Origin of the sequence: Amycolatopsis sp. NPDC005961, from assembly GCF_040629235.1 — a bacterium.
Lineage (GTDB): Bacteria > Actinomycetota > Actinomycetes > Mycobacteriales > Pseudonocardiaceae > Amycolatopsis > Amycolatopsis camponoti.
Genome location: NZ_JBEXVF010000048.1, coordinates 1 through 57671, shown reverse-complemented (window position 1 = coordinate 57671; position 57671 = coordinate 1). Strand labels below are relative to the sequence as shown.

General features: G+C 73.2%; 49 protein-coding genes (1 of these 49 running past the window's edge). 32 read left to right on the top strand and 17 right to left on the bottom strand.

Annotated elements, in window-relative coordinates; all coding sequences use genetic code 11:
* From ABZ342_RS33580 to ABZ342_RS33570, 3 genes are all read left to right on the top strand, one after another.
* Positions 1–938, top strand: partial view of a helix-turn-helix domain-containing protein gene (locus ABZ342_RS33580; protein WP_155542872.1) — the 3' portion only. Its footprint begins 37 nt before the window's first position; only the last 938 of its 975 coding nucleotides appear in the window; its start codon lies beyond the left edge, outside the window; its stop codon occupies positions 936–938.
* A gap of 170 nt (positions 939–1108) precedes the next feature.
* On the top strand, positions 1109–4300 hold the full coding sequence (locus tag ABZ342_RS33575; RefSeq protein ID WP_360481624.1) for a family 78 glycoside hydrolase catalytic domain: 3192 nt from the start codon (positions 1109–1111) through the stop codon (positions 4298–4300).
* 140 nt (positions 4301–4440) lie between these two features.
* Positions 4441–5502, top strand: a complete 1062-nt coding sequence (locus ABZ342_RS33570) for a hypothetical protein (protein ID WP_360481621.1) — start codon at positions 4441–4443, stop codon at positions 5500–5502.
* Between the two features lie 38 nt (positions 5503–5540).
* On the opposite strand, the gene ABZ342_RS33565 is transcribed toward ABZ342_RS33570, so the two are convergent.
* The 4 genes from ABZ342_RS33565 to ABZ342_RS33550 form a co-directional block, all read right to left on the bottom strand.
* A complete protein-coding gene (locus ABZ342_RS33565) occupies positions 5541–7634 on the bottom strand; it encodes an iron ABC transporter permease (RefSeq protein WP_360481618.1) in 2094 nt (697 codons plus the stop codon).
* A 2-nt stretch (positions 7635–7636) separates the two neighbouring features.
* Positions 7637–8614 (bottom strand): iron-siderophore ABC transporter substrate-binding protein, encoded by a 978-nt coding sequence (locus tag ABZ342_RS33560; RefSeq protein ID WP_360481615.1) that lies wholly within the window; start codon positions 8612–8614, stop codon positions 7637–7639.
* Between the two features lie 35 nt (positions 8615–8649).
* A complete protein-coding gene (locus ABZ342_RS33555) occupies positions 8650–9441 on the bottom strand; it encodes an ABC transporter ATP-binding protein (protein WP_360481662.1) in 792 nt (263 codons plus the stop codon).
* A gap of 124 nt (positions 9442–9565) precedes the next feature.
* Positions 9566–10663 carry an ROK family transcriptional regulator gene (locus ABZ342_RS33550; RefSeq protein ID WP_155542876.1) on the bottom strand — a complete coding sequence of 366 codons (1098 nt, stop codon included), beginning with the start codon at positions 10661–10663 and terminating at the stop codon, positions 9566–9568.
* Between the two features lie 59 nt (positions 10664–10722).
* Between ABZ342_RS33550 and ABZ342_RS33545 the strand changes: the two genes are divergently transcribed.
* Positions 10723–11949, top strand: coding sequence for an MFS transporter (locus ABZ342_RS33545; RefSeq protein WP_360481611.1), 1227 nt, complete (start codon positions 10723–10725; stop codon positions 11947–11949).
* A 33-nt stretch (positions 11950–11982) separates the two neighbouring features.
* Here ABZ342_RS33545 and ABZ342_RS33540 read toward each other — a convergent pair whose 3' ends face one another.
* Positions 11983–12783, bottom strand: a complete 801-nt coding sequence (locus ABZ342_RS33540; protein WP_360481608.1) for an LLM class flavin-dependent oxidoreductase — start codon at positions 12781–12783, stop codon at positions 11983–11985.
* Between the two features lie 366 nt (positions 12784–13149).
* On the opposite strand from ABZ342_RS33540, the gene ABZ342_RS33535 reads away from it, so the two are divergent.
* Entirely contained in the window at positions 13150–15024 is a 1875-nt protein-coding gene (locus ABZ342_RS33535) for a Calx-beta domain-containing protein (RefSeq protein ID WP_360481605.1), read from the top strand.
* A gap of 58 nt (positions 15025–15082) precedes the next feature.
* On the opposite strand, the gene ABZ342_RS33530 is transcribed toward ABZ342_RS33535, so the two are convergent.
* On the bottom strand, positions 15083–15436 hold the full coding sequence (locus ABZ342_RS33530; RefSeq protein WP_360481602.1) for a hypothetical protein: 354 nt from the start codon (positions 15434–15436) through the stop codon (positions 15083–15085).
* 248 nt (positions 15437–15684) lie between these two features.
* Positions 15685–16800 (bottom strand): class I SAM-dependent methyltransferase, encoded by a 1116-nt coding sequence (locus ABZ342_RS33525; protein ID WP_360481599.1) that lies wholly within the window; start codon positions 16798–16800, stop codon positions 15685–15687.
* Between the two features lie 238 nt (positions 16801–17038).
* Here ABZ342_RS33525 and ABZ342_RS33520 point away from each other — a divergent pair, with 238 nt between their 5' ends.
* The 3 genes from ABZ342_RS33520 to ABZ342_RS33510 are packed head-to-tail and all read left to right on the top strand — an operon-like array spanning position 17039 to position 18980.
* Complete coding sequence (locus tag ABZ342_RS33520; RefSeq protein WP_360481596.1) at positions 17039–17410, top strand: GntR family transcriptional regulator; 372 nt, start codon at positions 17039–17041, stop codon at positions 17408–17410.
* Complete coding sequence (locus ABZ342_RS33515; protein ID WP_360481593.1) at positions 17407–18288, top strand: ABC transporter ATP-binding protein; 882 nt, start codon at positions 17407–17409, stop codon at positions 18286–18288. Before ABZ342_RS33520 ends, ABZ342_RS33515 begins: the two co-directional genes overlap by 4 nt.
* Entirely contained in the window at positions 18285–18980 is a 696-nt protein-coding gene (locus ABZ342_RS33510; protein WP_360481590.1) for a hypothetical protein, read from the top strand. The genes ABZ342_RS33515 and ABZ342_RS33510 overlap by 4 nt, the downstream gene beginning before the upstream one ends.
* A gap of 106 nt (positions 18981–19086) precedes the next feature.
* Here the strand turns inward: ABZ342_RS33510 and trpA are convergent, their stop codons facing one another.
* Positions 19087–19881 (bottom strand): tryptophan synthase subunit alpha, encoded by a 795-nt coding sequence (gene trpA / locus ABZ342_RS33505; protein WP_360481587.1) that lies wholly within the window; start codon positions 19879–19881, stop codon positions 19087–19089.
* Positions 19878–21107: a tryptophan synthase subunit beta gene (trpB, locus tag ABZ342_RS33500; protein WP_360481584.1), complete on the bottom strand. Its 1230-nt coding sequence runs from the start codon at positions 21105–21107 to the stop codon at positions 19878–19880. The genes trpA and trpB overlap by 4 nt, the downstream gene beginning before the upstream one ends.
* Before the next feature lie 437 nt (positions 21108–21544).
* On the opposite strand from trpB, the gene ABZ342_RS33495 reads away from it, so the two are divergent.
* The 4 genes from ABZ342_RS33495 (at position 21545) to ABZ342_RS33480 (ending at position 26437) form a co-directional block, all read left to right on the top strand.
* The gene (locus ABZ342_RS33495) at positions 21545–22855 is read left to right on the top strand and encodes an FAD-dependent oxidoreductase (protein WP_360481581.1); all 1311 of its coding nucleotides are present in this window, start codon (positions 21545–21547) and stop codon (positions 22853–22855) included.
* A 26-nt stretch (positions 22856–22881) separates the two neighbouring features.
* Positions 22882–24102: a helix-turn-helix domain-containing protein gene (locus ABZ342_RS33490; RefSeq protein ID WP_360481578.1), complete on the top strand. Its 1221-nt coding sequence runs from the start codon at positions 22882–22884 to the stop codon at positions 24100–24102.
* A gap of 233 nt (positions 24103–24335) precedes the next feature.
* Positions 24336–25679: an MFS transporter gene (locus ABZ342_RS33485; RefSeq protein ID WP_155542904.1), complete on the top strand. Its 1344-nt coding sequence runs from the start codon at positions 24336–24338 to the stop codon at positions 25677–25679.
* Positions 25676–26437 carry an N-acyl homoserine lactonase family protein gene (locus tag ABZ342_RS33480; protein WP_360481574.1) on the top strand — a complete coding sequence of 254 codons (762 nt, stop codon included), beginning with the start codon at positions 25676–25678 and terminating at the stop codon, positions 26435–26437. The genes ABZ342_RS33485 and ABZ342_RS33480 overlap by 4 nt, the downstream gene beginning before the upstream one ends.
* Here ABZ342_RS33480 and ABZ342_RS33475 read toward each other — a convergent pair.
* Entirely contained in the window at positions 26415–27071 is a 657-nt protein-coding gene (locus ABZ342_RS33475) for a TetR/AcrR family transcriptional regulator (RefSeq protein WP_360481571.1), read from the bottom strand. The two genes, ABZ342_RS33480 and ABZ342_RS33475, sit on opposite strands and share 23 nt — an antisense overlap.
* 123 nt (positions 27072–27194) lie before the next feature.
* On the opposite strand from ABZ342_RS33475, the gene ABZ342_RS33470 reads away from it, so the two are divergent.
* Both ABZ342_RS33470 and ABZ342_RS33465 read left to right on the top strand, forming a co-directional pair.
* Positions 27195–28241, top strand: coding sequence for a shikimate dehydrogenase (locus ABZ342_RS33470; protein ID WP_360481659.1), 1047 nt, complete (start codon positions 27195–27197; stop codon positions 28239–28241).
* Complete coding sequence (locus ABZ342_RS33465; protein ID WP_360481568.1) at positions 28228–30042, top strand: TIM barrel protein; 1815 nt, start codon at positions 28228–28230, stop codon at positions 30040–30042. Before ABZ342_RS33470 ends, ABZ342_RS33465 begins: the two co-directional genes overlap by 14 nt.
* 54 nt (positions 30043–30096) lie before the next feature.
* Here the strand turns inward: ABZ342_RS33465 and ABZ342_RS33460 are convergent, their stop codons facing one another.
* The 4 genes from ABZ342_RS33460 to ABZ342_RS33445 all read right to left on the bottom strand — a co-directional run bounded on the left by ABZ342_RS33460 (position 30097) and on the right by ABZ342_RS33445 (position 34112).
* The gene (locus ABZ342_RS33460) at positions 30097–30720 is read right to left on the bottom strand and encodes a hypothetical protein (RefSeq protein WP_360481565.1); all 624 of its coding nucleotides are present in this window, start codon (positions 30718–30720) and stop codon (positions 30097–30099) included.
* A gap of 167 nt (positions 30721–30887) precedes the next feature.
* Positions 30888–31538 carry a response regulator transcription factor gene (locus tag ABZ342_RS33455; protein WP_196425312.1) on the bottom strand — a complete coding sequence of 217 codons (651 nt, stop codon included), beginning with the start codon at positions 31536–31538 and terminating at the stop codon, positions 30888–30890.
* Positions 31523–33031 carry a hypothetical protein gene (locus ABZ342_RS33450; protein ID WP_360481561.1) on the bottom strand — a complete coding sequence of 503 codons (1509 nt, stop codon included), beginning with the start codon at positions 33029–33031 and terminating at the stop codon, positions 31523–31525. Before ABZ342_RS33450 ends, ABZ342_RS33455 begins: the two co-directional genes overlap by 16 nt.
* Positions 33024–34112 carry an ATP-binding protein gene (locus ABZ342_RS33445; RefSeq protein ID WP_360481558.1) on the bottom strand — a complete coding sequence of 363 codons (1089 nt, stop codon included), beginning with the start codon at positions 34110–34112 and terminating at the stop codon, positions 33024–33026. Before ABZ342_RS33445 ends, ABZ342_RS33450 begins: the two co-directional genes overlap by 8 nt.
* Before the next feature lie 260 nt (positions 34113–34372).
* On the opposite strand from ABZ342_RS33445, the gene ABZ342_RS33440 reads away from it, so the two are divergent.
* The 8 genes from ABZ342_RS33440 (at position 34373) to ABZ342_RS33405 (ending at position 42934) form a co-directional block, all read left to right on the top strand.
* Complete coding sequence (locus ABZ342_RS33440) at positions 34373–35206, top strand: endo alpha-1,4 polygalactosaminidase (protein ID WP_360481555.1); 834 nt, start codon at positions 34373–34375, stop codon at positions 35204–35206.
* Positions 35206–36474 (top strand): ABC transporter substrate-binding protein, encoded by a 1269-nt coding sequence (locus tag ABZ342_RS33435; protein ID WP_360481552.1) that lies wholly within the window; start codon positions 35206–35208, stop codon positions 36472–36474. Before ABZ342_RS33440 ends, ABZ342_RS33435 begins: the two co-directional genes overlap by 1 nt.
* Before the next feature lie 9 nt (positions 36475–36483).
* Positions 36484–37410, top strand: a complete 927-nt coding sequence (locus tag ABZ342_RS33430) for a sugar ABC transporter permease (protein WP_360481549.1) — start codon at positions 36484–36486, stop codon at positions 37408–37410.
* Positions 37407–38288, top strand: a complete 882-nt coding sequence (locus tag ABZ342_RS33425; protein WP_155542911.1) for a carbohydrate ABC transporter permease — start codon at positions 37407–37409, stop codon at positions 38286–38288. The genes ABZ342_RS33430 and ABZ342_RS33425 overlap by 4 nt, the downstream gene beginning before the upstream one ends.
* Before the next feature lie 2 nt (positions 38289–38290).
* Positions 38291–39223, top strand: a complete 933-nt coding sequence (locus tag ABZ342_RS33420) for a carbohydrate kinase family protein (protein ID WP_360481545.1) — start codon at positions 38291–38293, stop codon at positions 39221–39223.
* On the top strand, positions 39220–40527 hold the full coding sequence (locus ABZ342_RS33415) for an alpha-glucosidase/alpha-galactosidase (protein ID WP_360481542.1): 1308 nt from the start codon (positions 39220–39222) through the stop codon (positions 40525–40527). The genes ABZ342_RS33420 and ABZ342_RS33415 overlap by 4 nt, the downstream gene beginning before the upstream one ends.
* Positions 40528–40548: 21 nt before the next feature.
* Positions 40549–41427, top strand: coding sequence for an SIS domain-containing protein (locus ABZ342_RS33410; protein WP_155542914.1), 879 nt, complete (start codon positions 40549–40551; stop codon positions 41425–41427).
* Positions 41428–41641: 214 nt separating this feature from the next.
* Positions 41642–42934 (top strand): serine/threonine-protein kinase, encoded by a 1293-nt coding sequence (locus ABZ342_RS33405; RefSeq protein WP_360481538.1) that lies wholly within the window; start codon positions 41642–41644, stop codon positions 42932–42934.
* A 3-nt stretch (positions 42935–42937) separates the two neighbouring features.
* On the opposite strand, the gene ABZ342_RS33400 is transcribed toward ABZ342_RS33405, so the two are convergent.
* A complete protein-coding gene (locus ABZ342_RS33400) occupies positions 42938–43600 on the bottom strand; it encodes a TetR family transcriptional regulator (protein ID WP_360481535.1) in 663 nt (220 codons plus the stop codon).
* A 93-nt stretch (positions 43601–43693) separates the two neighbouring features.
* Here ABZ342_RS33400 and ABZ342_RS33395 point away from each other — a divergent pair, with 93 nt between their 5' ends.
* From ABZ342_RS33395 to ABZ342_RS33375, 5 genes are all read left to right on the top strand, one after another.
* Positions 43694–44578 (top strand): SDR family NAD(P)-dependent oxidoreductase, encoded by an 885-nt coding sequence (locus ABZ342_RS33395; RefSeq protein WP_360481532.1) that lies wholly within the window; start codon positions 43694–43696, stop codon positions 44576–44578.
* A 106-nt stretch (positions 44579–44684) separates the two neighbouring features.
* Positions 44685–45434, top strand: a complete 750-nt coding sequence (locus tag ABZ342_RS33390; protein ID WP_360481529.1) for a hypothetical protein — start codon at positions 44685–44687, stop codon at positions 45432–45434.
* Positions 45435–45631: 197 nt separating this feature from the next.
* Positions 45632–47023, top strand: coding sequence for a hypothetical protein (locus ABZ342_RS33385; protein ID WP_360481526.1), 1392 nt, complete (start codon positions 45632–45634; stop codon positions 47021–47023).
* Between the two features lie 145 nt (positions 47024–47168).
* Positions 47169–48086, top strand: coding sequence for an MBL fold metallo-hydrolase (locus ABZ342_RS33380; RefSeq protein WP_360481523.1), 918 nt, complete (start codon positions 47169–47171; stop codon positions 48084–48086).
* A 26-nt stretch (positions 48087–48112) separates the two neighbouring features.
* Positions 48113–49528 (top strand): carboxylesterase family protein, encoded by a 1416-nt coding sequence (locus tag ABZ342_RS33375; protein ID WP_360481520.1) that lies wholly within the window; start codon positions 48113–48115, stop codon positions 49526–49528.
* A gap of 39 nt (positions 49529–49567) precedes the next feature.
* Here the strand turns inward: ABZ342_RS33375 and ABZ342_RS33370 are convergent, their stop codons facing one another.
* On the bottom strand, positions 49568–50065 hold the full coding sequence (locus ABZ342_RS33370; protein ID WP_360481517.1) for an SRPBCC family protein: 498 nt from the start codon (positions 50063–50065) through the stop codon (positions 49568–49570).
* A gap of 101 nt (positions 50066–50166) precedes the next feature.
* On the opposite strand from ABZ342_RS33370, the gene ABZ342_RS33365 reads away from it, so the two are divergent.
* From ABZ342_RS33365 to ABZ342_RS33350, 4 genes are all read left to right on the top strand, one after another.
* Positions 50167–51027: a helix-turn-helix transcriptional regulator gene (locus tag ABZ342_RS33365; protein ID WP_360481514.1), complete on the top strand. Its 861-nt coding sequence runs from the start codon at positions 50167–50169 to the stop codon at positions 51025–51027.
* Positions 51028–51151: 124 nt separating this feature from the next.
* Positions 51152–51904: an SDR family oxidoreductase gene (locus tag ABZ342_RS33360; RefSeq protein ID WP_360481511.1), complete on the top strand. Its 753-nt coding sequence runs from the start codon at positions 51152–51154 to the stop codon at positions 51902–51904.
* The gene (locus ABZ342_RS33355) at positions 51901–52671 is read left to right on the top strand and encodes an SDR family oxidoreductase (RefSeq protein WP_155542925.1); all 771 of its coding nucleotides are present in this window, start codon (positions 51901–51903) and stop codon (positions 52669–52671) included. The genes ABZ342_RS33360 and ABZ342_RS33355 overlap by 4 nt, the downstream gene beginning before the upstream one ends.
* A complete protein-coding gene (locus ABZ342_RS33350; protein WP_360481507.1) occupies positions 52668–54215 on the top strand; it encodes a carboxyl transferase domain-containing protein in 1548 nt (515 codons plus the stop codon). Before ABZ342_RS33355 ends, ABZ342_RS33350 begins: the two co-directional genes overlap by 4 nt.
* Here ABZ342_RS33350 and ABZ342_RS33345 read toward each other — a convergent pair.
* Complete coding sequence (locus tag ABZ342_RS33345; RefSeq protein ID WP_360481504.1) at positions 54212–54724, bottom strand: dihydrofolate reductase family protein; 513 nt, start codon at positions 54722–54724, stop codon at positions 54212–54214. The genes ABZ342_RS33350 and ABZ342_RS33345 overlap by 4 nt on opposite strands.
* Before the next feature lie 190 nt (positions 54725–54914).
* On the opposite strand from ABZ342_RS33345, the gene ABZ342_RS33340 reads away from it, so the two are divergent.
* Positions 54915–57572: a lectin gene (locus ABZ342_RS33340; RefSeq protein WP_360481501.1), complete on the top strand. Its 2658-nt coding sequence runs from the start codon at positions 54915–54917 to the stop codon at positions 57570–57572.
* Positions 57573–57671 lie beyond the last annotated feature (99 nt).

Genomic DNA, 57671 nt, shown 5'->3' with positions numbered 1-57671 from the left:
GCGTGGCGCCCCGCCCGATCACGCTGACGTCGTGGGCGGACGCCGTCCGGCGCAGCGTGCTGAGGTTCGAGTTCGACTGCGACCGGCCGGACCGGTTCACCGGCCGGGTCCGGGACCGGCGCCTGCACGGGGTCAGCTTCGTCGACATGGCCTCCGGGCGGCACGCCGCCTACCGCGACCACAGCACGATCCGGCCCGCCGACGCCGGGTTCTACGTGCTCACCCTGCAGCTCGCCGGCGAGATCCGCATCGCGCAGGACGGCCGGGTCGCGACGCTGACGCCCGGCCTGTTCGCGCTCTACGACTCCGGCAAGCCGGCCACGCTCACCGTCGGCGACGGCTACCGCTCCACCTGCATCCGGTTCCCCAAGACCGCGATCACGCCACGCCGGGAAGACCCGCTGGCCGAGATCACCGCGCGGCCGTTCGCCTGCGCGCCGGGCCTCACCGACACGGTGTGGAGCACGGTGCTCAGCGTCAACCGCAACCTCGAGTCGCTGGGCGTGCACGGCCCCGCCACCGTCCGGTCCCTGATGACCCTCGTCGGCACGATGCTGCGCGCCGAGCTCGGCCACCGCGTCCCCGTGCGGCCGCCGCGGGAGGAGCTGCTCGAACGGATCCTCGACCACATCGACGCCCACCTGGCCGACGCCGGGCTCGGCCCCGGCTCGATCGCGGCCGCGCACTTCCTCTCGCCGCGGTCCCTGCACGTCCTGTTCGAGCGGACCGGCACCACGGTGGCCGGCCGCATCCGCGAGCGGCGCCTCGAACGCTGCCGGCTCGACCTGGCCGACCCGGCCCTCGCGCACGTCCCGGCGTCGGCCATCGGGGCGCGGTGGGGCTTCGCCGGGGCCTCGCACTTCGGGCAGGTCTTCAAGCGGGAGAGCGGCCTGACCCCGGCGGAGTTCCGCCGTCGGACCACCGCCGGGCTCGGGTGAGCGATCGGCGCGGCCCGGTCACGCGCACCGGGCGGCGCCTCTTGTCATCGCGAAGAGCTTCTGCCTACGATGACCTCCGTCCCCGGAATTGAAACGATTCATTTTTCCGGCTCGCGATCACTCGTGGCCGATTCCGGTCCCGCCGACCTGTCACCGCAGAGAGGAACGCGATGATCTCGCGCCTGATGACGGCTTCGTCGGTCCTGCTGACCCTGCTCGTCCTGGGGGTGACCCCCGCCGGGGCCTATCCCGCCGCCGCGGCCGGCGTCGAGGCCGGTGGTCTGCAGGTCGAGCACCAGGTCGACCCGCTCGGGGTGGACGTCGCCCGGCCGCGGCTCGGCTGGGTCCTGAACGCCGGCCGGGACGTGCGCGGTGCCCGGCAGTCGGCGTACCGGATCGCGGTGTCGACCCGGCGCGGCGGCCCGGCCGACGTCTGGGACAGCGGCGAGGTGTCGTCGGCGCAGTCCTTCGACGTCGCCTACGGCGGCCCCGCGCTGCACCCGCGCACCCGCTACTTCTGGCGGGTCCAGGTCCGGGACGCCGACCGGCGGCTTTCGCGGTGGAGCGAGCCGGCGTCGTTCGAGACGGCTTTCCTCGCCCCGGGCCAGTTCCGGGGCGACTGGATCGGCGCGCAGGCGTCCGCGGCCCCGCCGTCGTTCGACGGCGCGAGCTGGATCTGGTACCCCGAAGGCGCCCCGGCCGACTCGGCGCCGGCCGGCACGCGGTACTTCCGGCGCGCGGTCGACCTGTCCGCCGATCGGATCACCGCGGCCCAGCTCGAACTCACGGCCGACGACAGCTTCACCGTGTACGTCAACGGACAGCAGGTCGCCGCATCCGCGCGCGTGGCCGACTCCTGGCGCACGGCGACCGTCGTCGACATCTCGACCGCCCTGCACGCCGGGCGCAACGTGATCGCGGCCGAGGCGGCCAACGCCTCGCCGGGCCCCGCCGGGCTGCTGGGCAAGCTCCGGGTGGAAAGCCAGGGCACGCCGGTCGAGCTCGTCACCGACGGCTCGTGGAAATCCTCGGCCGCCGCCGCGGCCGGCTGGCAGCAGCCGAGCTTCGACGACACGGCTTGGCCGCGGGCGCTGGTGGCCGCTCCGTACGGCGGCGGCCCGTGGGGCAGCTCGGTCACCACGCAGCCCCCACCGGAACCGTTGCTGCGCAAGGAGTTCACCGCGGACAAGCCGATCAGGTCGGCGCGCGCGTACATCGCCGGGCTCGGCTACTACCGGCTCTACCTCAACGGCAGCCGGATCGGCGACCACGAGCTCGACCCGGGGTTCACCGTCTACGACAAGACCGCCCTGTACGCCACCTACGACGTCACGGACGCCCTGCGCAAGGGCGGTAACGCGGTGGGGGTGAGCCTGGGCCGCGGGTACTACGCGATGACAAACCCCGATGAGTGGCTGGCTTCGCCCTGGCACAGCGAACCCAAGCTGAAGTTCGAGCTCGACATCACCTACCAGGACGGCAGCACCGGACAGGTGACCAGCGGCGGCGACTGGAAGCTCGCCGACGGGCCCACCCGCTCGGAATCGCTCTGGTTCGGCGAGACCTACGACGCACGGCAGGAGAAGCCGGGCTGGAACCGTCCCGGGTTCGACGACGCCGGCTGGCGGCCCGCGGTGGCCGTGCCCGCACCCGCGGGCACGCTCCGCGCCGAAGCGTTCCCGCCGATCAAGGCGACGGAGAAGCTGCCGATCACCGGCGTCACCACGCCCGCCGACGGCGTGCGCGTCTACGACGTCGGCGGCCCGACGGCGGGCTGGGCGCGCGTCGCCGTCCACGGACCGGCCGGCGCCGAGGTGAAGATCACCTACGGCGAGAAGCTGCGCCCGGACGGCACCGTGGACAACATCGGCGGCTTCGGCATGCAGCTGCAGTCCTATTCGTACGTCCTCAATGGACGCGGCTCGGAAAGTTACCGGCCCGCCTACAGTTACGCGGGCTTCCGCTACTTCCAGGTCACCGCGCCGGCGGGCGTCACCGTCGAGTCGGCCGCCGCCGAGCGCGTCCACACGGCCGTCGCCACCACCGGTGACTTCACCAGCTCCAGCGACCTGCTCAACCGCTACGACGACGCCGAAGCGAACACGATCCTGAACAACCTGCACTCCGTCCCGACCGACACCCCGATGTACGAGAAGCGGCCCTACACCGCGGACGCGCACCTGTCGGCCGACGCGGCGATCGCGCACTTCGACATGCGGGACTTCTACGAGAACTGGATGCGCGAGCACCGGGACGACCAGAACCCGGACGGGACGATCGGCCAGACCGTCCCCGCGACGATCGGCGGCAAGAAGGTCGCGGACCCCGTCTGGTCGGCGAGTTTCGTCCTGATCACCTGGGATCTCTACTGGTACTACGGCGATACGCGCGCGCTCGCCGAAAACTACGACGCGATGAAGGCGTGGCTCGGCTACTACGAGCGGGACATCGCCGGGACCGGGAACATCTACACGGGCTTCAGCTACGGCGACTGGCTCGCGCCCGGCGCCGCGAACCCGCCCGAGGGCACCCGGCTTTCCGGCACCGCCTACATCCACAAGACCGCCACGACGATGGCCGAGATCGCGCGCGCTCTCGGCCGTGACGCCGACGCCGCGCACTTCGACGCGTTCGCGGGCACGGTCGCGAACGCGCTCAACGCGACCTTCTTCGACAAGGCGGCCGGGGCCTACTACGACGAACGCGCGGCCGGGTACCGCCAGACGTCCAACCTGCTGCCGTTGAGCCTGGGCATCGTGCCCGCGGCGGACCGCCCGGCCGTCGTCACGCACCTCGTCGACGACATCAAGGCGCGCGGCGTCCACCTGAACACCGGCGCGCTGGGGACGAAACTCATCCTCCCGGCGCTCACCGACGCCGGCTACGGCGACCTCGCCTACCAGGTGGCCACCACCCCGACGTATCCCGGCTGGGGCTACTGGTTCGAAGGTCTGGGTGCCACGACGATGTGGGAGGAATGGCCGGCGACTTCCCGTTCGCACGACCACGCGTTCCTCGGCACGGTCGACGACTGGCTCTACCAGCGCGTCGCGGGGATCGAGCCGGCGGCGCCCGGCTACACGGCGGTGAAGATCCGGCCGCACCCGGTCGGCGACCTCGCGAACGCGTCCGCGCACGTCGAATCCCCGCTGGGGCAGGTGAGTTCGGCGTGGACCCGTGACCACGGCCGCTTCACGCTGCGCGCCGGGGTCCCGGCCGGAGCGACGGCCGAGATCTCCGTTCCCGCGCGGGACGGCCGAGCCGTCCAGGCGCCCCCGGGTGCCCGGTTCGACGGGATGCGCGACGGCTACGCCACTTTCCGCGTCGGATCGGGCGAATACGTTTTCCGCTCCACGATGTAGAGCCGGCCAGGCGCGAAATGGGCGTACCGCGACACTCGTCCCTTTGCTCCCCAGCCGATCGGCGTCCCGGGCTTTTCCGCTCAGCCGGGGTCGGTACGCTTCCGCGGCCGAGCACACGGACTGACTGGGGACGACGAGCCATGGACATCGCTACCGGCGCGGACAGGGTGCGCGTCCACGAACCCGTGCCGAACGTGCCGTCGGGGGCGGAGCCGTTGTTCGCGGGCTACGTCCGCCTGCTGACCAAGGTGACTGTCGTCCGGATGGTGCTGAGCGGGGTGCTCGTCGCGTTCGGGGTGGTGCTCGTGCTGACCGAACGGCGGGGGAGTGCGCTGCCGTACTTCTACTTCGCCGTCTTCGGGCTCACGCTGGTGCAGTGGAGCTACGTCCTGAGCCTCTACGTGCGGTTGCGGCGCCATTTCGGGGAGCCTTACCACCGGTTCGACGTCGCCCCGGACGGGTTGCTGGTGAAGGGGACGCGGGTGTCGGCCCGGCTGCCGGACGGGCGGTGGCTGCGGACCCGGCTCCCGGCCGGGGCGAGGACGCAGCTGGCCGGCGAGCGGCGGCTGTGGGTGCTCGGCACCGGTCCGCGGGTGTTCGTCCGCCCGCCCGGCGCGATGTGGGTGCGGGCCGGGCGGATCGAGGACGCGCCGCACCCGGGAGCGAAACCGGCGGAGCCCGTCTCGCGCCACCCGACCCCGCCGCGGCTCGACCCGGTGCTCGCGGCGCAGCGCGCGTTCCAGGTCCGGCGCACGCTGGTCTCGGCGGTGATCTTCCTGGCGGTGGGCGCGGCGGGGCTGGCCATGGTCCCGATCGTGCGGTTCGACCCCGACGCCATCACGGGTCCGGCCGCGGTGGGCGGCCTCGCCGGCGGCAGCACGGTGTCCCTGTTGCTGGGGTTGCTGATGGTCGCCGGCATCCTCCGGATCCGCCAGCCGATCACCGAAGAGACGTGGGTGGAGCTGAGGGTCGCCCTCGACGCGCCTCTCGTACCCCGCACTCGCGGCGCGGTCCGGCTGACGGGCTGGGCCCTGCACCCGGACGGCCGCCAGACCCGCTTCCGGCTGGTGGCGGACGTCTCGCTGGCCGCGAATGTCGCGACGACGGGGCAGCTTTGGTTGCAGGGGTATCCGCGGCCGGGTAAGCCTTCGAAGGCCGGGGTTCCGGGTTATCCGTGTGGGGGCAGTTTCCGGTTGGCGTGAGCCCGGATCGGGTTGCTGTGGTTGGGGTTCCTCGCGGGTCACCGTCCCCCGTGGGACTTCGTGCGGTGCCGGTAAAGCAGCCACACGAAATACGGCGCCCCGATGATCGCGGTTATCAAGCCGGCCGGGAGCTGGCCGGGGGCGATCACCGTGCGGCCGGCCGCGTCCGCCGCGCAGACCAAGATCCCGCCCAGCAACGCCGCCGTCGGCAGCAGGCGGGAATGCCGGCTGCCCACGATCGCGCGGGCCGCGTGCGGGGCGACCAGCCCGACGAACGTCAGCACCCCGACCCCCGCCACCGCCGCGCCGGTCAGCAGGACCGCGCACGACAGCAGCAGCAACCGCGTCCGGCCTACCGGCACGCCCAGCACTCGTGGTGTCTCGTCGTCCAGGGACAGCAGGTCCAGCTCGCGCCTCAGCCGGACCAGCACCGGCGTCACCAGCAGCACCACCAGCGCCATCGGCAGCAGGTGCGTGAAGGTCCGGCCGTAGGTCGAGCCGCCCAGCCAGGTCAGCGCCTTGGTCTCGTTCCACGGGTCGGACAGCGTGATCAGCAGCGCCACCAGCGCCTGCGATGCCGCGTGCACGCCGAAACCGATCAGCACCAGGCGTTCGCTCGTGAAGCCGCCCCTTGCCGCCACGGCGAAGACCACCGCCATCGCCAGGGCGGCACCCAGGCCCGCGGACCCCGTCAGCGCCCAGAACCCGACCCCGGACACCCCCGTGATCACCACGACCGCGCCGAGGCCCGCGCCGCCGACGACGCCGATCATCCCCGGTTCGGCCAGCGGGTTGCGGGCGACCGCCTGGGTGAGCGCGCCGCCCAGCGCCAGCGCCGCGCCCGCCAGCAGCGCGGCCGCCACGCGAGGCACGCGGGTGTCCAGCACCCCGGTGACGATCGGGCCCGCCTGGCCGGCCGCCCAGTTGACGACGTCGCCCAGCAGCAGCTTCGCGTCCCCGAGCAGGACCGCTCCCACCGCGACGCCGACCGCCCCCAGCGTCAGCAGCCCCAGCACCACGCCGTACCGGAGCGCGCTCACGCCGCCGCGCGCGCCGGCCGCGGGTGGCTCGGCGGTCGCGGACGTGATCCGCGCCGTGCGGGCCAGCACCACGAGGAAGACCGCGCCGAGGATGGTCGTCACGACCCCCGTCGGCACTTCCAGGGCCCGTTGCGGGCTGATGATCGTGCGCAGCAGCACATCGGCGCCCAGCAGGAGCGCCGCGCCCAGCGCCGCGGAAAACGGGATCAGCACGGCGTGCCGGTGCAGGCCCGGCACCGCGGACGTGAGCAGCCGGGCGAGGGCCGGCGCGGCGAGCCCGACGAAACCGATCGGCCCGGCCAAGGTCACCGCCGACGCCGCCAGCAGGACGGCCAGCCCGATCGCGGCGATGCGGACCCGTCCGACGTGGACGCCCAGCGTCCGGGCGTGGTCGTCGCCGAGGTGGACCAGGTCGAGCCGCCGGGCCAGGCCGAGCAGCGCGACCAGCGCCAGGCCGGCGAGGGGGCCGAGCGTGCGGACGCCGCCGAGCCCGTTCTGCTCCAGCGATCCCTCGCCCCAGGCGAACAGGCCGCGGGTTTCCTGGGCGTACAGCAGAAGCAGGACCTGGGTCACGGAGACCAGCGCGAGCGCGATCGCGGTGCCCGCCAGCACCAGCCGCACGATCCCGGTGCCGCCGGTGCCGGACAGCGCGAGCACGACCACGGCCGCGGCCAGCCCGCCCGCGAACGCGACGCCGGCCGCGCCGAGCAGCGGCAGCGAGACGCCGAACGCCGCGACGGCGACCACCGCCAGGTGCGCTCCGGCGTTGACGGCCAGGGTGTCCGGCGACGCCAGGATGTTGCGGGACACCGATTGCAGCGCCGCGCCGGCGACGCCGAGCGCGGCCCCGACGACCAGCGCCGCGAGCAGCCGCGGCAGCCGCGACTCGACGACGACCGCGGTCGTGTCGCCGCTCGCGCCGCCGAACACCAGTCGCAGCACGTCGAGCGCATCCACGTTCGCGGTGCCCTGCGTCAGGTGCACGGCCGAACCGGCCACGATCAAGACGGCGAGCCCGATCCCGAGCAGCGCCGCCCGCCCGCGTCGCCGGCGGGCGAGCACGGGCGGCCGGGGCTCGGTCGGAGTGGCCACCGCTATCCCTTCAGTGCGCCGATGGCCGCGTCGACGAACTGCTCCATGGACTTCGGGCCGCCGAACATCCACAGGGAGTCCGGGAAGCGGTGCACCTTGCCGCTCTTGACGAACGGGAGGTTCCGCCAGATCGCGTTGCCGGCCAGCTCCTGCTGGTACGGGTCGCCTTCGGCGTTGTTGGCGATGTACCAGAACCGCACGTCGGGCAGCTGCGTCAGGCCTTCGACGTCGGCCTGCGCGAGCCCGTAGGCCGGGTCGCCCGCCATCGTCCAGGCGCTTTCGAGGCCGAGCCGGCCGAACACCGCGGACACCAGCGCGCCCTGGGTGTAGGGCCGGATGCTGACCGAGCCCGAGGTGACGTAGGCGTCGGAGAACGCGACTTTCTGGCCCGCGGCGCCCAGTTTCCCGACTTCGGCCCGGCCCGCGGTGAGCTTCTGCTCGAACGCGGACTTCAGCTGCGCGGCCTTTGCCTCGGTGCCGGTGGCTTTCGCGATGGTGTCCAGGTTGGCGTACATCCCGGCGATCGGGTCCTGGGCGGCGCCGCCCTTGATGACGATCACCGGCACCTTCGCCTCGATCTGCTCGAGCGCCCCTTCGGTCACGCTGTCGGTGACGATCACGAGGTCCGGCCCCAGCGAGCCGAGCGCGTCGAGGCTCGGCTCGCCGCGGGTGCCGATGTCCTTCGCGGTGCCGTCGAGCTTCTCGGCGCTGACCCACTGGCCGTAGCCCTTGATGTCGGACACGCCGACCGGGGCGACGCCGAGCGACAGCAGGTGCTCGACGGCGTTCCATTCGGTCGCCGCGACGCGCTTGGCCGGGCCGGGCAGCCTGACCTCCTTGCCGCGCGAGTCGACGACCGTGACCGGGCCGGCGGTGCTCGCGGTGGCGGCGCCGCTCGTGGGCTCCTCGGTGGTGCCGCAGGCGGCCACGAAGAACGTGGCAGCCGCGGACAGGCCGAGGATCAGCCGGGTGATCCGCATGTGTCTCCTTGGTGTTTCCGATGACGGCGTACCGGTCAGACCGACGCGGTGCGCGCTCCCGAAGCGTTGAAGCGGCCGACCGCGCGGGTGTGGATCCGCCCGTCGGCCGGGTCGAGCACGACGTCGACGCGGATGCCGTACGCCCGGCTGAGGTGGGCCGGGGTCAGCACGTCGGCGGGGGCACCTTCGCCGGTGACCCGGCCGTCTTCCAGCAGCAGCACCCGGTCGGCGACCGCCGCCGCCTGGTCGAGGTCGTGCAGCACCACCCCGACCCCGACGCCGTGGTGGTCGGCGAGGTCGCGGATGACGTCGAGGATCTCCACCTGGTACCGCAGGTCGAGGAAGGTCGTGGGTTCGTCGAGCAGCAGCAGTGCGGTGTCCTGGGCCAGGCAGGCCGCGAGCCACACCCGCTGCGCCTGTCCGCCGGAGAGGGCCTGCACCGGCCGGTCGGCGAGGGCGGAGAGACCGGTCAGCTCCAGCGCCCGTTCGACGGCCGCGGGGCCTTCGGGGTCGCGGCCGCCCCAGCGGGACCGGTGCGGGTGCCTGCCGAACTCGACCAGCTCCCGGACGCACACGCCGCCGGGTGAGGTCCGCTGCTGCGACAGCAACGTGATCCGCTTGGCGATGTCCTTTCCGGACAGTGCGCGCAGGTCCGCACCGTCGGCGAAGGTGACCGAGCCGGCGACCGGCGGGTGCAGCCGCGCCAGCGCGCGCAGCAGCGTCGACTTCCCGCTGCCGTTCGGGCCGATGAGCGCGGTCACCGTGCCCGCGCGCAGCGAGACGGACGCGGCCCGCACGACGACGTCGCTGCCGTAGGCGACGTCGATCTCACGCGCGTGGACACCGGTTTCGGCGCGGTGGGGGACGAGGGACACGGATGGACAATAAGGGCAGGCTCACCTAACTACAAGAATTGTGGTGCCTGGCACAGCGAGCCGCGGACGGCGTGGGTCAGCGGCTCGCGGTGGCGGGCTCGCGCGGCCGGGCCGGGTCGGGGAGGCCGTAGCGGGCGTTGAGCACCTGCATGGCCGCGCCGGCCGCCACGACGTCCGTGCCCAGCGACGTCAGGGAGACTTCGACGGTCAGCCAGCCGGCGCCCGGCAGCTGGGTGCGCACGGCGTGTTCGACGGCTTCCCGGTAGAGGTCGCCGTGGGCGAGGAGATCCGCGCCGCCGAGGACGATGTGGCCGAGGTCGAGCGTCTGCAGGAGGTTGACCACGCCGGTCGCGAGCACGGCGGCGGCCGTCGCGGGGTCGGGGGCCCGCTCGTGCACGGCTTCCAGGCAGCCGTGCCGGCCACAGGCACAGAGCGGGCCGTCGAGCTGGACGACGGCGTGGCCGAACTCGCTGGCGTTGGTGTGCGCGCCGCGGTGGGCGGCGCCGCCCAGCCAGAGGCCGGCCCCGACCCCGGCGTCGACCACGACGAGGGCCGCGTCGCGGAAGGCGGTGCCGCGGCGCCAGGCCTCGGCCGTGACCCCGGCGGTGACGTCCTTGTCCAGGACCACGGGCAGGCCCAGCCGCTTTTCGGCGAGGTCGGCCAGTGGCACGTCGCGCCAGTGCCGCAGCCGGTGGGCGCCGCGGACGGTGCCGGTCGACTGGTCAAGCGGCCCGATCATGCCGATGCCGACCCCGGCGAGCTCCGGAGTGCTCAGGCGGTGCTCGGCGATCATCGTCGTGACGCCGGCGGCCAGCTCGGCCAGCAGCTGGTCCGGCGTGAAGTCGGCGGGCAGCGGCGTCGCGGCCGACGCGCGGACCGTGCCGGCCAGGTCGGTGAGGACCAGGCGCAGTTCGCGGCGGGTGACGTGCGCGCCGATCGCCCAGCGGCTGCCGGGGACGAGCCGGTAGACCGCGGCCGGCTTGCCGCGCGGCGGTCGCCGCACCCCGGCCGGCTCGAGCAGGCCTTCGTCGACCAGGCGGGCCAGCACCTTGGAGACGGCCTGCGGGGTCAGCCCGGTGACCTCGGCGACGGTGCCGCGCTCGAGCGTGGGCACGGTCCGGGCCAGCGCGATCACCAGCGCTTCGTGGTAGTCCCGCAGGAAAGCCAGGTGCACGGCGTCACCCTACCGCCGGGCCCTGGTATTAACGCAACAGCGTTGCTAAAGTCGCCGGAATGGACGACCTCACCCGACGACGACGCTGGGCGGCCCTGCTCGCCCTGGCCCTCGGCTCGGTGGCGATCGGGCTGACCGAGTTCGTGCCGGCCGGGCTGCTGCCGGAGATCGCGAGGAGCGTGCTCGGGAACGCCGAACCGGACTCGGTCGCGCGAGCGGGGTGGATGATCACCGCGTACGCGCTGGGCGTGGTCGTCGGCGCGCCGGTGCTCGCCACGGTCACCGCGCGGATGCGGCGCAAGCGCCTGGTGCTCGGGCTGCTGGTGCTGTTCGTGCTCGGCACGGTCGCGTCCGCGGTGGCGGCGTCGTTCGGCTGGGTGCTGGTGGCCCGGTTCGCCGCGGGCCTGCCGCACGGCGCGTACTTCGGGGCCGCGGGCCTGCTGGCGGCGACGCTGATGGGGCCGGGCAGCGAGGGGCGCGGGTTCGCCGTGGTGCTGAGCGGGCTGACGGTGGCCAACGTGGCGGGTGTCCCGGTGATCACCCGGCTGGGGCAGGCCGCGGGGTGGCGGACGGCGTACCTGATCATCGCCGGGGTCTTCCTGCTCGCGCTGATCGCGGTGGCGGCCACGGTGCCCGACGCGCCGGCGGCGGGCGGATCACCGGCCGACGAGCTGCGCACGTTGCGCCGGCCGCAGGTGTGGCTGGTCGCGGCGACGGCGTCGATCGGCATCGCCGGGTTCTTCGCCGTCGACAGCTACCTGGCGCCGATCACGACGTCGGTCACCGGCCTGTCGCCGGCCGCGGTCCCGTGGGCCCTCGTGGCGGTCGGCCTCGGCATGACGGCGGGCAACTTCCTGGGCGGCTGGCAGGCCGACCGGAACCTGCAGCGGGCCATGGTGGCGGGCTTCGCCGCGGTGATCGCCGCGAACGTCTACTTCGGACTGATGGTGGGCTCGGCGTTCGGCCTGTTCACGGGCGCGTTCCTGATCGGCGGCACGATCCTGTTCCTGGGCCCGGTGCTCCAGGCCCGCCTGATCGCGGTGGCCCCGGGAGCCCAGCTGATGGGCGCGGCGCTGAACCAGTCGGCGTTCAACACGGCGAACAGTCTCGGTGCGGCGTTGGGGAGTGTGGTGATTTCGGTGGGTCTGGGATATCGCGCGACGGCGTGGGCCGGGGTGGTGGTGAGCGCGATCGGGTTGGCGCTGGCCGTGGTCGGGTTCGCGGTGGATCGGCGCCGCCGCCCCGGGAAGCCCACCGAAGATCTGGTCCCCTGTCTCAAACCGTGAAGTGATCGGGGTTCGGCCGGCAGCCGCCTCGACTCAGTGGGGACCCTCGCGTAGCACGCCGCGCACGTGGTCGACGGAAAGCGCTTCGGGGTCGAAGCCGGTCAGCACCCAGGTCGCGCCGGCCCGCGCGTACGGCGAGCTGTCCGCGCCCGGGCCGACCTCCGCGACGTAGTCGAACGGCCCGGTGCCGGTGCGCAGCGCCTCGACCTGGGCCACGGCTTCGGCGAAGCGGTCGGCCGAGTCGAGGTTCACCGGGAAGTAGCCGTCGAGGCGCGCGGCCCGGCGCATCGGGCGGGGCTTGCCGGGGAAGCCCGCCGCCCAGACCGGGATCCGCCGCGCCGGCGCCGGCAGGAACCGGATGCCGTCCACGGTGTAGTGCTCGCCGCGGTGGTGGACGACGTCGCCGGACCAGGCGGCGGCCAGGACGTCCAGGGCTTCGTCGAGCATCCGGGCCCGCACCCGGTCGTCGCACTCCTCGCCGGTGCGGGAGAACTCCTCGCCGAACCGGTCGCTGCCGAGGCCGACGCCCAGTGTGAGCCGGCCACCGCCGAGCCGGTCGAGGGTGGCGGTCTCCCGGGCGAGCTTGACGGGGCGGCGGCGGGTGATCGCGCTGACCATCGGCCCGAAGCGCACCCGCGAGGTCGCGGTGGCGATCGCGGCCAGGGTGATCCACGGGTCGGCCACGGCGGCCACCGGCTCGCGCCACCGGAGGTGGTCCCAGACGAAGAAGCCGTCCCAGCCGGCTTCTTCGGCGTCGGCGGCGAGGCGGGCGACGAGCGCCGGGTCGGCCAGGTCGTCGAAGAGCGGGAGCCAGAGCGCGTGCTGGGGAGTCATACCGGAACGCTACCCAGGAAGGCGTCCGGCTCCCAGCACTCCGTGCGTTGCGACATCCGGGGGTAATTCGCGCGGTGCGGAGCGGAAATCGCGGGAAATCCGCCCTCGGGCCGATACCCGTGGTGCCGGAAAGCGCGATTCCCGTCGCTCGGGAGCGTGACGCTCGTCCGGCGGTCCCCACCCTTCGGCCTATTCCCGCGCTGGTCTGCGTAGCCCGGAATCCGGCCTGGTAGCCCCATCGGGATCTTGACACAGGGCGCTCCGGGTGACGTTCGGCAACCCGGCTAACGAATTCCCGCTCATTTCGTCTTTCCCAGGCAACCCGCACCCGATCCGGCACTCCGCCGGTCCGCGAAAGGGAAGTCCATGTCTCGAAGATCAGTTTTCGTCGCGCTGACCGCGGTCGGCGCGCTGCTGGCCCCGGCCGCGGTCGCGGCCGCGGCGCCACCGGGCGTCGACCCGGCCACCGTCGACCTCACGCTCGCCGCCGGGCAGAGCACCACCGTCACCAAGCACGTCACCACCTCCGCCGTACCGCCGAACCCCGACCTCGTCCTGCTCGCCGACACCACCGGCAGCATGGGCGGCGCGATCGCGAACGTCCGGGCCAACGCCAACGCCATCACCTCGGACGTGCTCGCCGCGCAGCCGACGGCCCAGTTCGGCGTCGCGGAGTACAAGGACTTCACCGACTCGGTGCCGTTCAAGGTCAACCAGGGCAACACCACGAACACCGGCGCGGTCCAGGCCGGCATCAACCAGTGGGCCGCGGGCGGCGGGGGAGACGGGCCCGAGGCCGACCTGAACGCCCTCTACCAACTGGCCACCGGCGCGGTCTCGTTCCGCCCGGACGGGACCCGCATCGTCGCGTGGTTCGGCGACGCGCCGTCGCACGACCCCAGCGGGGGGCACACCCTGGCCGACACGATCGCCGCGCTGAAGGCGGCGAACGTCCGGGTCGTCGCCGTCAACGTCGGCGCGCTCGACTACGACGGGCAGGCCACGGCCATCACCGAGGCCACCGGCGGCGTGCTGCTCAACAACGTGCCCGCCAACCAGGTGTCCCAGGCCATCCTGAACGGCATCAAGTCCATCGAGGTGACGGTGGCACCCCACGTCACCGGCTGCGACCCGCAGCTGACGCTCACCAACGCCCCGGCGAGCGCCAAGGTGACCAGCGGGGACGTCGCGACGTTCACCGAGACGATCGCCGCCGCGGCCGATGCGGCCCCGGGCACCTACCACTGCTCGGTCGACTACCTGGTCGACGGGATGTCCCGCGGCTTCGTCGAGACGACCACCGTGCGCGTGCTGGGCCTGAGCATCAACGACGTCACGGTCGACGAAGGCTCCGGCGGCGCGCCGGTGCCGGCCACCTTCACCGTGTCGCTGCTCGGCGGGGCCGCCCCGAACCCGGTGACCGTCCACTACGCCACCGCGAACGGCACCGCCACCGCGCCGGCCGACTACGCCGCCACCAGCGGGGACATCACCTTCGCGCCGGGTGAGACGGCCAAGCCGGTGACGGTCCTGGTCGCCCCGGACACCGTCGACGAGCCGGACGAGACGTTCACGGTGGACCTCTCGTCCCCGGTCGGCGCCGGGCTGGTCGACCCGACCGGGGTCGGCACGATCGTCGACGACGACCGTGACGGCGCCTTCTCCTGCACCGGCACCGCCGCGAACGTCCTCGGCATCACGGCCGCCGTGGCGAACCCGGCGAACCTGCCCTGCGCCGACGACAGCAAGACCGTCCTCGACGCGACGCTCAACGCCGGCCTGATCAAGGTGCAGACCCACGCGCTGACGTCGTCGACCGACCTGAGCCCGGACGACCAGTCCGCGGCCCCGGCGGCCGGTGACCACGCGCAGGCGTCGGCCAAGATCGACAAGACGGTGATCAGCACGATCGGGCTGACGATCGAGCTGGGCGTGATCCAGTCCCAGGCGGCGGCCACCTGCCAGCCGGCCGCGGGCGGGCTCGCCCCGGTGCTGACCGGCAGCTCGACCATCGCCTCGCTGAAGATCAACGGCGCCTCGGTCACGGTCGGCTCGGCACCGCTGACCATCCCGCTGGTCATCGGCTCGCTGAAGCTGAACGGGCAGACCGTGTCGAACGGCGTCGTGAAGCAGCAGGCGGTGGCGCTGGACACCGCGCTGGCGAAGATCGTGCTGGCGGAGTCCCAGGCCGACGTGCACGGCAGCACCGCGCACCCGGCGGGCAACCCCTGCCGGCGCTGACCCGGTGAACCACCCGGGGCGGGCGGATCCCCCGTCCGCCCCGGGCCGGGCGCGCGGGTCAGCGCACCCAGCGCAACGCGGCGTCGGCGCAGTCGTCGGGGCTGCTGTTGAAGGCGATGGCCGCGGCCGGGGCGTGCTGCCGGACCAGGTTGACCACGCGCTCGAACAGCTCCAGCAGCGGCTCGTGCGTGCGGATGCCGCCGCCGATGACCACGCAGGCGTAGTCCGCGGCCGCCAGCGCCGCCGCGACCTCGCGTTCCGGGTGGTCGTCGAGCGACACCAGGCAGTAGTCGGCCGCGAGGGCGTGCTCGTCGAACCGCGCCCGCCCGCGGGCGATCGCCGCTCGGACCGGTTCGGGGTCCCAGCCGTCCAGCTCGGCGGGGTCGAGACCGATGACCAGCACGCGTGTCATCGACGGGACGATACGCGAGCCGCGCCTTGCCGGACGACGCCTCGGCCGCCGACGATGGTGGCCGTGTCCGATGAGCGTCCGAAGGCCATTCCGCCGCCTGTTTCACCGTTACGCGGTAACGAATCGTGTGCCATTGCCCGATGGGGTGAATCGATCCGGTTCGAGTTGCGGCAGATCATTATCGAATGTCACAGCACCTTTTCCGATGGCAGGGAGGCCGGGTGGCCGCGTCGATTTCCGTGTGCCGTTCAGCGGTGACCGGCGAGCCGCCAAAGCGAGGTGACCTCGGCGGCGCGTGCCGCGTGCAGCGGATCGTCCGGATCGGACGCGCGGGGGTGGCGCGGCCGGGTGTCGGTCTTCCCGAGCACCGTCAGCCCGGCGGCGTCGATGGCTTCGAGGAGCTCGGCCCGCGAACGCAAGCCGAGGTGCTCGGCGAGGTCTGAAAGCACCAGCCAGCCTTCGCCGCCGGGCTCGAGGTGCTTGCCCAGCCGGTCCAGGTATCCCCGGAGCATCCGGCTGCCCGGGTCGTACACGGCGTGCTCGATCGGCGAGGTCGGCTTGGCCGGCAGCCACGGCGGGTTGCAGACGACCAGCGGTGCCTCGCCGGGCGGGAACAGGTCCGCCCGCACGAACCGCGCCCGCCCGGCGAACCCGAGCCGGTCGAGGTTTTCCCGCGCGCAGTCCAGTGCCCGCTGGTCGAGGTCCGTGGCCACCACGGATTCCACCCCACGGGCGAGCAGTACCGCGGCGAGCACCCCGGAGCCGGTGCCGATGTCGAACGCGAGCCTGGTCGACGGGAGCGGGGCCGCGGCCACCAGGTCGACGTACTCGCCGCGGGCCGGCGAGAACACCCCGTAGTGCGGGTGGATGCGCGCGCCGAGCCCGGGCACCTCGACACCCTTGCGCCGCCACTCGTGCGCGCCGATCACGCCGAGCAGCTCGCGCAGCGACACGACCGCCGGGCCCTCCGCCGGGCCGTAGGCCTCCGTGCACGCCTCCCGCACGTCGGGCGCCCGGCGCAGGGGGACGACGTGCCCGGGGTCCACGGGCACGAGCAGCTTGCCCAGCAGCTGGGCCTGCCGGGCCTGCCGTTGGCGGTGCAGGTGGAACGCCTCGGTGGCGTCCTTCGCCGGGCGCCGCTTGCCGGCCCGGTCGATCCGCCTGCCCACGGCCTGCAGCAGCTGCCGCGCGTTCTGGAAGTCACCGCGCCACAGCACGGCCTTGCCGTCGACGGCCAGGCGGTAGGCCTCGTCGGCGGCGAGGTCGTCGTCGGCCACGACGATCTCCGCCGGCGGCGGCGCGTTGTTCTCCGACCGCCACTCGGCGGTCAGCTCCTCGCCGTCCTCGACCCAGTGGACGAGCATCGTTTCCCCCTAGACCACGGTTTCCCTGGTGGGCACATCCACCACGTCGGCTGCGAGTTCACCACGGACCGGCGCTTTCCGCAGGAGGCGGTCCGGTCGACTGCCTCCGCAGGCGGGGCCCGGTTGGATCCTGGTTGGATCACGGCCGCCCGTCTCGTTTCCCCCGGCCTTGACAACGGTCCCCCCGAGCCTCCATGGTTAGTTACATGAGTAATGAACCGACGAACCGTCCCGTGCGGTGGTCGGCGTGAAGGACGACGGGCGGCCGTTGTTCCTGCAGATCGCCGAGCAGATCGAAGGCTCGATCGTCGACGGCAGCCTGGCCGCGGACACGCAGGTGCCCTCGACCAACGAGCTCGCGGCCTTCCACCGGATCAACCCGGCGACCGCGGCCAAGGGCATCAACCAGCTCGTCTCGGACGGGATCCTCTACAAGAGACGAGGCATCGGCATGTTCGTCGCCACGGACGCCCGCGCGCAGCTGCTGGAGCGGCGGCGCCGGGACTTCACGCGGCAGTTCGTCGCCCCGCTGATGGCGGAGGCGGGCAAGCTCGGCGTGGGCGCCGAGGAGATCAAGAAGCTGATCGACGTCTGGGAGCCGCAGCGATGAACGTGGTGCGCACGACCGGGGTGACCAAGCGCTACGGACCCCTCGCCGCGCTCGACGGCGTGAGCCTCGAACTGGCCGGGAACACGATCCACGGCCTGCTGGGCCGCAACGGCGCCGGCAAGACCACGCTGATGCGGATCCTCACCGGGCAGGACTTCGAGACCGGCGGCGCGGTGGAGGTCTTCGGGCAGCACCCGCGCGAGAACGCCGGCGTCCTTTCGCGGGTCTGCTTCGTCAAGGAAAGCCAGCGCTACCCGGAGAAGTTCCGGGTGAAGCACGCGCTGCGGGCCGCGGAACTGCTCTACCCGAACTGGGACAGCGCCTACGCCTCGGCGCTGCTGGCGGACTTCGCCGTCCCGGCCGACGGCCGGATCGGCAAGCTCTCGCGCGGCGGGCTCTCGGCGGTCGGAGTGATCATCGGGCTGGCTTCCCGGGCCCCGCTGACCCTGTTCGACGAGCCCTACCTCGGTCTCGACGCCGTCGCGCGGCAGCTGTTCTACGACCGGCTGCTCGCCGACTTCGCCGAGCACCCGCGCACGATCGTGCTCTCCACGCACCTGATCGACGAGGTCAGCGACCTGATCGAACACGTCGTGGTGCTCGACCGCGGCCGGGTGCTCATCGACACCGACGCGGAGTCGCTGCGCGGCGAGGCCGTCGCGGTGACCGGGCCCGCCGACGCCGTCGAGCGCTTCGCCGCCGGCCACCAGGAACTGCACCGGGAGCGGATCGGCGGGTCCCTGCGCATCACCCTCACCGGCGCCGTGGACCGGTTCGAGCCCGGGCTGGACTTCGAGCCGGTTTCGCTGCAGCAGCTGGTCGTCCGCACCACCCAAGGCCACGGCGGGCCGGTCGCCGCCGGGAAGGAGTCCCGATGAAACGCGTCCTCGACGTCGCGCGGATCCAGCTGGTCAACTGGCCGGCCCTGCTCGCCTTCCCGCTCGCCATGGTGGCCGTGCTACCCCTGCTGGGCTGGGGCATCGACGTCTCCAACGGCGACGGCGCGCTCGGCGCGCACGAGATCTACCTGCTGCCGGCCCTGTGGGGCGTGGCCGCCCCCGCGCACCTGCAGTCGATGACGCAGGTGTTCCCCTTTTCGCTCGGGCTCGGCGTGACCCGCCGGACGTTCGCCGCGGCCACCGCGCTGGTCGTCGCCGGCCAGGCCCTGCTCCTCGGGCTCGCGATGGTGGCGCTCGCCGTCGTCGAGCGATCGACCGGCGGCTGGGGCCGGGAAGCGCGGATCTTCGACCTGGACGTGCTGGGGCGGCACGACCCGTTCGCGCTGTGGTTCGTCTACAGTGGACCGCTCGTCGCGGTGTCCGCGATCGGCGTGCTGGCGGGCGTGGTGTTCCAGCGCTGGCACCAGACCGGGATCTACCTCGCGCTCGCCGGTGCCGTCGCGCTGCTCGCCGGGATCAAGGTCCTGGTGGCGAGGCGGAGCTGGTGGCCCGCGATCGGCGACTTCCTCGGCGGGCAGCCGTCGTTCGCGCTGTACACGGTCTATCCCGTGGCGTTCGCGCTGGCCCTGGGCGGTGCGGCGTGGCTGGTCCTGCGGCGCGCGACCGCCTGAGGGCCGGTCCCGGGGTCACGTGGCCCGCCACGTGCTCGCCGCGGTCGTCGAACCGGCGAGGTGGCCCGGAACCGGGCCGCGCCACCGTGGCGCGGCCCGGTGCCCCTCAAACCCCGTGCACTCCGGTCGCGAGCTGCGCCGTCAGCCGCTCGAGCGCCGTCGTGTCCCGCGCTTCGAGGAGCGTTTTCACCAGGGCCGAGCCGACGATCACCCCGTCCGCGAACGTCGCGACCTCGGCGGCCTGGCTCGCGTCCGCGATGCCCATCCCGACGCAGACCGGCAGCTCGGTGAGCGCGCGGAGCCGCCGCGCCAGAACTCCGGCGGCTTCGTCGACCGAGGCGCGCGCCCCGGTGACGCCCATCAGCGCGGCCGCGTAGACGAACCCGGTCCCGGCCGCGACGGTTTCGCGCAGCTGGGCGTCGGTGCTGCTCGGCGCGACCACGAACACCGTGGCCAGGTCGTGCGCCGCGGCGTGCCGGCGCCACTCCGCGGACTCCGCCACCGGCAGGTCCGGCAGCACGCAGCCCGCCCCGCCGGCCGCGGCCAGCTCGCGGGCGAACCGCTCGACGCCGTAGCGGGACACCGGGTTCCAGTACGACATCACCAGCACCGGCTTGCCCGTGGCGGCATGGACTTCGCGCACCGTGCGCAGGACGTCGGCGATCCGGACCCCGCCGCGCAGCGCGAGGTCGTCGGCGGTCTGGATGACCGGGCCGTCCAGCACCGGGTCGCTGTGGGGCAGGCCGACCTCGACGATGTCCGCGCCGGCGTCGAGGGTGGCCCGCAGCGCGGCGATCCCGCCGTCGACCGTGGGGAACCCGGCGGGCAGGTACGCGATGAGCGCGGCCTGGCCGGCCGCCTGCGTCCGGGCGAGCGTGTCGGTGAGCGAGCGCAGGCTCATCGCGTGGCCTCCAGTCCGAAGTGGACGGCGGCGGTGTCGAGGTCCTTGTCACCGCGGCCGGAGAGGTTCACCAGCAGGAGGGCGTCCGGGCCGAGCTCGGCGCCGACCTCGAGGGCGCCGGCCAGCGCGTGCGCGCTTTCGATGGCCGGGACGATGCCCTCGGTCGAGGCGAGCAGGCGGAAGGCGTGCATCGCCTCGTCGTCGGTGACCGGGCGGTAGGCGGCGCGGCCGGAGTCGTGCAGGTGCGCGTGTTCCGGGCCGACGCCGGGGTAGTCGAGCCCGGCCGAGATCGACCAGGCTTCGAGGATCTGGCCTTCGTCGTCCTGCAGGACGTAGGAGCGCGAGCCGTGCAGGACACCCGGTTCGCCCGCCGACAGCGACGCCGCGTGCTGTCCGCTCGGCACGCCGTGGCCCGCGGCTTCGCAGCCGATCAGGCGCACGCCGGGGTCGTCGAGAAAAGCGTGGAACAGGCCGATCGCGTTGGATCCGCCGCCGACGCAAGCGATTGCGGCGTCGGGCAGCCGTCCCGTCCGCTCGAGGAGCTGGCGGCGGGCTTCGACGCCGATGACGCGCTGGAAGTCGCGGATCATGGCCGGGAACGGGTGCGGCCCGGCGACCGTGCCGAACAGGTAGTGCGTGTCCTCGACGCGGGCGACCCAGTCGCGGAACGTCTCGTTGATGGCGTCCTTGAGGGTGCGGGACCCCGACGTCACCGGGACGACCTCGGCGCCGAGCAGTTCCATCCGCGCCACGTTGACCGCCTGGCGGCGCATGTCCGTCTCTCCCATGTAGACGGTGCAGGCGAGGCCGGTCAGCGCGCACGCGGTGGCGGTCGCCACGCCGTGCGAGCCCGCGCCCGTCTCCGCGATGACGCGGGTCTTGCCCATCCGCTCGGCCAGCAGCACCTGGCCGAGCGCGTTGTTGACCTTGTGCGAGCCGGTGTGGTTGAGGTCCTCGCGCTTGAGGAACACCCGCGCGCCCCCGGCGTGCGCGGCGAAGCGCGGCACCTCGGTGAGCGCGCTCGGGCGCCCGACATAGTGGGCGAGCAGGTCCTCGAAGCGGGCGACGAAGGCGGGATCCGCCTTCGCCCGTTCGTATTCGGCGGCGACTTGGTCGACGGCGGCGAAGAGCGCCTGCGGGACGAACCGGCCGCCGAAGGCACCGAAGTACCCCTCGGGCGTGGGCAGGGTTCCCGGCGCGGCCGGGAAGAAGAAGGCGTGCTCCATGGCAGATGTGCTCCTGACCCGGGAGGTCCCGGGTGGGTTCGTGGCTGGTCGGGGATCAGCGGAGCGCACGACCACGCGGGGTCACCGGGGAAGGGCTTCCCTCAGCGATCCCTCGCGACGCGCGGCGCACGCGGCCATCGCATCCCGTCGACCTGGCCCGCCTCGGAGCCGATCGCGTATCGCACCCGGCGCCCGCGCACGCGCCGCGCGGGCGCCTGGCAGCCACGCGGCCGGCGGCCACGGGCGAAGCGGACGGTGAGGGGCACGCCCGCAGCTTAACCCGCGGGCGCGCGGTCGCGGCAAGGGATTTCGGTCACGCTCCCGGGCCGATGGACATCCGTTGCCCGCCGCCCGCCCGGAACGCGACAGGTGTCGGGCGACGGCGGGCGCCGGGCGCCGCACACTGGGACGCGGGGAACACCGGGAGGACGAAGACGATGAGATCGGAAGTCAGCGCGGACGTCGTGGTGGTCGGCGCCGGGGTGATCGGGTCGGCGATCGCGCTCGAACTGGCCAAGGCGGGCCGCCGGGTGGTCGTGGTGGACCGCGCGAGCGGCGCCGGGCAGGGCTCGACGAGCGCGTCGAGTGCCGTGGTGCGGTACAACTTCTCCACCCTGGCCGGGGTGGCCGCCGCGTGGGAGTCGCACTTCTGCTGGTCCGCGTGGGCCGAGCACCTCGGCCACGACGTCGGCGCGCCGGCCCGGTTCGAACGCTGCGGCCTGGTCGTGCTCGACGTGCCGGTCGCCCCGCGAGCCGCCTGGCTGCCGCTGTTCGACCAGGTCGGCGTGCCCTACGAAGAGTGGGACAGCGCCACTCTCGCCGAGCGCGTCCCCGGGATCGACACCGGCCGGTTCTGGCCGCCCAGGCGCATCGACGACGACGCTTTCGGGGCCGACGCCACGGAGACGCTCGGCGGCGTCTACACACCGGACGCCGGGTACGTCACCGATCCGCGGCTCGCCGCGCAGAACTTGGCGGCGGCGGCCGCCGAGGAAGGCGCGGCGTTCCGGTTCCGCGCCACGGTGTCCGGTGTGGAGTCCGGCGGCGGCCGGGTGAGCGCGGTGGTCCTCGCGGACGGCACGAAGATCTCCGCGCCGGTCGTGGTCAACGCCGCGGGACCGTGGTCGGGCCGGCTCAACGCCCTGGCCGGGGCCGGCTCGGACTTCACGATCGGCGTGCGGCCGTTGCGGCAGGAGGTCGCGCACGTGCTCGCCCCCGAGGGCTACCACCCGGCAGGCGGGGTCGGCCCCGCGGTGGCGGACATGGACCTGGGGACCTACTTCCGCGGCGAGGTCGGCGGCGGCCTGCTCGTCGGCGGCACCGAGCCGGAGTGCGACCCGCTGCAGTGGCTCGACGACCCGGACGACGCCGGCCCGAACCCGACCATGGCGGTGTTCGAAGCCCAAGTGACGCGCGCGGCGCGCCGGCTGCCCGGGCTGCGGGTGCCGAACCGCGCCCGCGGGGTCGTCGGCGTGTACGACGCCGCCGACGACTGGACGCCGATCTACGACCGCACCGGGCTGCCGGGGTTCTACGTCGCGATGGGCACCAGCGGCAACCAGTTCAAGAACGCCCCCGTCGTCGGCAGGCTCATGGCGACGCTGATCGAGCAGGTCGAGTCCGGCGCCGACCACGACACCGAACCGGTCCGCTACAAGGGCGTCCACACCGGCCTGGAGATCGACCTGGGCGCGTTCTCCCGCAAGAGGAAACGCAACACCGGCAGCTCGGGCACGGTGATGGGCTAGCGTGGCAGGCAGCCGGAAGGGGCGCCGTGTCCGATCGCGATCTCCAGTCCATCGTGGACGAACTCGCCGAGCGCCTGCGGCGGTCGGTCGCGATCGACGACCCCGCCATCCGCCTGCTCGCCGCGAGCCGCCACTTCGGTGACGAGGACGCCGTGCGCGTCAGCTCGGTCATGAACCGGTCGGTGCCGCCGGAGATGGTCGACCGCGTCCTCGCCCAGGGCATCGCCCGGTGGGTCGCGCCCGGCGTCGTCGACGTCGAGGGTGCGCTGCCGCGGCTGTGCGCGCCGGTGCGGTGCAACGGCATGCTGCTCGGGTACCTGTGGCTGATCGACGAGGACGGCACGTTCACCGACCACGAGGTGACGGCCGCCGGCGAGGCCGCCGCGTCCGCCGGCGCGATGCTGCTGCGCCGGCTGCTGCTCCACGAGCGCTCGAAGGCGCGGCAGGAGGGGATCCTGCGCGAGCTGGTCTCCGGCGACCTCGCGGTGCGCGCGCAGGCGATCGAAGACCTGCGCGCCGAACAGCTCTTCGGGGACGAGAGCACGTGCTTCACCGTGCTCGCCGTGCACGGCCCGGCGTCGGACGCGACTGCCGCGCCGCGGGAGGTCGCGTTCGAGGCGGCGGTCGAAGACGGGATCCGCGCGATCACCGACGACGTCGCGCTGATGGCGGCGAACCGGTCGCGCGCGTGGATCCTGCTCGTCCAGCGGGTTCCGCCGTCCCGCGGCCTGGTCGAGGCGGTCGCCGAGCGGATCACCGCCCGCTTCCGGCGGCTCGGCGACGAAAACGGCCGGCCGGTCTTCGGGCTCGGCGGCACCGTCGCGACCCTCGGCGAGGTCGTCACGTCGTACCGGCAGGCGCTGCTGGCCACGCGGGCGGCGTCGCTGCTGCCCGGCACCGGCGCCGTCGCGCGCTGGGGCGAGCTGGGGCCGTACGAGCTCCTGCTGAAGCTCCCGGCCGAAGACCTCCTCGACGCGTCGTCGGTGCCGGCGCTCGCGGCGGTCGAGCGCGAGGACACCCACAACGTGCTGATCGCGTCGCTGACCGGTTTCTTCGACCACGGCGGGAACATCCAGCGCGCCGCCGACTCGCTGCGCATCCACCGCACGACGCTGTACCAGCGGCTCAAGCGGATCGAGCAGATCACCGGCTGCAGCCTGGACTCCGGCGACGACCGGCTGATGCTGCACCTCGGGCTCAAGCTGCGGATGATCGCCGCCGCGTACCGCGAGCACCCGGGCCACTGAGGGCGACGAACGTCTCCCGCTCCCGCCGGACGCGACATCCGGCGCGGGCCGGGCAGCCGTATAACGCCCTATGCGGCCCGGCGACTGAGTCGATCAACTCGGCCCGCGGTCGCCGGAAAATCGGCACTTGACAAGCTCGCGGCCGCCGTTCAATCTCTCTAATTAACCGTACGGTACATACCTGACCGGTTAGTTACTGGGACTGCACCGGCGCACCCGCGGAGGAGATTGACGTGACCGATCGTCCGGATGGCGCAGCCGCGCCCGTGGGTAGGCCGGCCAAGGCGGCCCTGGCCGCGTGGATCGGCAGCGCCCTCGAGTACTACGACTTCTTCATCTACGGCACGGCGGCCGCGCTGGTCTTCAACAAGATCTTCTTCCCCGCCTCCTCGCCCGCGACCGGCACGCTGCTCGCCCTGTCGACCTTCGGTGTCGGCTACGTGTCGCGGCCGCTCGGCGCGCTGCTGCTGGGGCACCTGGGGGACAAGTTCGGCCGCAAACGCGTGCTGCTGGCCACCTTGCTGCTGATGGGACTGTCCACTGTGCTCGTCGGCTGCCTGCCGGGCTACGGGACGCTGGGCGTCGCCGCCCCCGTCCTGCTGGTTGCGCTGCGGCTGCTGCAGGGCCTCTCCGCCGGCGGCGAGCAGGCCAGCGCGAACTCCATGAGCCTCGAGCACGCTCCCGAACACCGGCGCGCGTACTACACGAGCTTCACGCTCAGCGGCACCCAAGCCGGGCAGATCCTGGCGACCGCGGTGTTCCTGCCGGTCGCCGCGCTGCCGCAGGACCAGCTGCTGTCCTGGGGCTGGCGGGTGCCGTTCTGGCTCAGCGCCGTCGTGGTGCTGGTGGGCTACTACATCCGCCGTTCGCTGGACGAGACCCCGGTGTTCCAGGAAGAGGTCGCGAGCGGCGAAGTCGTGAAGCTGCCGCTGGCCGTGCTGCTGCGCGACCACTGGGCCGACGTCCTGCGCGTGGTCGTGGCCGCCCTGATCGCGTCCGTCAGCACGATCTTCACCGTCTACGCGCTCAGCTACGCCGTGAACACGGTGGGCTTGAACAAGACCCCGATGCTGTGGGTCGGCGTGCTGGCCAACGTCGCCGCCGTGGTCTCGATCCCCTTGTGGGCCAAGTTCTCCGACCGCTTCGGGCGCAAGCGGATCTTCATGGCCGGCTCACTGGGCTGCGCGATCCTGATCTTCCCGTACCTGGGTGCCATCGCGGCCGGCAGCTACCTCTGGATCTTCGTCGTCGGCATCGCGATGTTCGGCATCGTCTACACCGCCACGAGCGCCGTGTGGCCGTCGTTCTACGGCGAGATGTTCCCGGCGCGGGTGCGCTTGTCGGGCACCGCGATCGGGACCCAGATCGGGTTCGCGATCAGCGGGTTCCTGCCCACCATCGCGGTCGGCGTCACCGGGACGGGCCACGGCGCGTGGGTGGGCGTCGCCGTCTTCACCGCCGCCTTGTGCCTGGTCAACGTGATCGCCGTGGCCACCGGGAAGGAGACCTACCGGGTGCCGACCGCGCGGCTGGGCCTCAAGGACCCGGCGCGCGACGAGGTCGCCGTTCCGCGATGAGCGAGTTCGAGGTCTATGCGCTCTGCTACGGACGGCGCACGGGGTACCGCGGTGAGCACTTCCTGGGCCACGGCCCGGATTCCGCGGAACCCCACCCGACCGCCTACTACGTCTGGCTGGCGGTGTCGCCGGAGCACACGGTGCTCGTCGACGCGGGCATCCGGGCTTCGCGGGCCCGCGGAATCCCCGGGCTGGACTACGTCGAACCCGGCCGGCTGCTGGCCGAACTCGGTGCGGTCCCGGACATCGTCGTCCTGACGCACCTGCACTACGACCACTGCGGCACGGTGGCCGACTTCCCGGGAGCGAGGTTCGTGGTCCAGCAGTCCGAAGTGGACTACTGGACCGGCCCGTGGGCCAAGCGGATCGAGCGGGAGCGGTGGCTGCTCGACGAAGTGGCCCTCGACCACGTGCTGGCCGGGCCGCTCGACCTCGTCGACGGTGACGCCGAGGTCGTGCCCGGGCTGAGCGTCCACCTGGTCGGCGGGCACACCGCCGGGATGCAGGTCGTCCGCGTCGGGACGGCCGCCGGCCCGGTGGTGCTGGCCTCGGACGCCGCCCACTTCCACGAGAACCTCGAGCACGACCACCCGGCGCCGCTGCTGCACTCGATGACCGGCGTCTACGGCGCTTTCGACCGGGTTCGCGAGCTGGCGGGCGCCGGCCCGGTGGTGCCGGGACACGACCCCGAGGTGCTCGGCCGGTACCCGCCGGCGGGGGAGCGGATCGTGCGGATCAGCGCGTCGTCAGGTAGCTGACGAGCATGTCGGCGACCATGCGCCGGTGGTGGTCGCGCAGGGCCGGGTCGAGCATGTCGCGGTCGAAGATGGCGTTGAACGTGTAGCGGTTCGCGGTGCGGAACACGCAGAACGCGCTGATGGCCATGTGCACGTCGAGCGCGTCGACGTCTTCGCGGAACTGCCCGGCTTCGCGGCCGCGCGCGAGGATGCGGGTGAGCACGTCGAGCGCCGGGTTGGCGAGGTTGGACAGCGCGGTCGAGCGGGCGATGTGCTCGGCGCGGTGGATGTTCTCGATGCTGACCAGCCGCACGAAGTCCGGGTGGGACTCGTGGTGGTCGAAGGTGAGCCCGGCGAGCTGCCGGATCGCCTCGGCCGGGTCGAGGTGGTCGACGTCGAGGTCCTGCTCGAGGGAGCGGATGACCGTGTAGGCACGTTCGAGCACCTCGACGAACAGCTGGTCCTTGTTGGTGAAGTAGTAGTAGATCATCCGCTTGGTGGTGCGGGTCTTCGCGGCGATCTCGTCCACGCGGGCGCCGTCGAAGCCCTTCTCGGCGAACTCGCGGGCGGCGGTGTCGAGGATCTCGGCGCGCGTCCGGTCCGCGTCGCGGATGCGTCCGCTGTTCGCCACTGCGTCCGACGATGGTGCGGCCACGGACTTCCTTCCTTGCTTCAGCTGATGTCCCCACTGTAGGACGTCGCGTCGGCCCTTCCCGGCGGCGACACCATGAGGTACAAATAACGTACTGGTTCGTACATTAGGGGAGCGCTCGTGACCTTGTCTTCAGCCGTCGACGCGATCCGCGCGCACGCAGCGCGGGCGACCCCGGGCACGGTGCTCACCGGGCTGATCGGCGCGGGCATCGGGCCGTCGCTGAGCCCGCCGCTGCACGAGACCGAGGCACGCCGGCTCGGGATGGACCTGGTGTACGCCCGCTTCGACCTCGACGAACTCGACGTGCCGGCCACCGCCGTCGGTCCACTGCTGACGGCGGCTCGCGAGGCCGGGTACAGCGGGCTGAACATCACGCACCCGTGCAAGCAGGTGGTGGTGGAGCACCTGGACGAGCTGTCCCCGGACGCCGCCGCGCTGGCGGCGGTCAACACCGTGGTGTTCGAGCGAGGCCGCGCGGTCGGGCACAACACCGACTGGTCCGGCTTCGCGCGCGGCCTCCGGACCGGGCTGCCGGAGGTGGCGCTCGGCTCCGTGGTGCTGCTCGGCGCCGGCGGCGCGGGGGCCGCGGTGGCACACGGCCTGCTCACGGCGGGGGCGGGCCGGGTTCAGGTCTTCGACCTCGACGCCTCTCGCGCGACGGAACTCGCCGCGGCTCTCGCCGATCGGTTCGGGGCGGGTCGCGCGTCGGCGGGGGCGGGGCTTGGGACGGTGGTCGGCGGTCGGTCAGGGGTGGGCCGCGCGTCGGCGGGATCGGACCCCGAAGCGGCGGTCGGCGACCGGTTCCGGGCGGGCCGCGCGTCCGCCGGCGCGGATCTCGAGGCGGCGCTGAGCGCCGCGGACGGGCTCGTCCACGCCACCCCGACCGGCATGGCCGCTCACCCGGGGCTGCCGGTGCCGGCCGGCCTGCTGCGCCCCGATCTCTGGATCGCCGAGGTCGTCTACCGGCCGCTCGAAACCGAGCTGGTCCGCGCCGCGCGCGCCGTCGGGGCGCGGGTGCTCGACGGTGGCCGCATGGCGGTGTTCCAGGCCGCCGAGGCCTTCGCGTTGTTCACCGGCGCCGAACCCGATGCCGCGCGGATGGCGCGTCACTTCGCCACGCTCACCGAAACCACTCCCGCGGAAAGGCAGCCCGCCGATGTCCTCGACTGAAGCCCGCCGTTCGATCGCCACCGTCTGCCTGTCCGGCACCCTGGAGGACAAGCTGACCGCGGCCGCCCGCGCCGGGTTCGACGGGGTGGAGATCTTCGAGAACGACCTCGTCGCGTCGTCGTGGTCGGCGAAGGAGATCAGCGAGCACTGCGCGGAGCTGGGGCTGTCGATCGACCTGTACCAGCCCTTCCGCGACTTCGAAGCGGTGCCGCCGGACGTGCTCGCCCGCAACCTCCGGCGCGCCGAGCTGAAGTTCGACGTCATGGACCAGCTCGGCGTCGACACGATGCTGGTGTGCTCCACGGTGTCGCCGGACGCGGTCGACGACGACGACCTCGCCGCCGAGCAGCTGCACCTGCTCGCCGAGCGCGCCGCGGCGCGCGGCATCCGGATCGCCTACGAAGCGCTGGCGTGGGGCCGGTTCGTCAACACCTACGAGCACTCGTGGCGGATCGTGCGCCGCGCCGCGCACCCCGCGCTCGGGCTGTGCCTGGACAGCTTCCACATCCTGTCGCGGGGCAGCGACCCGGCCGCGATCCGCACGATCCCCGGCGAGAAGCTGTTCTTCCTGCAGCTGGCCGACGCGCCGAGGCTGCAGATGGACGTCCTCCAGTGGAGCAGGCACCACCGGCTCTTCCCCGGCCAGGGCGCGTTCGACCTGACCGCGTTCACCGGGCACGTGCTCGCGGCCGGCTACCGCGGGCCGTTGTCCCTGGAGGTGTTCAACGACGTCTTCCGCCAGGCCGACCCGGGACCGGCGGCGGTCGACGCGATGCGGTCCCTGCTCGGGCTGCAGGAGACGCTCGGGAGCGCGGACCTGCCGCCCGCCCCGGCGCTCGCCGGGCACGCGTTCGTCGAGCTGGCGGCCGACGCCTCGGCCGAGCCGGAGGTGGCGGAAGCGTTGCGGGGCCTCGGTTTCGCCGAGACGGGCCGGCACCGGTCCAAGCCGGTCCGGTTGTGGCAGCAGGGAACCGCCCGGATCCTGCTCAACAGCTCGGGGCCGGCGACGGGCGCTTCGGTCGGGGCGGTCGCCGTCGAGAGCGCGGACCCGGTCGCGTCGGCCCGGCGCGCCCAGCGGCTGCTCGCGCCGATCCTCCCGCGCAGCCACCGCGTCGACGAGGCGGACCTGTCGGCGATCGCCGCGCCCGACGGGACCTCGGTCTTCTTCTGCCGCACCGGCACCGCGGACGGCTGGCTCGGCGACTTCACCGAAACCCCGGCGGTGGGCGAAGAGGCCGGGGTGACGGGGATCGACCACCTGGCCCTGACCCAGCCGTTCGACCACTTCGACGAGGCGGCGCTGTTCTACCGCGCGGTCCTCGGCCTGGAACCGGAGCCGGTGACGGAGTTCGCGGCGCCGTTCGGGCTGGTGCGCAGCCGCACGGTGGCCGACCCGTCCGGCCGGGTCCGCATCGCGCTCGAATCGGCCCTGCTGCGGCGGGGCGAGTGGGCGCCGGCCGTGCGGGAGCCGCAACGGATCGCGTTGAGCACCGGCGACGCACTGGCGAGCGCCCGCCGGATGCGCGAGCGGGGGGCGCCTCTGCTCGAGATCCCGGGCAACTACTACGACGACCTCGACGCCCGGCTCGCTCCGGACCCTTCGCTGCTGACGGCGTTGCGGCAGCAGTCGGTGCTGTACGACCGCGACGAGCGTGGCGAGCTGCTGCACTTCTTCACCGTCGTGCTCGGCGGCCGCGTGTTCTTCGAGGTGGTGCAACGGATCGGCGGCTACGCGGGCGACGGCGCCGTGAACTCCCCGGTGCGGATGGCCGCCCACCGCAGGCAAGGGCGCGACGCATGACGCCGGGACGAGCGCGGGAACCACGGCCGGGACCGGCGGTGGTTCCCGCGCGGGTCAGTTCTTCCAGACCACCGGGGACTTGTCGTAGCCGTCGCCCTTGTCGTAGGTCGCGGAGCCGACCTCGCTACCTTCGCGGGCGCCCTGCAGCGTGCACGTCTCGAACTTCGCGCCTGCCTTGGTGAAGTCCTTGCCCGCCGTGCCGGACTTGCACTGATCGGTGCTGCCGGTGATGATCACGCCGGTGGAGCGGCCGTCGGCACCGAGGGCGCGCAGGCTCACCGAGGAGTAGGCCAGGTCGGCGCCGTCGACGTTCTCGACGGTCGCGCGCAGGTAGAACGGCGTGATGCCCTTCGCCTTGTCGCCGTACTTCGCGAGGTCGGCGTTGGCGCCCTTCTCGATCGCCGTCACGGTGATCGCGATCGTGCCGGACTTCGTCGTGCCGTACTTGAACGGGACCACCGCGCGCTCGCCGACCTTCAGCTCGGTGCCGGGCTTCGTGACGTCACCGACGGGAGCGGCCGCTTCCGTGGACGACTCCGGGGAAGCCGTCGCCGAGTCCGAGGCCGGAGCGCCGGTGGGGGCGGCAGGCGCGGCCTGACCGGACTCCTCGCCGCACGCGGACAGCAGGAAAGTGGCGGCGCAGGCGGCGAGCAGCGCGGTGGTGCGGACGTGCTTCATGGATCTCCTCGGACAGCCCGCCGGACGGGTTCCGGCCGGGGCGGAGCCGGGCGCCGCGACCGCCCCCAGACGGTCGCGGCCGGAACGGGGCGCCCTCGCGGCTCCGTCAGCGGGACGCTAACCCGGACGCCGCACCGGCGGTGTGGTCCGTTCGCACCACACGGAGGTCACAGATCGTCGACGCCGATCAGGCCGTCCTGGATGGCCCGGGCGACGAGCGCGGCCTTGGTCGGCGCCTCGCGGCCCATGCGCGCGTACTTGACCCGGATCCGTTCCAGGTGCGAGTTCACCGTGGTGGCGGAGATCCCCAGCCGGTGCGCGACGAACTCCTTCGACTCCGACTGGAACCACTCGACGAGCACCTCGGCCTCCCGCGCCGAGAGCGCGGGCCGCGTCTCCGAGCGGTCCCCGGCGAGCGCCCCGGCCAGCGACGGCGGGGTGTAGGGCCGGTCCTGCGCCGCGGCCCGGGTCGCTTCCACCAGGTGCCCGGCGCCTTCGGCCTTCGTCAGGTAGCAGAGCGCGCCCAGCTCGAGGCACTGCAGGGCGACCTCGTCGTCCGCGCGCATCGAGTAGACGACCACCCGGCGCCCGGCCTCGGCCAGGCGCCGCAGGTCGCCGAACGCGGGCGCGGGCCCGCCCAGGTGCAGGTCGAAGATCACCACGTCGGCGGACGCGCCCGCGCCGAGCCAGGCGGCCTTGACGTCCTCGCCCTCGGCGACGACGTCGATCGGCGGGTCGCCGCCGGCCAGCCAGTACGCCACTCCGGCGCGCACCGCCGGGTGGTCGTCGACGACCACGGCCGTCACTCGGGTCGCCACCGCGCCTCCATCCAGGTCTGCCCGTCCCGGGAGTGGGACGTGACGGGGACCGCCGCCGATCCCGCGGGTTCGCTCGCGCCGTCCGCGACGACGGCGACGCGGACGAGTTCGGGGGTGCGCAGCACGCTGACCCGCGCCCGGGTGCGGGCGGCGGCCAGGGCCGTGAGCACGGGGCCGGTCAGCTCTCGGCGGGCTTTCGCGGGGACGTCGACGACGTCCCCGCTCACGGCGAGGGCGACCTCGACCCCGCGCCGCTCGGCGACGTCGAGGCCCGCGGTGACCTCGTGCACGAGCGGGTCGGGCACGTCGTCGTTCTCGGCGAAGAGCCGTCGCAGCTGCGACGCGGCCAGCGCGCAGCGGGCACGGGTGTCCGGCGTGCGGGGGTCGGCGGTGCCGTCGGCGAGTCCGGCCAGCAGGGGAAGGGTGGCCCCGAGCTGTTCGGCGAACCCGGCCCGCAGGTCCCGCCCGGCCTGCGCGGCGAGGGCGGCCCGGATGGCGAGGCGTTCGCGCCCGGCGGCGGCCGCGGCGGCTTCGCCCGCGCGGCGGTCGAGCAGCCGGATCAGCCCGGCGATGGCGAGCTGGAAGACGGTGACCGCGAAGAGCACGATCGCGGCGTCCCCGAGCTCGGTGCGGGTGGGGGAGCCGCCGAGCAGGAACTGGGCGACGCTGGCGGCGGTGTGCACACCGAGCGCGACGAGCAGCGCGGGCGGCCGATCGGCGAGCAGCACGAGCAGATGCCACCCGACGAGCCCGAAGGACCAGTGCGGCTCCCGGAAGAAGGAGTCAGGGGGGAGGGAGGCGGTCGCCGCGGAGGAGGCGACGAGCACGAGAAGGGTGCCGCAGAGAGCGACGATCCCGGGCAGCGGCTTGCGGCGAAGCACCCAGAAGGCGCAGAGAGCGGTGACCGCGGTCAGGACGCTGTAGGCGAGATCGGCGACGAGCGGCGGTTGGTAGGCGGCTTGGTGGCGGAGGAGGGGAGCGAGGCTGAGCCCGGGCTGGATGACGGCGGGCACGCCGAGCAGAACGATCCGGATGGCGGCGGCCAGCCGGACGGCGGGATCGCCGGTTGCGGCGGCGGATTTGGTGGGTGCGGGCGCCTTGCGGCCGGGCGCGGTTCCGGTAGCGGTGGTGGGTGGTGCCGCGGGGTCTTCGGTGCGGGGGTGGTGCGGGCTCGCCACCTCGCTGCCGCCGGTCTCGGTGGTGGGGCGCGCCGAGAGGTCGGTGGTGCCGGGGGAGCCGGTGCCAGCCACGTCGCTGTCGGCTGCGGATGCGGTTGCGTGGCTGCGGGTGGTTCTGGCGGCCGACCCGGTCCCGGCGGCGAGGTGTGTCGCGGGATCGGTGGTGCCGGAGGAGCCCGCGCCAGCCACCTGACCGTCGGCCGTGGGCTCGGTGGCGAGGTCGGATGCGGCGAGGCGCGCCGAGCGGTCGGCGGTGCCCGAGGCGCCACCCACCTCGCCACCCCGGCCGGCCTGATCCTCTGCACCCTCACGCACGGGACCACCTCAACGTCACGACCGTCCCCGCGCCGGGCGCCGACGCAACCTCCGCCGTGCCCCCAGCAGCGCGCATCCGCTCCACCACCGACCCCCGCACCCCGCGCCGCGCCGGAGAAACCGCAGCCGGGTCGAAGCCCCGCCCGTCATCCGCGATCGTCACCACCACCCCGCCCGGCGAAGCACCCAGCCGCACCGAAACCGAACCCGCACCGGAGTGGCGTTCCGCGTTGCGAAGCGCCTCCTCGGCCGCGCGGATCAACGCCAGCGCCGCCGACGCCGGGAGCAGCGGCACCGGCTCCCACTCCGCCTCCACCGGCAGCGCCCGCCCGGCCAGCGTCGCGCGCAGGCCGGCTTCCAGGTCGACCGGGGTGTCCTCCTCGCGGGGCGAGGCCGTCAGGATCGCCAGATCGCGGGCCGCGTACCCCGCTACCGCACCCGGGTCGGCCGCCGCGCCGGAGGCCACCGCCAGGAACGTCGCCGATGCCGTGTCGTGCAGCAAAGCCAAATACTCGCGCTCGCGACGGCGGCGGTCGCGGTCCAGGGCCGCCGTCTGCTCGAGTGCCGCCTGCTCGGCTCGCGCCGCGTCCGTGCGGGCCGTCGAACGGACGAGCAGGACGAACGCCAGCCGCGCCAGCACGCTCTCCACGACCACCCGCAGCGCCACCGGCAGCCAATCCCCGCCGCCCGCTGCCGTCCCCACCGCCAGCAGCACCACCAGTGCCGGCACCGTCAGCCGTGGCGGGTGCTCCCACTGCCAGGTGATCGCCGTGATCGTGAGGACGTTCACCGCCCACAGGCTCGCCTCGCCGGGCACCGACGTGATCCACGGCTGGCACGCGCCCACCGCCCCGGCACGCAGCACGCACAGCGCGAACGACGTGCGCCGCCCGGCGAAGACGTCGGCGGCTCCCGCGGCCAGGGTCACCGCGAGCAGGCCGAAGGGCAGGACACCGCCGGGTGCGGCCACGACACCGAACACGCCGACGACCGTCGTGGCGACCGCTCGCGCGGGCCCGGCGAACCGGGTGACCGACGCCCGGAACTGCGCCTCGACCGGCCCCGGCGTGCTGGCCGTCATCACACCCCCGGCGAACTGCGGAAATCGGACGTCCTGTTTCTACCAGGGCACGTCAGCACCGGGCGTCAGCGCATAATTCTGTCCAATAAGGGCGAACTTCCTGCACTATCACGCACTTGACATGCCCGGTGTTGCTCGCTTTACTGCTGAGCACGTCGGAACGGACGCCCGACGTCAGAGGTACGCCCAGCCGGTATGTCGGCCTCCGCCGCGAGCCCGGACTGAGTCGCCAGGACGCGCACGTGGTCCGAGGCGGGGTCGTGCCCACCATCATCCGGAGTTCGATGATGCCCTCTTCCCGCGTTCAGTTCCTCGCCGGCGCCGCCCTGGCGGCCGTCGTGGTGGCCGGCACCGCGTGTTCCGCCTCCGCGGCACCCGCCGGCACCCAAGCCGTCACGCCGCCGCCGGTCAAGGCCGGCTTCGACTACCAGATCGGTGGCGCCTACACCCCGGCGAGCGACGTCAAGGTCGTCAGCCGCGACCACACCGCCCAGCCCGCCGCGGGCCTCTACAACATCTGCTACGTCAACGCTTTCCAGGCCCAGCCCGGCGCCGAGGGGGAGTGGAACGACCTCCTGCTCCGCGACGCCAACGGCAAGGTCGTCATCGACGAGGACTGGGGCGAAGCCCTGCTCGACCTCCGCACCGCCGACAAGCGCACCCGCGTCGCCGCCAAGGTCAACACCTGGGTCGACGACTGCGCTTCCAAGGGCTACCAGGCGATCGAGCCCGACAACTACGACAGTTACACGCGCTCCAAGGGACTTCTCACCGACGGCAACGCCCAGGCCTACATCCGCCTGCTGTCCGCCCACGCCCACGCGAAGGGCCTGGCGATCGCGCAGAAGAACACCTCCGAGCTGTCCGATCAGCGCCAGGCGAACGGCCTCGACTTCGCCATCGCGGAGGAGTGCGGGCAGCAGAAGAACTGCGGGGAGTTCACCCCCGCGTTCGGCGACCACGTGATCGTCATCGAGTACACCGACAGCGGGCTCAAGACCGCCTGCAGCCGGTGGAGCTCGCTGAGCATCGTGCGCCGCGACCTCGACGTCGTCCCGAAGGGCGAAGCCGGCTACGTCCGCAAGACCTGCTGATGGACCGGCGCGGATTCCTGCGCGGCGCCGGCGGCCTGGTCCTCGGCGCCGCCGTGGCCGGCTGCGGGCCGGCCCGGAGCAGCGGCGGCGGCCCGGTCACCGTCGAGGTCTGGCACGGCCAGACCGACACCGGCAAGAAGGTCCTCGACGCGCTCGTCGCGGACTTCCACCGGACCCACCCCGGGATCCGGATCGACCTGGGCGGCGGCGTGCTCGCCGACGCGATGCTCCAGAAGGTCACCGCGGCGCTCGCGTCGGGGTCCTTCCCGGACATCGCCTACGTCTTCGGCTCGGACCTCGCCAGCGTCGCGCGCAGCCCGAGCGTCGTCGACGTCACCGACCTCGTCGACGCGGGCCCCGGTTTCTGGGCCCCGGCCCGGGAAGCGGTCACCGTCAACGGCCGCGTCCGCGCGGTCCCGGCCCTGCTCGACTCGCTGGCCGTGGTGTGCAACAAGACGCTGTTCGAGCAGACCGGCACGCCCCTGCCCGCCGCAGGCTGGACGTGGGCCGATTTCGTCGGCACGGCGAAGAAACTCACCGACGCGGGCGGCGGCACCTTCGGCACCGCCTGGCCCGCCACCGGCGACGAAGACACCGTCTGGCGGATCTGGCCGATGATCTGGGACCTCGGCGGCGACGTCATCGGCGCGGGCGGGCGCGGCATCGGGTTCGCCGACCAGGGCGTGCGCGCCCTGGAGGTCGTCCGCGACCTCGCCGCGGCCAAGGCCGTCTACCTGGACCCGAAGACCGGCAGCGAGCAGATGTACCAGGCGTTCGAGGCCGGCCACATCGGCATGGTCCCGACCGGACCGTGGCAGCTGCCCGACATCGCCGACGCCGGGATCGACTACGCGATCGTGCCGCTGCCCAGCTTCAGCGGCCGCCCGGTGACCATCTCCGGCCCGGACACCTGGACGCTGTTCGACAACGGCGAGGAGCGCGTCCAGGCGGCGCGCACGTTCCTGTCCTGGCTGGCGGACCCGGCCCAGGACGTCCGCTGGGACGACGGCGCGGGCAGCCTCCCGCTGAGCCGCCGGACGCAGCAACTGCCCGCGTGGCAGGAGAAAACCGCCGAGACGCCGGGCCTGCCGGTGTTCGTCGACGCGCTGGAGAGCGCCCGCGTCCGGCCGGTGCACCCGGCCTACCCCCAGGTGTCGGCGGCCGTCGGCACCGCGATCGTCGCCGTGCTGCTCGGCCAGGCGACGCCGGCCGACGCGCTGCGCGACTGCGCCGCGGCCGCGAACGCCGCCCTGATCATTCCGCGATAGGGAGCCGCCATGCCCGGACTGCCGAGGCCCATCACCGTCACCCCAGCCCCGAATCACGCGAAGAGCCGCCGGCGCCGTGAGACCGCGGCCGCCTGGGCCTACGTCTCGCCCGCCGTCCTCATCATCCTCGGCCTCGGCGTGGTGCCCGTGGCCTGGTCGCTGCTGCTGTCCTTCCAGGTCGACGACCTGGTGACCCCGAGCCGCTGGGTCGGCCTGGACAACTACGCCGCCCTCGCCCAGGACCCGCACTTCGCCCAGGCCGTCGGGAACACCGTGCTGTACACGGTGCTCTACGTCCCGCTCAGCATCTTCTTCGGCTTCCTGCTGGCCCAGGCGCTGAACCGCCGCATCCGTCTCGCCGGGGTCTACCGGACGCTGGTGTTCGTCCCGTTCGTGCTGTCGGCGACGGCCCAGGGCGTGCTGTTCTCGTTCATCCTCGACCCGCAGTTCGGCGCGGCCAACTCGCTGCTGCACCACCTCGGCGTGTCGCCGCAGGGCTTCCTGACCGATCCGGCGCAGGCGCTGCTGGTGCTGGTCGGGATCACGCTGTGGAGCGGCACCGGCTTCTGCGTCGTGGTGTACCTGGCCGCGCTGCAGGACGTCCCGCCGTCGCTGGTCGAGGCCGCGCGCCTCGACGGTGCCGGCACCTGGCGCGTGCTGCGGCACGTGACGCTGCCCGCGATCACCCCGGTGACGGTGTTCCTGGTGCTGTGGCAGCTGATCACGTCGCTGCAGGTGTTCGACCTGGTGTACGTGACGACCAAGGGCGGGCCTCTCGGCTCCACCACGGTGATCGTCTACTTCGTCTGGGAGCAGGCGTTCAAGAACTTCACCGCCGGCTACGGCGCCGCGTCGGCCTACGTGCTCGCGCTCGCCCTGCTGGTCGTCGTGATCGTCCTGCGCGTGCTGCGCCGGCCCGGGAAGGCCCTCCGATGACGACGACCCGGGCCGCCCGCCTCGACGTGCCCGCGACCCCCGCGCTGCCCGTGCCGCGCCGGCCCCGGCTGCCGTTCAGCCCGTGGCACCTGCTGCTCGTGCCGCTGGCGCTGGTGTTCGCGGCGCCGCTGGTGTGGCTGCTGCTCAGCTCCGTGATGAGCAACGCCGAGATCAACCGGTTCCCGCCCGCGCTGTGGCCGTCCCGGGTGGACTTCTCGGGGTACCGCTACGTCTTCGAGAACGCGCTCTTCCTGCGCTGGTTCGGGAACTCGCTGATCGTCTCGGCGGTGACCGTCGGGTCGAACCTGCTCTTCGGCGCGCTGGGCGGGTACGCGTTCGCGCGGATGCGGTTCGCCGGTTCGCGGCCGCTGCTCGCGCTGATGGTGGCGACGATGGCGATCCCGTTCCAGCTCACCATGATCCCGACGTTCCTGGTGATGAAGAAGCTCGGCCTGATCGACAGCCTCGGTGCGCTCATCGTGCCGTCGCTGGTGACGCCGTTCGCGGTGTTCCTGCTGCGCCAGTTCTTCCTGTCGCTGCCGCGCGAGCTGGAAGAGGCGGCCTGGATCGACGGCTGCTCGCGGTTGCGCGTGCTGTTCACGATCGTGCTGCCGCTGTCCCGGCCCGCGCTGAGCACGGTCGCCGTGCTGACGTTCCTGAGCACCTGGAACGACCTGACCTGGCCGCTGATCGCGCTCAACCACGACACCGTCTACACCCTGCAGCTGGGCCTCACGACGTTCCAGGGCCAGCACCACACGAACTGGGCCGCGGTGATGGCGGGCAACGTCATCACCGTGCTGCCGGTGCTGCTCGCTTTCCTCGGCGCGCAGAAGGCGTTCGTCCAGTCCATCACCTCCAGCGGACTCAAAGGGTGACGATGTTCGACCTCCTGGTCGTCGGGGACGCCAACCCCGACATCATCATCGGTCCACTTCGGACGGACCTCGCGTTCGGCCAGCGGGAGCAGCTCGCCGCGTCGGGCACGCTCACCCTCGGCGGCTCCGGCGCCATCACCGCCGCCGGCGCCGCCCGGCTGGGCCTGAAGGTCGCCTTCGCCGGGCGGGTCGGCGACGACGAGGCGGGCCGGTTCGTCCGCGCCGCCCTCGGCGACCGCGGCGTCGACACGAGCGCGCTGCGGACCGACCCCGACCGGCCGACCCCGCTGACCACCGTGCTCACCCGCGACGGCGACCGCGCCATCGTCACCGCTCCCGGCACCCTCGCCACGACGACGGCCGCGGACGTCCCGCCGGAGCTGCTGGCCGTCGCCCGGCACGTCCACTCGTCGTCGTACTTCCTGCTGCCGGAGCTCGCCGCCGGCCTGCCCGCGCTGCTGCGCGCCGCTCGCCGGCACGGCGCGACCACCTCGGTGGACACCAACGACGACCCGGCCGGCCGCTGGGACGTCGGAGACCTGCTGCGGGAGACGGACTTCCTGCTCCCCAACGCCGCCGAGGCCGTCCGGCTGGCCGGCGTGGCCGATGCCCGGCAGGCCGCCGCGGCACTGGCGGCCCGCGGCCCCGCCGTCGTGGTCAAAGACGGCGCCGAGGGAGCCTTTTCCTGCCGGGACGGCGAATTCGCCTTCGCTCCCGGCGTCCCGGCCGAAGCCGTCGACACCGTCGGCGCCGGGGACAGCTTCGACGCCGGCTTCCTCGCCGCCGTCCTGGCCGGGCTGCCGCTCGCGACGGCCCTGCGCTGCGGCGTCGTCTGCGGCGCCGCCTCCGTGCGCGCGCCCGGCGGCACGGCCGGCCAGGCCACGTGGGACGACGTCCTCGTCCACCTCGAACGCACCGGATCGGACCTCGCATGACCCCCAAGATCACCCTCGTCGGCGCGGGCAGCGTCGTGTTCACCCAGGGCCTGCTCGCCGACCTCTTCGCCCACCCGGAGCTGGACGGCGTGCACGTGGCCCTGCACGACATCGACCCCGGCCGGCTGGCGACGGCGCTGGCTGCGGCCCGGCGGATCGCCGATGCGCGGGGTGTCAAGCCGGTCCTCACCGCGCACGCCGACCGCCGGGAAGCCCTGGCGGACGCGGACTTCGTCGTGAACATCGTCCAGATCGGCATGGGGGAGGCGACGCGCACCGACTTCGAGGTCCCGGCGCGCTACGGCCTGCGCCAGACCATCGGCGACACCCTCGGCATCGGCGGGATCTTCCGCGCGCTGCGGACGTTCCCCTTCCTCAAGGAACTCGGCGCGGACATCGCCGACGTCTGCCCGGAGGCGTGGCTGCTGAACTACACCAACCCGATGGCGATGAACGTCCAGTACCTGAGCGAAGCCACCGGGCTGACCCGGGTCGTCGGGCTCTGCCACTCGGTGTACTGGACCGTGCACGGGCTCGCCGAGCTGGTCGGGGTCCCGTTCGACGAGGTCACCTACGTCGCGGCGGGTGTCAACCACCAGGCGTGGGTGCTGCGCTTCGAGCACGCGGGCGCCGACCTCTACCCGCGGCTGCGGGAGCTGGCCGCGGCCGACGAGCAGCTGCGGCGGCGCGTCCGGTTCGACATGCTGCACCGGCTCGGCTACTACCCGACGGAGACCAGCGAGCACTCCGCCGAGTACGTGCCGTGGTACCTCAAGCACGACACCGAAATCGAGCGCCTGCGGCTGCCGATCGGCGCCTACCTCGACATCGTCGCGGAGAACGAAGCCGAGTACGAACGGACCCGGCGGGCGATCGCGGCCGACGAGCCGCTGCCCGTCGAAGGCACGGGGGAGTACGCGCCGCAGATCGTCCACAGTGTCCTCACCGGCACCCCGCGGACCGTCTACGGCAACGTCGTCAACCGGAGCCTGATCGAGAACCTGCCGTCCGGCGGCGTGGTCGAGGTGCCGTGCCTGGTCGACGGCACGGGCGTCCGGCCGACCCGGATCGGGGCGCTGCCGCCGCAGCTGGCCGCGCTCAACCGGACTTACCTGAGCGTCAACGACCTCGTCGTGCGCGCGGCGGTCGAAGACGACCCGCGCCACCTCCGGCACGCCGCGATGACCGACCCGGCCACCGCGGCCGCGCTGCCGGTCGAGCGGATCTTCGAGCTGTGCGACGACCTCGTCCGCGCGCACGGCGACCGTCTTCAGCCCGCCCTGCGCGCCGTTCTCGGCCGCTGACCCGTCGGAAGCAGGAGAACCATGTCGCACACCCTCGACGAGATCACCAGCCAGCCCGCGTGCTGGGCCCGCGTCCTGCGGGAGCTGCCCGACCACGCGCCCGCGCTGCCCGCGCCGGGCGAGCGCGTCGTGGTCATCGGCTGCGGGACGTCGTTGTTCATGGCCCAGAGCTACGCGCGGCTGCGCGAGGACGCGGGCCAGGGCGTCACCGACGTCTTCCCGGCGTCGGAAGCGAAGCTCGACCGGCCCTACGACCGCGTGCTGGCGATGACCCGCTCCGGCACGACGACGGAGATCCTCGACGCGCTCGGCCGCGTCCGCACGGGCACCCGCGTCACGACGATCACCGCGGTGGCCGATTCGCCCGCGGCCCGCGCGTCGGACGACGTCGTCTGCCTGCCTTACGCCGACGAGGTTTCGGTGGTGCAGACCCGGTTCCCGACGACGCAGCTGCTGCTCCTGCGGGCCCACCTCGGCTTGCCGGTGGAGCGGGCGCTCGGCGACGTCACGCGGGCGCTGGCGGAACCGCTCGACGCGTTCGTCACGGCGTCCCAGATCTCCTTCCTGGGCGCGGATTGGCACGTCGGCTTGGCGAACGAGGCGGCGCTGAAGGTCCGCGAGGCCGCGGCGTGGTGGACGGAGTCGTACTCGGCGATGGAGTACCGCCACGGCCCGATCGCGGTGGCGGCCCCGGGCCGCGCGGTCTGGAGCCTGGCCCCGCTCGACGCCGACCTGGTGTCCCGCATCGAGGCGACGGGCGCATTCCTGCGCCAAGGCGCGCTGGACCCGCTGGCCGAGCTGGTCGCGATCCAGCGGCTGGCCGTCGAACTTGCCGAACGCGCCGGGCGCGACCCGGACCGGCCGGCCCACCTCACGCGGTCGGTGGTCCTGGCGAGCTGACGCGAGTTCCCCGCCGGGGCACGGGCGAAACGGCGCTGTCGGGATCCGCACAGCACCGGCGGCACCGCCGGGCCGGGGATAAGGTGCGAGATCGTTCCGCGGTTCAGCCCAGCAGCCGTAGCCCAGCGCCGAGCCTCGCGGCCGGCGCGCGCACTCACCCCGCGGAGGTGGCTTCCCGTGCTCCCCGGAACAGCCGACGGACGGCCGGTCGCCGATGTCCGGTGAGGACTCGTTCGGTGAGGACCCCGGCGCCACCCCGACGTCTCCCCGGTACTCGCTGGACGTGTCCGGCGTGCGGCCGTGGTGGGCCCGTGACGCCCCGCCCGAGGTTATCGGCGGGCGCTACGAGGTCGCGGGCCTGATCGGCAGCGGCGGCACCGCACGCGTCTACCAGGCCTTCGACCAGCGGTTGCGCCGGGACGTCGCGGTCAAGGTGTACGAGCGGGGCGCGGTGGCCGTGGAGCGGCTGCGCCGGGCACGGGAGAAGGCCATCCAGGCCAGCATCGACCACCCCGGCGTCGTCGCCCTGTACGACAGCGGCACCGACGGCGACCGGCCCTACCTGGTGATGCAGCTGGTGCCGGGGGAGAACCTCGCGCAGCGCCTGCTCGCCGGGCCGATGCCGGCGGGGGAGGTGACGGAACTGGCGATCCGGCTCGCCGGAGCGCTGGCCCACGTCCACGACCGGCGGATCGTGCACCGGGACCTCAAGCCCGCCAACGTCCTGCTCGGCGCCGACGGCCCGCTCGTCTCCGACTTCGGCATCGCGCACGAGCTGGATTCGACGCACGTCACCGGCACCGGCCTGGTGACCGGCACGGCCGCGTACCTGGCCCCGGAGCAGGTCGTCGGCGAGCACGCCGGCCCGGCGGCCGACGTCTACGCGCTCGGCCTGATCCTGCTGGAGTGCCTGACCGCGCGGCGCGAGTACCCCGGCACCCTGGCCGAGTCGGCGACGGCGCGGCTGCACCGGTCGCCCCGGGTACCCGCCGAGCTGGGCGCACCGCTGGCCGGCCTCCTCGAGCGGATGACGGACCGGGAGCCCACCCGGCGTCCCACGGCCGGTGAGGTCGTGCGGCTGCTGGCGGAACCGGCCGGGACGGCGGTGGTTTCCGCGCGGTTCCCGCCGGTCCGGGCCGCGGCGCCGCGGAAGCTGGTCGCGGCCGGCGGGCTCGTGACCGCGGCGACGGCGGTGGTGCTCGGGGTGCTGCTCACCCGGCCGGACGTCGTGGCACCCGGCGCGGGCGGGGATCCCGGCACCGGGTCGGTCGTGCCGAGCAGCCCGGCACCGGCGCCCGCGTCGACGGTCCTGATGGGGTCACGGGAGGCGCAGGCCTCGGTGGCGGTGGTGCCCCGGTCCGGTGCGGGCACGTCCGACGTGGTGCGCGTCCCGGTCGCGGAAAGCGGCCCGGCCGCGGACAACGGCCCGGCCGCGGACAACGGGAAAGCCAAGGGGAAGACCCGGGGCAACGGCCCGGTGAAGGGCAAGGGGCAGAGCGGTCCCTGACCGTCAGGTCGGCTCGGCCGGGCGGTGCACGCCGAGGGCGACCGCCCGCAGCAGCGTCGTCAGCTGTTCGCGGAATCGCAACGCGCTGTGCGCCCACCTCGGCACCTCGTCGTACAGCCGGCGCAGGGTCGGCGACGGCCGCGACAGCTGGAACAGGTACGCCGCGCAGCTCATCGCCGCGGTCAGGAGGGTCCGGGCGCCCTCGGGGTCCAGGCCGGCTCCGGTCTCGACCAGGGCCGCCGTCATCGCGTCGAACGCCTCCGACGCGGCGGTCTTGTAGTCCCGCGCCCGCTCCAGCCGGACCGCCCCCTCCAGGCTGAGCCCCACGTGCGTCTGCAGGTCGCAGAACAGCGGCAGCGCGTCCAGGGACCCGGCGACGACCTCGGCGACTTCGACCGGGCCCAAACGGCGCCCCGCGAGGTCGGCGAGCAGGCGCTCACGCCAGTCGGCCCAGCCCTGTTGCGCCAGTTCGAGCAGCAGTTCTTCGCGGGATTCGAAGTACCGGCGCAGCGCCGAGGGGTGCAGGCCGACCCGGCTCGTCACCTCGGTGAGGGTGACCTCGCGCACGCCGCGCTCCGCCGCGAGCTCGCGCGCGGCGGTCAGCAAGGCCGTCTTGCGGACCTCTTTGTCCTGGTCGGAGCGGGCGCGCTGGCGGGGCTGGGTCACCCCGCCACGATAACGCAACCGCTTTGACTTAACTCGCCGCCACGCGTACGGTCGAGTTAACGCAAAGGCATTGCGTTAGTGGAGGAGCTTCCCATGAGTTCAGTGTTTTTCGTGACCGGCTCGTCGCGCGGGCTCGGCCGGCAGATCGCCGAGCGGGCTCTGGCCGCCGGGCACCGCGTCGTCGCCACCGCCCGGGACCCGCGGACCCTGGACGACCTCGCGGCCCGCTACGGCGACCGCGTCCACGTCGAGCCGCTGGACGTCACCGACGCCTCGGCCGCCGAAGCCGCGGTCGCCGCCGGGGTCGCCGCGTTCGGCCGGATCGACGTCGTGGTCAACAACGCCGGCCAGGGCGACCGCGCGTCCCTCGAAGACACGACGCTCGCCGTCTTCCGCCGGCAGATCGAGACGAACTTCCTGGGCACGGTCCACGTCACCAAAGCCGCGGTTCCGGTGCTGCGCGGGCAAGGCGGCGGGCGGATCATCCAGATCTCGTCGGTCGGCGGCCGCGTCGGCAGCCCGGGGATGACGGCCTACCAGTCGGCGAAGTGGGCCGTCGGCGGGTTCAGCGAGGCGCTCGCCGCCGAGGTCGCCCCGCTGGGCATCAAGATCACCGTGCTCGAGCCGGGCGGAATGCGCACGGACTGGGCCGGCGCGTCGATGGCCACCCCGCCGATCAGCGAGCCGTACGAGGCGACGGTCGGCGCGTCCGCCCGCGCGATGGCCGACTTCGAGCAGCACGCGAACAGCGACCCGCGGAAGGTCGCCGACCTGGTGCTCACGGTCGCCGGCCTCGACGAGCCGCCGCTGCGCCTGCTGGCGGGCAGCGACGCCTACGAGTACGGCCGCGAGGCGTGGCGGCACCGCGTCGACACGGACGCGAAGTGGGCCCACCTGAGCAGGTCGACGGACCACGCCGAATCCGGCGACGCGTGGCGCCGCCAGCGGGGCACGAGCCTGCCCGACGTGCGGGCCTGACCGACACCGACGGGTGGTCGGAGGTTCCGGAAGGCCGATTCGTGGGTAGCCCAGTGGTGTGAGGCTGAGCAGGCCCTGCCTGCCGGACTAGTGAGAGGTGATCACAATGAGCCAGGGCGATGCTCCGGTCGGGCGATCGGTGAAGACGGCAGCCGCCGGTGTCCGGGATCTCGCCGCGGAAGCGGCACGGGTCGGGGCGGCCGCGGCCGTGCGAGCGGTGGAGATCACCGACCGCAAGCTGTCCGAAAGCGCGGACGAGCTGGCGAAGGTCGGCCGCTCGGCGACCAAGGACTTCGACAAGAGCACCCGGTCTTCGCGCCGGGACGTGCGGAAGCACTCGGTCGCCGCCCGCGACGAGGTGCTGTCCCGCGCGGTGAAGCTGCGCGACCCGGGCCGCAAGGCGGCGCAGGCGATCGCGACGGTGGCGAGCTCGACGGGCGAGTCGAACCGCAAGCGGCGCAAGGCCGTCGCGACGGCGAAGCGAGACTTGGCCGTGGCGCTGGAGGAAGCCAAGAACGTGGCGCGCGGGGCTCGTTCCCGGCGGGCGCGCTGGCCGTGGCTGCTGGCCTTCGCCGCGCTGGCCGCGGGGGTCGCGGCCGTCGTGCGGGCCAAGCGGTCGAACCCGCTGGCGGAGAACGAGGCACCGGGGCCGGTGCCGGCGGACAAGGTGGTGACCCCGGCCGACAAGGCGGTGCCGCCGAAGCCGGCTCCGGTGGCTCCCGCGGCTCCCGCCGCTGCGGCGCCGAAGCCGCCCGAGACCCCGAAGCCGCCGGCCCCCAAGCCGGCCAACGGTGCCAACGGCGCCAACGGCCACGCGGCCGCGGGCAAGGGCAAGACGGAGAACAAGAGCCGGTAGCAGCCGACCGGCCCGAAGCCCGGGGCGCTGTCCACCAGGACAGTGCCCCGGGCTTCGTTCTGCGCCCGGGTTTCACGGCGCCCGAAACGTACGAGCCGCGGGAAAAGGTGCCCGCCACATTCGCGGAACGTTCCGCCTTCCCGGATGTCCGGACCGGCCCTAGATTCGTCCGGACAACCCGAAGGGGGAAAGAAACCATGCCTACAGGCAGATTCGTGCGGCCGGCCGCTGTGCTGGCCGCGGCACTCGTCATGGCGGGGACGGCGGCCGCGCCCGCGTCGGCCGCTTCCGGGCCGAACCTCGAGGTCTCCGTCGTCGCGCAAGAAGGCCGGTGGCTGTCCGGCGACACCGTCGGGCTCGACGTGACGGTGCGCAACATCGGTGACGCCGTCGCCTTCGGCGCGTTCGGCACCGCCTACACGGAGTCCGGGACGCCGCTCTGGATCGACCGGAACCAGTGGGGGGACCTGTCCGACGGCGGCTCCGGCGCGCCCATCGCGCAGGGGGAGACCCGGACCGTCCACCTGACCGGGCAGCTGGGCACGTTCGACGGCGACTCCGTCGTGCACGTCGAGGTCCACGCCGGGCAGGACGTCGACTACAGCGACAACGTCCGGCGCGTCACGCTGCCGATGGCGCGGGGCACCGACCGGGTCGCGGGCGTGCTGTACGGGGACGCGAACGGCGACGGCAAGCCGTCGGCCGGGGAGGCGCTGGCCGGCGCCGAAGCGCACTTCATCGGGGTCGGGACGACGACGGACATGGTCGCCGTCACCGACGCGACGGGCCACTTCTCCTTCGACAACCTCCCGCTGAGCCGGTACGCCTACGTCTCCTTCCAGAAGGTTCCGGGAGGCTGGGTCGACCAGCCCGTGGGGGAGCTGCGGCTGGACGGCCGAGGGGCCTACACGGCACTCGAGGTGCGGGCCGTCCGGCCGCTGTCCGACGTGCTGCACGAGACCCTCGCGCTGGACAAGACGACCTACGCCGCCGGCGACACCGGCAAGGTGACGGTCACGCTCTCGAACTCCGGCACCCAGCCGCTGACCGGCCTCTTCCTCAGCTGCGACGCCGGCGGCTTCGGCTCGGAGCTGCCGGTGACCGACGACCAGTGGGGCGCGTTCGGCTCCCAGCGTCGTGCGGGCACGCTGGCCCCGGGACAGCGGGTCGTGCTGACGGCGACGGCCAAGGTGCCCGACCGGGCGGCCTACACCGGCTCGACCGGGCTCGACTGCACGGCCGACGACGGTCACAGTGGCGGCGCCCCGTACGCCATCGTCACGGCCAAGGTGCCCGGCAAGGTCGCCGACTCCCGGGGACAGGTCTGGCTCGACAAGAACGGCAACGGCACGCTGGACCTCGACGAGGGCCTGGCGTTCCGGAACCTCGTGCTCGTCGAGGACGGCACCATCCGCGCCTACGCGAGGACCGACGCCAACGGCTTCGCGACGTTCAAGAACGTGCCGGTCGGCACCTACCAGCTGCGGGTGCCCGGGCCGTGGAAACCGGCCCCGTTCGAAGGCGACCTCGGCGTCTTCGCGCCGCCGTACGGTGGCGGCGAGTGGCACCTGCGGTTCGTCGCCGGCTGAGCCGGGGCTTTCCGGGCGGCCGCGGCCGCCCGGAAAGCCCTGCCACCCCCTGCCGGGGGTAGGCAGCACGGGGTCTGGCTCGCCGCCGTCACCCGCCACCACCCTGGGGATGTCCGACATCCTCCGAAATCCCCAGGGGCCCACCATGACCGCGATTCCCGAACAGATCACGCTGGGGGACGTCACCGTCACCCGCGTCCAGGAGTTCTCCGGCTCGGTCGAGATGACGCCGGCCGAGTTCTTCCCCGGCAGCCCCCGCGCCTCCTGGGAGGCGAACCGGGCCTGGCTGGCGCCCGACTTCTGGAACCCCGAGACCGACGAGGTCCACGCGGCGGTCCAGACCTGGCTGCTGCGCAGCGAAGGCCGCACCATCCTCGTCGACACCGGCGTCGGCAACCACAAGGAGCGGCCCTACGCCGCGTTGTGGGGGCACCGCGACACCGCCTTCCTCGACACGCTCGCGGCGGCCGGGGTGCGCCCGGCGGACGTCGACCTCGTGATCAACACCCACCTGCACACCGACCACGTCGGCTGGAACACCCGGCTCGAGGGCCGTTCCTGGGTCCCGACCTTCCCCAACGCGACCTACCTGCTGCCGCGGCGGGACTTCGACTTCTGGAACCCCGCCAACGAGCACAAGTCGGTGTTCGGCCGGGGGAACCAGAACGTCTTCGAGGACAGCGTCGCGCCGGTCCACGAGGCCGGGCTGACCGAGCTGTGGGACGGCTCGTACCGCATCGACGGCAACCTTCGGCTCGAGCTCGCGCCCGGCCACACGCCGGGATCTTCGGTGCTGCACCTGGAATCCGGCGGTGACCGGGCGCTGTTCGCCGGCGATCTCGTGCACACCCCGCAGCAGATCGTGGAGCCCGAGGTCAACTCGTGCTTCTGCGAGGACGCGGCGGAGGCCCGCGCGACGCGGCACAAGCTGCTCGGTGCGGCGGCCGAGACCGGCGCGCTCGTGTTCCCGGCCCACCTGCCCGGGCCCGGCGGGGTGCAGGTCCGGCGCGACGGTTCCCGCTTCGCGATCACGGACTGGGCCGGCTTCGCCCGGGTCGCGTGAACTCGGCACCGAGCGGAGGAAAATCCTTGTCCCAGCGAGAAAACCCGGTCGTGCACCTGCCTTCGGGTGCGGTGCGGGGCACCCGGGACCGGTTCGGCGAGCGCTACCGGGCCATTCCTTACGCGGCCGCTCCGATCGGCGGACGCCGTTTCGCCGCGCCCGTGCCGCACCCGGGCTGGTCCGGCGTCCGGGACGGCACCCGGCCTTCGCCCACCGCGCCGCAGCCGTCGCGGGACTTCGGCCGGCTTGACCTGAGCCCGTACTTCGGCCCCGGCTGGGTGCGCGGCGAGGAGTACCTCACCGTGGACGTCCGCACGCCGGCCGCCGACGGCGGGCGGCGGCCGGTGATGGTCTTCGTGCACGGCGGCGGGTTCGTCACCGGGACCGGCGGCGCCGCGCTGTACGACGGCCGGGCCTTCGCCAGGGACGGCGTCGTCCTGGTGACGCTGAACTACCGCCTCGGCATCCCCGGCTTCCTCGTCCTGGACGGCGCACCGGACAACCGCGGCCTGCTGGACGTCCTCGCCGCGCTGCGCTGGGTTCGCGACACGATCGGCGCGTTCGGCGGCGATCCCGGCAACGTCACGGTGTTCGGCCAGTCGGCGGGGGCGACGCTCGTCGCCGGACTGCTGGCGGCCCCGGAGTCGAGCGGGCTGGTCCGGCGGGCGATCATGCAGAGCGGCAGTGGCACCGGCGCGTTCACCCCGGAGCAGGCACGGCGCGTCACGTCGGCCGCGGCCACCGCGCTGGGGGCCGACCCGACGGCCGAGGCTTTCGCGGGTATCCCGGACGATCGGTTCGTGGCGGTCCTGCCCGCGCTGTCCGGTGTGGACTTGCGCACCGAGACGGCCACCGACCCGCTGGCCGGGCTGAGCCCGTTCAGCGTGGTGCTCCCGGCGCAGCCCGCCGACGCGCCGGCCGGCGTCGGCCTGCTCATCGGAACCACCACCGAGGAGGGGAACCTCTACCTGGTGCCGCAGGGGAAGTTCGCCGTCTCCACGGATGCCGACGTGCTCGCCGTCGCGGCGGCGACCCGGGCGGACCCCGAGGCCGCGGTGGCCGCGCTGCGGGCGTCCCGGCCGGACGCGAGCCCGGGGGAGCTGCGATCGGCGCTGCTCGGCGACGCGTTGTTCGGGGCGGGTACGGCGGCGATGATCGCGGCGCAGGAGCCCGGGCGGGCCCACGTGTACTCGTTCGCCCACCGCTCGACGGCCCTGGACGGCCGGCTCGGCGCGGCGCACACCGTCGAGCTGCCGTTCGTCTTCGACCTCGCCGACGAGCCGTGGCTGCACGGCGAGACGGGACTGCTGGGCCCGAACCCCGCGCCGGCCGACCTCGCGGCGCGCATGCACGGGGCGTGGGTGGGTTTCGCCCGCACCGGGGACCCGGGCTGGGCGCCCCACACCGCGGAACGGCCCGTGGTGGAGGTCTTCGGCGGCTGAGGACGGGACGGGGGCTCGCCGAGCGAGCCCCCGTCCCGCTCACGCCTCCGTGGCGTGTTCGTGCAGCCAGCGGGCGAGCGCGAGCAGGGTGGTTTCCGCGCTGGCCGCCATGTCGTCCCGAAGCCCGGCCACCTCGCGCGCGGTCGAGCCGAGCACCGGATCCATCCGCAGCAACCGCCATTCCTGGGTCACGACCGAGCCCGGACCGTCGCCCTCGATGAGCCACCGCCAGCGCACGATGCCGTCGTCGAGACCGCCGACGACGAAGGTGAACTCGCTGGGTGCGTCGGCGGTGAGGACCTGCGAACGGGTGTCCCATTCGCGTTCGCCACGGCGGTTGTGGCCGCCGAACCACGCCCCGGGCACCGCGCCGGCGCCTTCGTCGTAGCGCACGCGGGACGCCGTCGGGCTCCACAGCTCGATCTTGGTGACGTCGCTGACCAGGTCGTAGACGGTCTGCGGGGGCGCGGGGACCCAGACCCGCCGGGTGAACGCGAACGACGCGGGGTCGAGGGTGGGAACGGTGTCAGTGGTCATGACGCCAGGCTGTCCCGGGCCGGGGCACAGCGGCCAGACCGGACGTTTCCTACCCATCGCGGGGGCAGGCTCGGCGGCGGCCGCCCCGGCATACTGGGATCATGGTCGATCAGGGGCAGCTGGCCGAGTACCTGCAGGCGTGCCGGGCGCGGCTGCACCCGGAGGACGTCGGCATGCGCACCTACGGCGAGCGGCGCCGGGTGCCCGGCCTGCGCCGCGAAGAGGTCGCGAGCCTCGCCGGCGTGAGCGCGTCGTACTACATCCGGCTCGAGCAGGGCCAGTCGGTGAACGCCTCCGACGAGGTGGTCGACGGCATCGCCCGCGCGCTCCGGCTGGACGAGGACGAGCACGAGCACCTGCGCGTCCTGGCCCGGCCGGTGCGCCGACGCGCCGCGAAGCGCCCGCCCGTCGAGCGCGTCGACGACGTCACCGCGCAGCTGCTGGCCGGGCTGGGCGACGTGCCGGCGATCCTGCTGGGCCGCCGGACCGACGTGCTGGCGTGGAACCGGCTCGGCCACGCGTTCTTCGCCGGCCACCTCGACTTCTCGGCACCCACTCGCCCCGCCGACCGCCCGAACATGGCGCGCCTGGTCTTCCTCGACGCGCACACCCGCGACCTCTATCCACAGTGGACGTCGAAGGCCCGCGCGGTGGTCGGCAACCTGCGCCTGACCGCGGGCAAGCATCCCGGCGACCGCCTGCTGAGCGCCCTGATCGGCGAGCTCGTGACGGGGAGCGCCGAGTTCGCCGCCCTGTGGGCCGACCACCGGGTCATCGCCTGCACCGCGACGCGGTACGCCATGCGGCACCCACTGGTCGGCGACCTGACCGTGCACCAGCAGACCCTCGCCCTCGCGCACGCTCCCGAGCAGACGCTCGTCGTGGTCACGGCCGAGCCCGGCTCGTCCTCGCAGGCGGCCCTCACCCTGCTGGCCGCGGCCACCGTCCCCGAGCGGCGCTGACCGGTCGCGCGCGGGGCGGTGTGACGTGGGTCGGCTTGAGAGGATGACTCCATCGCGCATAATGAGCACCTGACCGACCGCTTAGCATGTGCCGGGAACCACATCGCGAAGGAGACACACTGCCGTGAACTCGTTCAAGGATCGCGTCGCGATCGTCACCGGGGCCAGCCGGGGCATCGGCCTCGGGATCGCGAAGACGCTCGTCGAACGCGGGGCCAAGGTGTGCATCACCGCGCGCAAGCCCGAGGCCCTCGAAGAGGCCGTCAACGAGCTCGGCGGGCCCGACGTCGCCATGTTCGTGCCGGGCAAGGCCGACGACACCGACCACCAGGACGAGGCCGTCGCGAAGACGATCGAGACCTTCGGCCGGCTCGACTACCTGGTCAACAACACCGGCATCAACCCCGCCTACGGGCCGACCCTCGACATCGACCCCGCCGCCGCGGCGAAGATCCTCGCCGTCAACGTCCTCGCGCCGCTCGGCTGGACCAAGCGGGCCCGCGACGCGTGGATGGGCGAGCACGGCGGTGCCGTCGTCAACGTCGCCTCCGTCGCCGGCCTCGGCGCGTCGCCCGGCATCGGGATGTACGGCGTCAGCAAGGCCGCGCTGATCCGGCTGACCGTCGAGCTCGGCGCCGAGCTGGGGCCGAAGATCCGCGTCAACGCCGTCGCGCCCGCCGTCGTCAAGACGAAGTTCGCCACCGCGCTCTACGAAGGCCGGGAGGAAGAGGTGGCGGCGGCCTACCCGATGAAGCGCCTCGGCGTGCCGTCCGACATCGCCGGCGCCGTCGCGTTCCTGCTGTCCGACGACGCGGGCTGGATCACCGGCCAGACCATGGTGCTCGACGGCGGCGTGACCCTGGGCGGTGGCCTGTGACCGGCGTCGTCGTCACCGGGGGCGGTGGCGGCATCGGCGCCGCGCTGGCCCGTCGCTTCGCCGCCGAAGGTGCCCAGGTCGTCGTCGCCGACCTCGACGGCGACAAGGCCGCCGAAATCGCCGCCGAGATCAAGGGGACGGCCTTCGCGGGTGACGTCGCGAGCGTCGACGGCGTCGCGAAGCTGGTCGAGAGCGCGCGGGAGACCCTGGGCGAGATCGACGTCTTCTGCGCCAACGCGGGCATCGCGCCCTTCGGCGGTCCCGAAAGCCCCGAGGACGTCTGGGCGCGCACCTGGGAAGTCAACGTCATGGCGCACGTCCGGGCGGCCAACCTGCTGCTGCCCGCGTGGCTCGAGCGCGGCAAGGGCCACTTCATCGCGACGGTGTCCGCCGCCGGCCTGCTCACCAGCCTCGGCTCGGCGCCCTACTCGGTGACCAAGCACGGCGCGCTGGCCTTCGCCGAGTACCTGTCCGCGACCTACCGGCACCGTGGCCTCACCGTGCAGGCGATCTGCCCGCAGGGCGTGCGCACGGCGATGCTCGAGAGCACCGGCACCGCGGGCCAGCTGCTCATGGCCGCGTCGGCGATCGAGCCCGAGCAGGTGGCCGACGCCCTGTTCGCGGCCATCGAGTCGAACCGGTTCCTGGTGCTGCCGCACCCCGAGGTCGCGGACTACTACGCGGCCCGCGCGACGCAGACCGACCGCTGGCTCGGCGGCATGAACAAGCTGCAGCGCAAGGTCGAAACGGCCCTCGGAGCCGAATGAACTGGCAGCCGGAGGTCGACGAGATCGCCCGGCGGCGTGAGCTGGCCGAGCGCATGGGCGGGCCGGAGAAGGTGGCCCGCCAGCACGCCGCCGGGCGGTCGACGGTCCGCGAGCGGATCGCCGCCCTCGCCGACCCCGGCAGCTTCGACGAGATCGGGGCGCTCGCCGGCACGGCGTCCTATGTGGACGGCTCACTGGAGTCGTTCACCCCGGCCAACTTCGTCATCGGCACCGCCCGGCTGGACGGCCGTCGCGTGGCCATCGGCGGTGACGACTTCACCGTCCGCGGCGGCGCCGCCGACGCCGCGATCATGGAGAAGCAGGTCCACGCCGAGCGCCTGGCCAACGAGCTGGGCCTGCCGATGGTGCGGCTGATCGAAGGCACCGGGGGCGGCGGCAGCGTCAAGATGCTGGAGCAGCACGGGTTCACCTACGTCCCGGTCAACCCGGGCTGGGACCTCGTGGTGGACAACCTCTCGGCGGTGCCGGTGGTCGCGCTCTGCCTCGGCCCGGTCGCCGGGCTCGGCGCCGCGCGGGCGGTCATGTCCCACCTGAACGTCCTGGTCGAGGACGTCGGACAGCTGTTCGTCGCCGGGCCGCCGGTGGTGAAGCACGCGACGGGGGAGGACCTCACCAAGGAGGAGCTGGGCGGCGCCGACGTCCACCGGCGCAGCGGCGCGATCGACCGGATCGTGGAGTCGGAGGCCCAGGCATTCGCGGTGGTGAAACAGTTCCTGTCCTACCTTCCGTCCTCTGTGGACTCCCTGCCGCCGGTCGGGTCCACCGCGGACCCGGTGGGCCGGCGGGACGAAGCCCTGCTGTCGCTGGTGCCGCGCAACCGGCGTCACCCGTACCGGTTGCGGCCGCTGCTCGACGGCGTCTTCGACGAGGGTTCGGTGTTCGACTACGCCGTGTCGGGCGGCTCGGCCTACGCGGGACTCGCCCGGCTGAACGGGCACCCGGTCGGCGTCCTGGCCACCGACCCGTACCGGGGCGCGACGCTGACCCCCGAGGGCGCCGACGTCATGACCCGGCTGGTCGACCTCTGCGAGACGTTCCACCTGCCGCTGGTGTCGCTGACCGACCAGGCGGGCATGGTGATCGGCGCGGCCGCGGAACGCGCGGGCGCGATCCGCCACGGCGCCCGTGCGGTGACCGCGGTCTACCAGGCGCGGGTCCCGATGGCCGAGGTGATCGTCCGGCGCGTGTTCGGCGTCGGCGGCGCGGGCCAGGTCAACCGCCACCGCCTGGTCCGCCGCTGGGCGTGGCCGTCCGGCGACTGGGGTTCGCTGCCGGTCGAAGGCGGCATCGAAGCGGCGTACCGCGCCGAACTCGACGCCGCCGACGACCGGGAGGCGCGGATCGAGGAGATCCGGGCCCGCCTGGACGCGGTGCGCTCGCCGTTCCGCACGGCGGAGCGGTTCTCGGTCGAGGACGTCATCGACCCGCGCGAAACCCGCGCCCGGCTGTGCGACTGGGTGCCGGACGCCTACGCCGTGCTGCCGAAGCTGGTCGGCCGCCCGTCGTTCGGCATGCGGCCCTAGACCACGCGGTACCAGTTCGGCCGGACGACTTCCAGCCCGACCGGCTTGCCGCCGGGCCGGTCGAACATCCGGACGCCGTCCCCGAGCAGCACCGGCACCGGCAGCGCGAGGATCTCGTCGAGGACGCCGGCGTCGAGGCACTGCCGGGCGACGTCGGCCCCGAGGACGTTGACGTACTTCTCGCCTGCCGCCTTCTTAGCGGCCGCGACCGCGTCGACAAGGTTGTCGACGAAGGTCACCCCGGGCGCCGGCGGCGCGGGCCGGTGGGTGAGGACGAACTGCGGGCCCTCCCAGCCGCCGCCGAAGGCCTTGCCCTCGCCTTCCGTGCCGCGGTGCGGGTCGTCGCCGCCGTACGTCCGGCGGCCGACGAGCAGCGCGCCGATCTCCGGGATCAGCTCGTCGACCAGCGGGTCCGGGCCGAGGTACGGGGTCAGCCAGGACATGTCGCCGCCGGGGCCGGCGATGAAGCCGTCGATCGAGCAGCTGAAGCCGTAGAGCAGTTTCGCCATGGTGTCTCCTTTGGGCCGGTTCGCGGACTTCAGTACTGACGTCGGCGGCCGCGGAAAGTCATCGGCTTCACCCGGCCGTGTCCGGAACGCGACAGGATCACCACGGACCGTTGACAACGGTGTCAGCGCGCGAGGACCGTTCCGATTCGCAGCCTGAACTGCTTGTGCTCAACGGCGAAGGACAAGTGACATGGTCTTGCGTACCCTCCTGCGGCTCACCGCCGCCACCGCCCTGGCCGCCGCCGGCCTGATCCCGACGCCCGCGTCCGCGGCGCAGCTGGTCACCGATCCGGCGTCGCTGGTCAACCCGTTCATCGGCACCTCCAACGCCGCCGACGACTTCCCCGGCGCGGACGTCCCGTTCGGGATGGTCCAGTGGAGTCCGGACACGCCCAGCCGTCCCGACGGCGGCGGGTACGAGTACAAGGACTCGTCCATCACCGGCTTCAGCCTGACGCACCTGTCGGGCCCGGGCTGCGGCGCCGACGGCGACGTCCCGATCCTGCCGACGGTCGGCGCGGTGAACACCGGCGCGAGCGTCTCCTTCAGCCACAGCAACGAATCCGCGAGCCCCGGCGCCTACTCGGTGAACCTCGGCAACGGCGTGAACACCGAGCTGACCGCGGCGCTGCGGTCCGGGATCGGCCGGTTCACGTTCCCGTCGACGTCCCAGGCGAACCTGCAGTTCAAGCTCAACGGCAGCCAGAACGGCACGTCGAACCAGACGTGGACGGTGGTCAGCCCGACCGAAGTGTCCGGTTCGGTCACGTCCGGGCACTTCTGCGGCGCCGGGTTCACCTACACGCTCTACTTCGACGTCGTCTTCGACCGGCCGTTCAGCTCCAGCGGCACGGCCGCGGCCGCCGCGGTCACCCCGAAGGCGTCGCCGGGCAAGCTGCACGGCAGCGCCGCCGCCGCGCCGGCCGTCGCGGACGCCGGCCCGGGCAGCGCGTACGTCCGGTTCGACACGACATCCAACCCGACGGTGCAGGCCAAGGTCGGCATCTCCTACGTTTCGACGGCCAACGCGGTCGCGAACCGCGCGGCCGACATCCCGGCGTTCGACTTCGCCGCGACCAAGCAGGCCGCGCACGACAGCTGGAACTCCCTGCTCGGCCGGATCCAGGTCGCCGGCGGCACCGCGGCGCAGCAGCGCGTCTTCTACACCGCGCTCTACCACTCGCTGTTGCACCCCAACGTGTTCTCCGACCGCAACGGCCAGTACATCGGGTTCGACAACCAGGTGCACACCGTCGCGAGTGGACACTCGGCGCACTACGCCAACTTCTCCGGCTGGGACATCTACCGCACGCAGGCGCAGCTCTCCGCCCTGCTGGCGCCCGCGCAGACCAGCGACATCGCGCAGTCGATGATCGCCGACTACGCCCAGGGCGGCGGGCTGCCCAAGTGGTCGCAGAACAACGGCGAGACGTACGTGATGGTCGGCGACCCCGGCACGGCGATCCTCGCGAGCTACTACGCCTTCGGGGCGCGGAACTTCGACACCGCGGCGGCGTTGCAGGCGATGCTGCACGAAGCGAGCGCGCTGAACAACGTCCGGCCGGGCCTCAACGCGACGAACGCGCCCGGGTACCTGCCGGCGAACGGCACCTACCAGTGCTGCAACTTCTACGGCCCGGTCTCGACGCAGCTGGAGTACGACACGGCGGACTTCGCGCTCTCGGCGTTCGCCGGGGCGCTGGGGGACACCGCGAACCAGGCGTTCTACGCCGGCCGCGCGCAGAACTGGAAGAACACCTTCAACGCCGCCAGCGGGTTCATGCAGCCGAAGGACGCCAGTGGTGCCTGGACCGGCGGCTTCAACCCGGCGAGCGGCTCGAACTTCGTCGAGGGCACGTCGTGGCAGTACACCGGGATGGTGCCGTTCAACGTGGCGGGCCTCGCGGCGGCACGCGGCGGCAACGCGTCGCTGGTCAGTTATCTCGACAGCGTGCTGGCCGGGTTCCACGGCAGCGGCGGGTCGCAGGCGGACCTCGGCAACGAGCCGAGCCTGGAGCTGCCGTGGGAGTACGACTACGTCGGGCAGCCGTACAAGACGCAGAAGGTCGTCCGGCAGGTCCAGGACCAGATCTGGACCGACGCGCCGGGCGGGCTGGCCGGCAACGACGACCTCGGCGCGATGAGCGCGTGGTACGTGTTCTCCGCGCTGGGCTTCTACCCGATGACGCCGGGAACGGCGGACCTGGCGCTGGGCAGCCCGCTGTTCACGCAGGCGGTGGTGACGCTCCCGAGCGGTAACACGCTGACGGTGAACGCCCCGGCGGCGGCGGACAACGCACCGTACGTCCAGAGCGCGTCCTGGAACGGCGCGGCGTGGAACAACGCGTACGCACCCACCTCGACGCTCAGGTCGGGCGGGACTCTCGCGTTCGCACTGGGGACGTCGGCGAACACGTCGTGGGCGGCGTCGAACCCGCCGCCGTCCTACGACGGGACGCTGCCGCACCTGGGCCCGCTGACGTCGGGGATCGCGGGCAAGTGCGCGGACGTGGCGCAGAGCGGCACGGCGAACGGGACGCACGCGCAGCTGTACACGTGCAACAGCACGGGGGCGCAGAAGTGGTTCGCCGGCGCCGACGGGACGTTCCAGGCTCAAGGTGGATGTCTCGACGTGAGCAACAGCGGCACGGCGAACGGCACGAAGGTCCAGCTCTGGCAGTGCAACGGATCCGGCGCCCAGACGTGGCAGGCGGGCACGGGCGGGGCGCTGGTGAACCCGCAGTCGGGCCGCTGCCTGGACGACCCGGGCAGCACGACGACGGACGGGACCCAGCTGCAGATCTACGACTGCAACCAGAGCGCGGCCCAGAAGTGGACCCACGGCTGACGCCGTCGTGAGTGAGAAACAGGGTCGCCGGCGGCGCCGGGGCGATCCTCGACACGAGCGTCAACACCGTCGTCAAGAACAAGCCGGAGCTGAAGGACC

Bases quoted from the DNA above. Each gene is read 5' to 3' on its own strand.
- trpA (WP_360481587.1), bottom strand. From the start codon at position 19,881: ATGAGCCTGCGCTCGCTCACCGACACGCTCGCCCGGACGCAGGCGGCC.
- ABZ342_RS33420 (WP_360481545.1), top strand. From the start codon at position 38,291: ATGTTCGACCTCCTGGTCGTCGGGGACGCCAACCCCGACATCATCATC.
- ABZ342_RS33525 (WP_360481599.1), bottom strand. From the start codon at position 16,800: ATGCTCGTCCACTGGGTCGAGGACGGCGAGGAGCTGACCGCCGAGTGG.
- ABZ342_RS33535 (WP_360481605.1), top strand. From the start codon at position 13,150: ATGTCTCGAAGATCAGTTTTCGTCGCGCTGACCGCGGTCGGCGCGCTG.
- ABZ342_RS33510 (WP_360481590.1), top strand. From the start codon at position 18,285: ATGAAACGCGTCCTCGACGTCGCGCGGATCCAGCTGGTCAACTGGCCG.
- ABZ342_RS33380 (WP_360481523.1), top strand. From the start codon at position 47,169: ATGACCGCGATTCCCGAACAGATCACGCTGGGGGACGTCACCGTCACC.
- ABZ342_RS33435 (WP_360481552.1), top strand. From the start codon at position 35,206: ATGGACCGGCGCGGATTCCTGCGCGGCGCCGGCGGCCTGGTCCTCGGC.
- ABZ342_RS33545 (WP_360481611.1), top strand. From the start codon at position 10,723: ATGGACGACCTCACCCGACGACGACGCTGGGCGGCCCTGCTCGCCCTG.
- ABZ342_RS33410 (WP_155542914.1), top strand. From the start codon at position 40,549: ATGTCGCACACCCTCGACGAGATCACCAGCCAGCCCGCGTGCTGGGCC.
- ABZ342_RS33480 (WP_360481574.1), top strand. From the start codon at position 25,676: ATGAGCGAGTTCGAGGTCTATGCGCTCTGCTACGGACGGCGCACGGGG.
- ABZ342_RS33370 (WP_360481517.1), bottom strand. From the start codon at position 50,065: ATGACCACTGACACCGTTCCCACCCTCGACCCCGCGTCGTTCGCGTTC.
- ABZ342_RS33340 (WP_360481501.1), top strand. From the start codon at position 54,915: ATGGTCTTGCGTACCCTCCTGCGGCTCACCGCCGCCACCGCCCTGGCC.
- ABZ342_RS33515 (WP_360481593.1), top strand. From the start codon at position 17,407: ATGAACGTGGTGCGCACGACCGGGGTGACCAAGCGCTACGGACCCCTC.
- ABZ342_RS33395 (WP_360481532.1), top strand. From the start codon at position 43,694: ATGAGTTCAGTGTTTTTCGTGACCGGCTCGTCGCGCGGGCTCGGCCGG.
- ABZ342_RS33415 (WP_360481542.1), top strand. From the start codon at position 39,220: ATGACCCCCAAGATCACCCTCGTCGGCGCGGGCAGCGTCGTGTTCACC.
- ABZ342_RS33460 (WP_360481565.1), bottom strand. From the start codon at position 30,720: ATGAAGCACGTCCGCACCACCGCGCTGCTCGCCGCCTGCGCCGCCACT.
- ABZ342_RS33430 (WP_360481549.1), top strand. From the start codon at position 36,484: ATGCCCGGACTGCCGAGGCCCATCACCGTCACCCCAGCCCCGAATCAC.
- ABZ342_RS33365 (WP_360481514.1), top strand. From the start codon at position 50,167: ATGGTCGATCAGGGGCAGCTGGCCGAGTACCTGCAGGCGTGCCGGGCG.
- ABZ342_RS33445 (WP_360481558.1), bottom strand. From the start codon at position 34,112: ATGACGGCCAGCACGCCGGGGCCGGTCGAGGCGCAGTTCCGGGCGTCG.
- ABZ342_RS33495 (WP_360481581.1), top strand. From the start codon at position 21,545: ATGAGATCGGAAGTCAGCGCGGACGTCGTGGTGGTCGGCGCCGGGGTG.
- ABZ342_RS33575 (WP_360481624.1), top strand. From the start codon at position 1,109: ATGATCTCGCGCCTGATGACGGCTTCGTCGGTCCTGCTGACCCTGCTC.
- ABZ342_RS33570 (WP_360481621.1), top strand. From the start codon at position 4,441: ATGGACATCGCTACCGGCGCGGACAGGGTGCGCGTCCACGAACCCGTG.
- ABZ342_RS33425 (WP_155542911.1), top strand. From the start codon at position 37,407: ATGACGACGACCCGGGCCGCCCGCCTCGACGTGCCCGCGACCCCCGCG.
- ABZ342_RS33390 (WP_360481529.1), top strand. From the start codon at position 44,685: ATGAGCCAGGGCGATGCTCCGGTCGGGCGATCGGTGAAGACGGCAGCC.
- ABZ342_RS33345 (WP_360481504.1), bottom strand. From the start codon at position 54,724: ATGGCGAAACTGCTCTACGGCTTCAGCTGCTCGATCGACGGCTTCATC.
- ABZ342_RS33560 (WP_360481615.1), bottom strand. From the start codon at position 8,614: ATGCGGATCACCCGGCTGATCCTCGGCCTGTCCGCGGCTGCCACGTTC.
- ABZ342_RS33540 (WP_360481608.1), bottom strand. From the start codon at position 12,783: ATGACTCCCCAGCACGCGCTCTGGCTCCCGCTCTTCGACGACCTGGCC.
- ABZ342_RS33530 (WP_360481602.1), bottom strand. From the start codon at position 15,436: ATGACACGCGTGCTGGTCATCGGTCTCGACCCCGCCGAGCTGGACGGC.
- ABZ342_RS33405 (WP_360481538.1), top strand. From the start codon at position 41,642: ATGTCCGGTGAGGACTCGTTCGGTGAGGACCCCGGCGCCACCCCGACG.
- ABZ342_RS33465 (WP_360481568.1), top strand. From the start codon at position 28,228: ATGTCCTCGACTGAAGCCCGCCGTTCGATCGCCACCGTCTGCCTGTCC.
- ABZ342_RS33385 (WP_360481526.1), top strand. From the start codon at position 45,632: ATGCCTACAGGCAGATTCGTGCGGCCGGCCGCTGTGCTGGCCGCGGCA.
- ABZ342_RS33350 (WP_360481507.1), top strand. From the start codon at position 52,668: ATGAACTGGCAGCCGGAGGTCGACGAGATCGCCCGGCGGCGTGAGCTG.
- trpB (WP_360481584.1), bottom strand. From the start codon at position 21,107: ATGGAGCACGCCTTCTTCTTCCCGGCCGCGCCGGGAACCCTGCCCACG.